At 71.7% G+C, this 57,671-nt stretch carries 45 protein-coding genes and 2 tRNA genes; 36 read left to right on the top strand and 11 right to left on the bottom strand.

The window, feature by feature from the left end; translation table 11 throughout:
- Positions 1-310: 310 nt before the first annotated feature.
- Entirely contained in the window at positions 311-2,881 is a 2,571-nt protein-coding gene (pepN, locus tag ACH4ZX_RS34100) for an aminopeptidase N (protein WP_398281460.1), read from the bottom strand.
- Between the two features lie 135 nt (positions 2,882-3,016).
- Here pepN and ACH4ZX_RS34095 point away from each other — a divergent pair, with 135 nt between their 5' ends.
- Complete coding sequence (locus ACH4ZX_RS34095; RefSeq protein WP_398281457.1) at positions 3,017-3,655, top strand: DsbA family protein; 639 nt, start codon at positions 3,017-3,019, stop codon at positions 3,653-3,655.
- Between the two features lie 102 nt (positions 3,656-3,757).
- Here ACH4ZX_RS34095 and ACH4ZX_RS34090 read toward each other — a convergent pair whose 3' ends face one another.
- Positions 3,758-3,991: a hypothetical protein gene (locus tag ACH4ZX_RS34090; RefSeq protein WP_398281455.1), complete on the bottom strand. Its 234-nt coding sequence runs from the start codon at positions 3,989-3,991 to the stop codon at positions 3,758-3,760.
- A gap of 299 nt (positions 3,992-4,290) precedes the next feature.
- On the opposite strand from ACH4ZX_RS34090, the gene ACH4ZX_RS34085 reads away from it, so the two are divergent.
- A complete protein-coding gene (locus tag ACH4ZX_RS34085) occupies positions 4,291-4,869 on the top strand; it encodes a biotin transporter BioY (protein ID WP_398281452.1) in 579 nt (192 codons plus the stop codon).
- Between the two features lie 161 nt (positions 4,870-5,030).
- On the opposite strand, the gene ACH4ZX_RS34080 is transcribed toward ACH4ZX_RS34085, so the two are convergent.
- The gene (locus tag ACH4ZX_RS34080; RefSeq protein ID WP_398281449.1) at positions 5,031-6,491 is read right to left on the bottom strand and encodes an amino acid permease; all 1,461 of its coding nucleotides are present in this window, start codon (positions 6,489-6,491) and stop codon (positions 5,031-5,033) included.
- A 119-nt stretch (positions 6,492-6,610) separates the two neighbouring features.
- Here ACH4ZX_RS34080 and ACH4ZX_RS34075 point away from each other — a divergent pair, with 119 nt between their 5' ends.
- Positions 6,611-7,099 carry a ribose-5-phosphate isomerase gene (locus tag ACH4ZX_RS34075; RefSeq protein ID WP_398281446.1) on the top strand — a complete coding sequence of 163 codons (489 nt, stop codon included), beginning with the start codon at positions 6,611-6,613 and terminating at the stop codon, positions 7,097-7,099.
- A 29-nt stretch (positions 7,100-7,128) separates the two neighbouring features.
- Positions 7,129-7,938: an Fpg/Nei family DNA glycosylase gene (locus tag ACH4ZX_RS34070; RefSeq protein WP_398281443.1), complete on the top strand. Its 810-nt coding sequence runs from the start codon at positions 7,129-7,131 to the stop codon at positions 7,936-7,938.
- Between the two features lie 22 nt (positions 7,939-7,960).
- On the opposite strand, the gene ACH4ZX_RS34065 is transcribed toward ACH4ZX_RS34070, so the two are convergent.
- Entirely contained in the window at positions 7,961-9,211 is a 1,251-nt protein-coding gene (locus tag ACH4ZX_RS34065; RefSeq protein WP_398281523.1) for a GNAT family N-acetyltransferase, read from the bottom strand.
- 173 nt (positions 9,212-9,384) lie between these two features.
- Here ACH4ZX_RS34065 and ACH4ZX_RS34060 point away from each other — a divergent pair, with 173 nt between their 5' ends.
- Positions 9,385-10,563 carry a PP2C family protein-serine/threonine phosphatase gene (locus tag ACH4ZX_RS34060; RefSeq protein ID WP_398281440.1) on the top strand — a complete coding sequence of 393 codons (1,179 nt, stop codon included), beginning with the start codon at positions 9,385-9,387 and terminating at the stop codon, positions 10,561-10,563.
- 133 nt (positions 10,564-10,696) lie between these two features.
- The gene (locus tag ACH4ZX_RS34055; protein WP_398281520.1) at positions 10,697-11,140 is read left to right on the top strand and encodes an HD domain-containing protein; all 444 of its coding nucleotides are present in this window, start codon (positions 10,697-10,699) and stop codon (positions 11,138-11,140) included.
- 18 nt (positions 11,141-11,158) lie between these two features.
- On the opposite strand, the gene ACH4ZX_RS34050 is transcribed toward ACH4ZX_RS34055, so the two are convergent.
- Positions 11,159-12,265, bottom strand: coding sequence for a type III polyketide synthase (locus ACH4ZX_RS34050; RefSeq protein ID WP_398281437.1), 1,107 nt, complete (start codon positions 12,263-12,265; stop codon positions 11,159-11,161).
- Between the two features lie 291 nt (positions 12,266-12,556).
- On the opposite strand from ACH4ZX_RS34050, the gene ACH4ZX_RS34045 reads away from it, so the two are divergent.
- The 7 genes from ACH4ZX_RS34045 to ACH4ZX_RS34015 all read left to right on the top strand — a co-directional run bounded on the left by ACH4ZX_RS34045 (position 12,557) and on the right by ACH4ZX_RS34015 (position 19,463).
- Positions 12,557-13,141: an acyl carrier protein gene (locus ACH4ZX_RS34045; RefSeq protein WP_398281434.1), complete on the top strand. Its 585-nt coding sequence runs from the start codon at positions 12,557-12,559 to the stop codon at positions 13,139-13,141.
- Positions 13,138-14,472: a beta-ketoacyl-[acyl-carrier-protein] synthase family protein gene (locus ACH4ZX_RS34040; RefSeq protein WP_398281517.1), complete on the top strand. Its 1,335-nt coding sequence runs from the start codon at positions 13,138-13,140 to the stop codon at positions 14,470-14,472. Before ACH4ZX_RS34045 ends, ACH4ZX_RS34040 begins: the two co-directional genes overlap by 4 nt.
- A 158-nt stretch (positions 14,473-14,630) precedes the next feature.
- Positions 14,631-15,629: a beta-ketoacyl synthase N-terminal-like domain-containing protein gene (locus ACH4ZX_RS34035; RefSeq protein WP_398281431.1), complete on the top strand. Its 999-nt coding sequence runs from the start codon at positions 14,631-14,633 to the stop codon at positions 15,627-15,629.
- Positions 15,626-16,897 (top strand): beta-ketoacyl-[acyl-carrier-protein] synthase family protein, encoded by a 1,272-nt coding sequence (locus tag ACH4ZX_RS34030; protein WP_398281428.1) that lies wholly within the window; start codon positions 15,626-15,628, stop codon positions 16,895-16,897. Before ACH4ZX_RS34035 ends, ACH4ZX_RS34030 begins: the two co-directional genes overlap by 4 nt.
- Positions 16,884-18,233: a beta-ketoacyl synthase N-terminal-like domain-containing protein gene (locus ACH4ZX_RS34025; protein WP_398281425.1), complete on the top strand. Its 1,350-nt coding sequence runs from the start codon at positions 16,884-16,886 to the stop codon at positions 18,231-18,233. Before ACH4ZX_RS34030 ends, ACH4ZX_RS34025 begins: the two co-directional genes overlap by 14 nt.
- Entirely contained in the window at positions 18,230-19,018 is a 789-nt protein-coding gene (locus ACH4ZX_RS34020) for an SDR family NAD(P)-dependent oxidoreductase (RefSeq protein ID WP_398281422.1), read from the top strand. Before ACH4ZX_RS34025 ends, ACH4ZX_RS34020 begins: the two co-directional genes overlap by 4 nt.
- Before the next feature lie 19 nt (positions 19,019-19,037).
- The gene (locus ACH4ZX_RS34015; protein WP_398281419.1) at positions 19,038-19,463 is read left to right on the top strand and encodes a transposase; all 426 of its coding nucleotides are present in this window, start codon (positions 19,038-19,040) and stop codon (positions 19,461-19,463) included.
- On the opposite strand, the gene ACH4ZX_RS34010 is transcribed toward ACH4ZX_RS34015, so the two are convergent.
- Positions 19,460-20,680 (bottom strand): acyltransferase family protein, encoded by a 1,221-nt coding sequence (locus tag ACH4ZX_RS34010; protein ID WP_398281416.1) that lies wholly within the window; start codon positions 20,678-20,680, stop codon positions 19,460-19,462. The two genes, ACH4ZX_RS34015 and ACH4ZX_RS34010, sit on opposite strands and share 4 nt — an antisense overlap.
- A gap of 545 nt (positions 20,681-21,225) precedes the next feature.
- Between ACH4ZX_RS34010 and ACH4ZX_RS34005 the strand changes: the two genes are divergently transcribed.
- Both ACH4ZX_RS34005 and ACH4ZX_RS34000 read left to right on the top strand, forming a co-directional pair.
- Complete coding sequence (locus ACH4ZX_RS34005; RefSeq protein WP_360759987.1) at positions 21,226-21,420, top strand: hypothetical protein; 195 nt, start codon at positions 21,226-21,228, stop codon at positions 21,418-21,420.
- A gap of 175 nt (positions 21,421-21,595) precedes the next feature.
- On the top strand, positions 21,596-21,943 hold the full coding sequence (locus ACH4ZX_RS34000) for a DUF1330 domain-containing protein (RefSeq protein ID WP_398281413.1): 348 nt from the start codon (positions 21,596-21,598) through the stop codon (positions 21,941-21,943).
- A gap of 94 nt (positions 21,944-22,037) precedes the next feature.
- On the opposite strand, the gene ACH4ZX_RS33995 is transcribed toward ACH4ZX_RS34000, so the two are convergent.
- Positions 22,038-22,108: transfer RNA gene (locus tag ACH4ZX_RS33995), tRNA-Gly, on the bottom strand.
- Between the two features lie 165 nt (positions 22,109-22,273).
- On the opposite strand from ACH4ZX_RS33995, the gene ACH4ZX_RS33990 reads away from it, so the two are divergent.
- From ACH4ZX_RS33990 to ACH4ZX_RS33965, 6 genes are all read left to right on the top strand, one after another.
- Positions 22,274-22,350 (top strand) — tRNA-Pro (locus ACH4ZX_RS33990).
- A 232-nt stretch (positions 22,351-22,582) separates the two neighbouring features.
- Positions 22,583-24,004, top strand: a complete 1,422-nt coding sequence (gene tig, locus ACH4ZX_RS33985) for a trigger factor (protein WP_398281410.1) — start codon at positions 22,583-22,585, stop codon at positions 24,002-24,004.
- Positions 24,005-24,262: 258 nt separating this feature from the next.
- Positions 24,263-24,868 (top strand): ATP-dependent Clp protease proteolytic subunit, encoded by a 606-nt coding sequence (locus tag ACH4ZX_RS33980; RefSeq protein WP_398281514.1) that lies wholly within the window; start codon positions 24,263-24,265, stop codon positions 24,866-24,868.
- A 70-nt stretch (positions 24,869-24,938) separates the two neighbouring features.
- On the top strand, positions 24,939-25,619 hold the full coding sequence (locus ACH4ZX_RS33975) for an ATP-dependent Clp protease proteolytic subunit (protein ID WP_351886790.1): 681 nt from the start codon (positions 24,939-24,941) through the stop codon (positions 25,617-25,619).
- Positions 25,620-25,787: 168 nt separating this feature from the next.
- On the top strand, positions 25,788-27,074 hold the full coding sequence (gene clpX / locus ACH4ZX_RS33970; protein WP_324785601.1) for an ATP-dependent Clp protease ATP-binding subunit ClpX: 1,287 nt from the start codon (positions 25,788-25,790) through the stop codon (positions 27,072-27,074).
- Between the two features lie 199 nt (positions 27,075-27,273).
- Positions 27,274-27,540, top strand: a complete 267-nt coding sequence (locus ACH4ZX_RS33965; protein WP_398281407.1) for a hypothetical protein — start codon at positions 27,274-27,276, stop codon at positions 27,538-27,540.
- Positions 27,541-27,605: 65 nt separating this feature from the next.
- Here the strand turns inward: ACH4ZX_RS33965 and ACH4ZX_RS33960 are convergent, their stop codons facing one another.
- Positions 27,606-28,574 carry a hypothetical protein gene (locus ACH4ZX_RS33960; RefSeq protein ID WP_398281404.1) on the bottom strand — a complete coding sequence of 323 codons (969 nt, stop codon included), beginning with the start codon at positions 28,572-28,574 and terminating at the stop codon, positions 27,606-27,608.
- Between the two features lie 136 nt (positions 28,575-28,710).
- Between ACH4ZX_RS33960 and ACH4ZX_RS33955 the strand changes: the two genes are divergently transcribed.
- From ACH4ZX_RS33955 to ACH4ZX_RS33905, 11 genes are all read left to right on the top strand, one after another.
- Complete coding sequence (locus tag ACH4ZX_RS33955) at positions 28,711-31,362, top strand: valine--tRNA ligase (protein ID WP_398281401.1); 2,652 nt, start codon at positions 28,711-28,713, stop codon at positions 31,360-31,362.
- A 1,032-nt stretch (positions 31,363-32,394) separates the two neighbouring features.
- Positions 32,395-33,879 carry a bifunctional folylpolyglutamate synthase/dihydrofolate synthase gene (locus ACH4ZX_RS33950; protein ID WP_398281398.1) on the top strand — a complete coding sequence of 495 codons (1,485 nt, stop codon included), beginning with the start codon at positions 32,395-32,397 and terminating at the stop codon, positions 33,877-33,879.
- A 4-nt stretch (positions 33,880-33,883) separates the two neighbouring features.
- Positions 33,884-34,240 (top strand): DUF4233 domain-containing protein, encoded by a 357-nt coding sequence (locus ACH4ZX_RS33945; protein WP_360745777.1) that lies wholly within the window; start codon positions 33,884-33,886, stop codon positions 34,238-34,240.
- A 67-nt stretch (positions 34,241-34,307) separates the two neighbouring features.
- A complete protein-coding gene (ndk, locus tag ACH4ZX_RS33940; RefSeq protein ID WP_004001296.1) occupies positions 34,308-34,721 on the top strand; it encodes a nucleoside-diphosphate kinase in 414 nt (137 codons plus the stop codon).
- Positions 34,722-35,068: 347 nt separating this feature from the next.
- Positions 35,069-36,088, top strand: a complete 1,020-nt coding sequence (locus ACH4ZX_RS33935) for a rod shape-determining protein (RefSeq protein ID WP_006133575.1) — start codon at positions 35,069-35,071, stop codon at positions 36,086-36,088.
- 169 nt (positions 36,089-36,257) lie between these two features.
- Positions 36,258-37,199, top strand: a complete 942-nt coding sequence (gene mreC / locus ACH4ZX_RS33930; protein ID WP_398281394.1) for a rod shape-determining protein MreC — start codon at positions 36,258-36,260, stop codon at positions 37,197-37,199.
- 13 nt (positions 37,200-37,212) lie between these two features.
- Entirely contained in the window at positions 37,213-37,893 is a 681-nt protein-coding gene (gene mreD / locus ACH4ZX_RS33925) for a rod shape-determining protein MreD (RefSeq protein WP_398281391.1), read from the top strand.
- A gap of 139 nt (positions 37,894-38,032) precedes the next feature.
- On the top strand, positions 38,033-40,282 hold the full coding sequence (gene mrdA, locus ACH4ZX_RS33920; RefSeq protein ID WP_398281388.1) for a penicillin-binding protein 2: 2,250 nt from the start codon (positions 38,033-38,035) through the stop codon (positions 40,280-40,282).
- Complete coding sequence (rodA, locus tag ACH4ZX_RS33915) at positions 40,279-41,478, top strand: rod shape-determining protein RodA (protein WP_398281385.1); 1,200 nt, start codon at positions 40,279-40,281, stop codon at positions 41,476-41,478. The genes mrdA and rodA overlap by 4 nt, the downstream gene beginning before the upstream one ends.
- A gap of 182 nt (positions 41,479-41,660) precedes the next feature.
- Positions 41,661-43,175 carry a CHAD domain-containing protein gene (locus tag ACH4ZX_RS33910; RefSeq protein WP_398281382.1) on the top strand — a complete coding sequence of 505 codons (1,515 nt, stop codon included), beginning with the start codon at positions 41,661-41,663 and terminating at the stop codon, positions 43,173-43,175.
- A gap of 94 nt (positions 43,176-43,269) precedes the next feature.
- Complete coding sequence (locus ACH4ZX_RS33905; protein WP_398281379.1) at positions 43,270-45,243, top strand: TIGR03960 family B12-binding radical SAM protein; 1,974 nt, start codon at positions 43,270-43,272, stop codon at positions 45,241-45,243.
- Between the two features lie 96 nt (positions 45,244-45,339).
- Here the strand turns inward: ACH4ZX_RS33905 and ACH4ZX_RS33900 are convergent, their stop codons facing one another.
- A complete protein-coding gene (locus ACH4ZX_RS33900) occupies positions 45,340-46,335 on the bottom strand; it encodes a hypothetical protein (RefSeq protein WP_398281376.1) in 996 nt (331 codons plus the stop codon).
- A gap of 216 nt (positions 46,336-46,551) precedes the next feature.
- Positions 46,552-48,231: a SpoIIE family protein phosphatase gene (locus tag ACH4ZX_RS33895; protein ID WP_398281373.1), complete on the bottom strand. Its 1,680-nt coding sequence runs from the start codon at positions 48,229-48,231 to the stop codon at positions 46,552-46,554.
- A gap of 437 nt (positions 48,232-48,668) precedes the next feature.
- On the opposite strand from ACH4ZX_RS33895, the gene ACH4ZX_RS33890 reads away from it, so the two are divergent.
- Positions 48,669-50,486, top strand: a complete 1,818-nt coding sequence (locus tag ACH4ZX_RS33890; RefSeq protein WP_398281370.1) for a restriction endonuclease — start codon at positions 48,669-48,671, stop codon at positions 50,484-50,486.
- Between the two features lie 50 nt (positions 50,487-50,536).
- Here ACH4ZX_RS33890 and ACH4ZX_RS33885 read toward each other — a convergent pair whose 3' ends face one another.
- On the bottom strand, positions 50,537-50,905 hold the full coding sequence (locus ACH4ZX_RS33885; protein WP_398281367.1) for a hypothetical protein: 369 nt from the start codon (positions 50,903-50,905) through the stop codon (positions 50,537-50,539).
- 134 nt (positions 50,906-51,039) lie between these two features.
- Between ACH4ZX_RS33885 and ACH4ZX_RS33880 the strand changes: the two genes are divergently transcribed.
- From ACH4ZX_RS33880 to ACH4ZX_RS33870, 3 genes are all read left to right on the top strand, one after another.
- Entirely contained in the window at positions 51,040-52,239 is a 1,200-nt protein-coding gene (locus ACH4ZX_RS33880; RefSeq protein ID WP_398281364.1) for a hypothetical protein, read from the top strand.
- Positions 52,240-52,287: 48 nt separating this feature from the next.
- Entirely contained in the window at positions 52,288-53,052 is a 765-nt protein-coding gene (locus ACH4ZX_RS33875) for a TIGR03936 family radical SAM-associated protein (RefSeq protein ID WP_398281361.1), read from the top strand.
- 272 nt (positions 53,053-53,324) lie between these two features.
- Complete coding sequence (locus tag ACH4ZX_RS33870) at positions 53,325-57,524, top strand: ribonuclease E/G (protein ID WP_398281358.1); 4,200 nt, start codon at positions 53,325-53,327, stop codon at positions 57,522-57,524.
- Positions 57,525-57,671: the final 147 nt, after the last annotated feature.

The following is a 57,671-nucleotide window of genomic DNA, read 5'->3' as shown; positions in this document are numbered from 1 at the left end:
CCGCGGACCTGTGACGGTCGGCCTGCGAGGCGCGCCGCGGACCTGTGACGGTCGGCCTGCGAGGCGCGCCGCGGACCTGTGACGGTTGGCCCGCGACCGCGTCGCGAACCCGTGACGGTCGGCCGCGACCGTGCCGCAGACCTACGACGGTCGGCCGCGGCCGCCTCGCGGACCTACGACGGTCGGCTGCGGCCGCCTCGCGGACCTACGACGGTCGGCTGTGGCCGCATCGCGGACCTACGACGGTCGGCTGTGGCCGCCTCGCGGACCTACGACGGTCGGCTGTGGCCGCATCGCGGACCCACGACGGTCAGCCGGCGGCCGCGTCGCACGCCTGTCCGCGCAGCCCCCGGGCCAGGTCGTCCCGCGCCTCCAGCACCAGCCGCCGCAGGGCCGGAGCGGCCTGCTCGTGGGCGGCGAGCCACGCGTCCGTCGCCTCCAGCGTCGCCGGCGAGTCCAGCAGGGCCGGGAACAGGCCCTGGACGACGCTCATGCCGATCTGGATCGACCGCTCGCTCCACACCCGCTCGATCGCCTCGAAGTACTTCGCCGCGTACGGCGCGAGCAGCTCCCGCTGCGACGGCTGGGCGAACCCCGCGATCGTCGCCTCCACCAGGGCGTTGGACAGCGCGTCGGACTCCACCAGCTGCGCCCACGCCTGCCCCTTCACCGCCGCCGACGGGCGGGCGGCCAGGCAGCGCACCTGGTGCCGCTTGCCGGACGCCGTGTCGTCGCGGGCCAGCTCGGCCGCCAGCACCGACTCGTCCGCCACCCCGTGCGCGGCGAGCGGCTCCAGGAACGCCCACCGCAGCTCCTGGTCGACATCCAGGCCCTCGATCTTCTCCGCGCCGTCCAGCAGGTCCCGCAGCAGCCGCAGATCGGCCGGCGCCGACGCCGTCGTCGCGAAGAACCGCGCCCACGCCAGCTGGTGCTCGCTGCCCGGCTCGGCGGCCCGCAGCTCCCTGAGCGCCCCCTCGGCGAGCAGCCGCTCACCCGTCGGCCGCCACCCGGGCGCGACGTAGTGGACCAGCGACGACGTCGACCACGCGTGCAGCATCTGCAGCACGCCGATGTCGGACTCGCGGCCCGCGAACCGCAGCACCAGGCCGATGAAGTCCCGGGCCGGCAGCAGCGCGTCCCGGGTCATGTTCCACAGCGCCGACCAGCACAGCGCCCGTGCCAGCGGGTCGGTCATCGCGCCCAGGTGCTTCCGCAGCGTCTCCAGCGACGTCCCGTCGAAGCGGATCTTGCAGTACGTCAGGTCGTCGTCGTTGACCAGCACCAGGTCCGGCGCCTGGGCGCCGGCCAGCTCCGTGACGACCGTCCGCGCGCCGTCGACGTCCGCCTCGGCGCGCGCGTACCGCACCAGACGGTCGTCCTCGCGCCGGTACAGGCCCACCGCCACCCGGTGCGGCCGCAGCTCCGGATGCGACTCCGCGGCCTCCTGCAGCACCGCCAGCTCCTCCACCCGGCCGTCGGTGCTCAGCAGCACCTGCGGGGTCAGGGAGTTGACGCCGGCCGTCTGCAGCCACGCCCGCGCCCACGCGCCCATGTCCCGGCCGCTGGTCTCCTCCAGCACCGACAGCAGGTCGCCCAGGCGCGTGTTGCCGTACGCGTGCCGCTTGAAGTAGCGCCGGGCGCCCTCCAGGAACGCGTCCTGGCCGACGTACGCCACCAGCTGCTTCAGGACGCTGGCGCCCTTGGCGTACGTGATGCCGTCGAAGTTGAGCTTGGCGTCCTGCAGGTCGTGGATGTCGGCCGTGATCGGGTGCGTGGACGGCAGCTGGTCGGCGCGGTAGGCCCACGCCTTGCGGCGGTTGGCGAAGGTGATCCAGCCGTCGGTGAAGCGGGTGGCGCCGACCAGCGAGAACGCGCCCATGAAGTCGGCGAAGGACTCCTTCAGCCACAGGTCGTCCCACCACTCCATGGTGACCAGGTCGCCGAACCACATGTGCGCCATCTCGTGCAGCACGACGTTCGCCCGGCCCTCGTAGGACGCCCGCGTCACCTTCCCGCGGAAGATGAACTCCTCCCGGAAGGTCACCAGTCCCGGGTTCTCCATCGCGCCGAGGTTGTACTCGGGCACGAACGCCTGGTCGTACTTCCCGAACGGGTATGGGTAGTCGAAGCGCTCGTGGAAGAAGTCCAGGCCCTGCTTGGTGACGAGGAAGACGTCGTCGGCGTCGAAGTGGGGCGCCAGGCCCTTGCGGCACAGGGCGCCCAGCGGGATCCGCAGCGTGCTGCCGTCGGGGAGGGTGCGCTCGTAGGCGTCGGTCACGTAGTGGTACGGGCCGGCCACCACGCAGGTGATGTACGTCGAGATCGGCTTGGTCTCGGCGAACCTCCAGACGCCGTCGGTGAGTTCGCCGACGCCGTTGCTCCACACCGTCCAGCCCTCGGGCGCGCGCACCTCGAAGCGGAAGGGCGCCTTGAGGTCCGGCTGCTCGAAGTTGGCGAACACCCTTCGGGAGTCGGCCGGTTCGTACTGCGTGTACAGGTAGACCTCGTCGTCCTCGGGGTCGACGAAGCGGTGCATCCCCTCGCCGGTACGGGAGTAGGCGCACTGCGCGTCGACGACCAGCTCGTTGTCGGCGGCCAGGTCCTCCAGCAGGATCCGCGAGCCGTCGAAGACGGCGCCCGGGTCGAGGTCGCGGCCGTTGAGCGAGACGGCGGTCACGCTCGGCGCGATCAGGTCGGCGAAGGTGGACGCGCCCGGCTCGTTGCACCGGAAGCGGACGGTGGTGACGGAGCGGAAGGTGCGCGGCCCGTCGTCCGCGGCGCCGACGGCCGAACGCAGGTCGAGGGACACGTCGTACCCGTCGACGGCCAGCAGGGCGGCCCGCTCCCGGGCTTCGTCGCGGGACAGATTCTCACCGGGCACGGGCGGCACTCCCTCAAGATCCTTGGCAGGCTGTACAGGACCGATCCTGCCACGCACTGCTGACCGCGGGCATCCGGGAATGACGGGGACGATCAGTGGCGTTGTCCGGGAAAAGGCTTCCCGCTGAGGAGAGACATGTCGGACAAGACTCCCGTCGACTTCTGGTTCGATCCGCTGTGCCCCTGGGCCTGGATGACCTCGCGCTGGATGACGGAGGTGGAGAAGGTCCGGGACGTCCAGGTCCGCTGGCATGTGATGAGCCTCGCCGTCCTCAACGAGGACAAGCTCGACGACCTCCCCGAGGAGTACCGCGAGCTGCTCGAGACGAAGGCGTGGGGTCCGGTCCGCGTGGTCATCGCGGCGCAGCAGGAGCACGGCGCCGAGGTGCTCGGCGACCTCTACACCGCGCTGGGCACCCGCATCCACAACCAGGGCGAGGGCGCGGAGAAGTCGGCCGTCGCCGCCGCGCTGAAGGACGTCGGGCTGCCCGAGTCCCTGATGGACCACTGGGACTCCACCCCCTACGAGCCGGAGCTGCGCGCCTCCCACAAGGAGGGCATCGACAAGGTCGGCCAGGAGGTGGGCACCCCGGTCATCGCCGTGCCCGGCGCCGACGGCGAGCAGATCGCCTTCTTCGGCCCGGTCGTCACCCCCACCCCCAAGGGCGAGGAGGCCGCCCGGCTCTGGGACGGCACGCTCGCGGTCGCCTCGATCCCGGGCTTCTACGAGATCAAGCGCACGCGGACCGCGGGACCGGACTTCAGCAACCTCTGAGACGGCCTCCGGGGCGATCTCCAGGCGGCCTCCGCGGCAGCCTCCGAGACGACTCCCGAGACGACCTCACCAGACCACCTCTGAGACGACCTCCGGCGCCCGTCACCCGGCGGCGTCGGTCTCCTCCGTACGGAACCTCTCGGGCAGGAGACCGCCGCCGCCCCGGTGCAGGTGGGGCTGGTACCACAGGCAGCGCGGGGCGGTGCAGCGCCACAGGTCGCCCACGAAGTGGCGGGGCCCCTTCACCTCGCGCACCGCCGCCTTCTCCGCCGCGTCGAGCCTCCGGAACTTCTGCCTGCTGCCGCAGGTCGGGCACTCCCGCTCGATCTCGGTCACGTACGCCTCCTCATGCCGGCCCCCGCTTTCGTGGTACAGCGCGCACCCGCCGCCCGCACCCCGAACGGCCGCGGCTTCCCCCTTTGGTGGGAACCGACAGTCGGCCCGCACCCGCCGCACGTGAGCGAAACGTCCCTGCCTCAGTGACCGTTATCACTCCGCCCAGGGTGTCGCCGGGAGACTTTGTCTGGAACCCACCAAACCGCCGATCACCCCTTTGTCGAGCGCTGACGGTGATCGGCGCCGAAGGCCTGGGTTAGCGTCACGGTGTCCCCATCTGCCCGACCCGCGGAGTCCCCATGAGCACCGCCACCGCCACGACCGCCCGCACCGGGCAGGTTCTCGCCGACCTCCTGCCCGCCTCCCGCGTCCGGGACGCCGCCCTCGTGCTCGGCGGCGCGGCGCTCACCGGCCTCGCCGCCCAGATCGCCGTCCCCGTCCCGGGCTCCCCGGTGCCGGTGACCGGCCAGACCTTCGCCGCGCTGCTCGTCGGGACGACGCTGGGCGCCGGCCGCGGCTTCCTCTCGCTCGCGCTGTACGCGCTGGCCGGCCTCGCGGGCGTGCCGTGGTTCGCCGAGGGCTCCTCGGGCGTGGCCGTGTCCTTCGGCTACATCCTCGGCATGATGCTCGCGTCCACCGTCGTCGGCGCCCTGGCCCGCCGCGGCGCCGACCGCTCGGCGCTGCGCATGGCCGGCACGATGCTGCTGGGCGAGGCGGTCATCTACGCGGTCGGCGTCCCGTACCTGGCCGCGGCCGCCCACCTCTCGGCGGGCGCCGCGATCGCGGCCGGCCTCACCCCGTTCCTGATCGGCGACGCCCTGAAGGCGGCGCTGGCGATGGGCCTCCTGCCCACCGCCTGGAAGCTGGTCGAGCGCTGACGCCGCGGTCCCCGCGGAAAGCGAAGAGGCCCGCCGGGCAGAAGCACGACTTCTGCCCGGCGGGCCTCCCGCACGTCCGTAGGCCGTAGGCCGTAAGCCGCACGCCGCACGCCGCACGCCGCACGCCGCAAGCCGCAAGCCGCACGGCCCGCCGGCCCGGGTCAGCCCGTCCTGATCCCGTCCCGCGCCTCCACGGCCCCGGCCCCGGCCCCGGCGGACGCCCGCCCGCCGGCGGCCCGCTCCCGCACCACGGCGACGACCAGGACGACCGCGGCGACCAGCAGCGACAGCAGCACCGTCACCCGGCCGTCGTGCTCGGTGTCGGTGAGCATGTACCCGAGCACCAGCACGATCAGCGCGGCCGTCGCCCACGTCAGGTACGGGTACAGCCACATCTTCACGACCAGCTTCTCGGGCGCCTCCGCGCGGATGATCCGCCGCATCCGCAGCTGCGAGAAGCAGATGACCAGCCACACGAACAGGGCCACCGCACCACTGGAGTTGACCAGGAACAGGAAGACGGAGTCCGGGAACTCGTAGTTGAAGAACACGGCGAGGAAGCCGAACACGACCGACGCGACGATCGCCGCCATCGGCACGCCGCGGGAGGTGGTCCGCGCGAACGCCTTCGGCGCGTCCCCGCGCTCGCCGAGCGAGAAGGCCATCCGGGAGGCCGTGTACAGGCCGGAGTTGAGGCAGGACAGCACCGAGGTCAGCACGATGAAGTCCATGATCTGACCGGCGTGCGCGATGCCGAGGGAGTCCAGGGCGGCGACGTACGAGCCCTTCTCGGTGACCGACTCGTCGTCCCACGGCACCAGGGTGACGACCACGAAGACCGAGCCGAGGTAGAAGACGGCGATGCGCCAGATGATGCTGTTGGTCGACTTGGTGACCGCCCGCCGCGGGTCCTCCGACTCGCCCGCGGCCAGCGTGGCGATCTCGCTGCCCATGAAGGAGAACACCACGAGCAGGACGCCGGTGAGGATCGCGCCGGGCCCGTTCGGCAGGAAGCCGCCGTGGCCGGTGAGGTTGGACAGGCCCGCCCTGTCGTCGTCCACGCCGGGCAGCACGCCCAGGACCGCGAGAGCGCCGACGACGATGAACACCCCGATCGCGACGACCTTGATCCCCGCGAACCAGAACTCGAACTCGCCGTAGGAGCCGACCGACACCAGGTTGGTCGCGGTGAGCACCACCATCACCAGGAGCGCCCAGCCCCACTGCGGGACGGCCGGGACCCAGCCCGCGAGGATCTTGGCGCCGGCGGTGGCCTCCACGGCGAGCACCACGACCCAGAAGAACCAGTACAGCCAGCCGATGGTGAAACCGGCCCAGCGGCCGAGCGCCCGGTCGGCGTGCGCCGAGAAGGAGCCCGAGGCCGGGTTCGCGGCGGACATCTCGCCGAGCATGCGCATCACGAGGACGACGAGCGTGCCGACGAGGGCGTACGACAGGAGGATGCCGGGGCCCGCGGTGGCGATGCCGGAACTCGATCCGACGAACAGGCCGGCGCCGATGACGCCGCCGATGGCGATCATCGACAGGTGACGGTTCTTGAGTCCGGCCTGGAGGCCGGAGCCGGGTTCGCCGGCCTTGGCCGGGGTCGGCTGCGCGGTCATACGGGGAATTCCTTTGCGCCGGGTGAGCGGTCGGTCTTCCGGGCCGGCCCGGTACGAGCCGGCCCAGGGGAGTGACACCCGACGCTGCTTCCCCGAAATGCTCGTGTCACACTCGGAGCATGCGCGTGTATCTCGGCTCCGACCATGCCGGCTTCGAACTGAAGAACCACCTCGTCGAGTGGTTGAAGGCGGCCGGCCACGACCCCGTCGACTGCGGCCCGCACATCTACGACGCCCAGGACGACTACCCGCCCTTCTGCCTGCGTGCCGCGGAGCGGACGGCCGCGGACCCCGACTCCCTGGGCATCGTGATCGGCGGCTCCGGCAACGGCGAGCAGATCGCCGCCAACAAGGTCAAGGGCGTGCGCGCGGCTCTCGCCTGGAGCGAGGAGACCGCGTCGCTGGGCCGCCAGCACAACAACGCGAACGTCGTCGCCGTGGGCGCGCGCATGCACACGACGGACGAGGCGACCAAGTTCGTCGAGACCTTCCTGAGCACCCCGTTCTCCGGCGACGAGCGGCACATCCGGCGCATCGACATGCTGGCGGACTACGAGACGACGGGCGAGCTGCCCCCGATCCCGGCGCACCACCCGCAGCAGGGCTGACCGCCCCGGGGCAGGAAGGGAACCGGCACGTGCCAGAGGGGCACACGATCCACCGGCTGGCGCTCGACTACGCCGACCGCTTCTCCGGCACGGCACCCCGGGTGACCAGCCCCCAGGGCAAGTTCTCCGACGCCGCCGCCCTCCTGGACGGTGCGGAACTCACCCGCACCGAGGCCCACGGCAAGCACCTCTTCCTCGGCTTCCGCGACACCGACTGGGTCCACATCCACCTGGGCCTGTTCGGCAAGGTGACCTTCGGCGGCCGGCCCGCCCCGCCGCCGACGGACACCGTCCGCCTCCGCCTCGCGAACGAGAGCGCCTACGTGGACCTGCGCGGCCCCACCACCTGCGCCCTGATCACGGACGCCGAGAAGCGGGCGGTACACGCGCGCCTCGGCCCCGACCCGCTCCGCGCGGACGCCGACCCGCAGGCCGCCTTCCGGCGCGTCCGCGGCAGCCGTACCACGATCGCCGCGCTGCTCATGGACCAGAAGGTCATCGCCGGTGTCGGCAACGTCTACCGCGCCGAGGTCCTCTTCCGGCACGGCATCGACCCCTACCGCGCCGGCCGGGACATCACCCCGGCCGAGTGGGACGCCGTCTGGCACGACCTGGTCGCGCTGATGCGGGAGGGCGTCCGCAACAACCGCATCGACACCGTCCGCCCGGAGCACACCCCCGAGGCGATGGGCCGCCCGCCCCGCGTCGACGACCACGGCGGCGAGGTGTACGTGTACCGCAGGGCCGGCCTGCCGTGCCACGTCTGCGGCGGCGAGATCCGCACCGCCGGCCTCGCCGCCCGCAACCTCTTCTGGTGCCCCGCCTGCCAGTCGGCCTGACAACAGGTCCCGGGAAGCGCCGCTAGAACCCGTGCGGCAGCCAGGGCGCCACCGTCGAGGCGAACGCCACGGACGCCTCCGCCAGCGCCCCCTGCCGCAGCTCCCGCACCCGCCCGGCCGCGGCGAGCGCGTCCAACGTCACCCCGCCGAGATAGGCCGCGCCCAACTCCCTTACGGACAGAGCCAGATCGGCGGCTTCGTCGGTCCGCTCGCAGGACGCGCCCTTCGTGTCCCCGATCAGCCGCCAACGCCCGCCGTTCCACGGGCAGAACGCGTCCTCGACGTCCAGCACCACGTCCACCGGCGCCTGGTAGGCGCGCGCCTCCAGCGCCGCCCCGACGTCCACCAGCCGCACGTACAGCGCGTCGTGCAGCCGCGGGTGGCAGCGGCGCGGGTCGGACACCAGGTACTGCCACGGCTCGTCCACCGGGCGGCCCCGCGCGGTCAGCGTGCACGTCAGGTCGATGTCGAACAGGAACCGCCACAGCGCGGCGTGCGCCGCCGCATCCAGCGCCTCGGTGTCCTCGACGATCACCGTGCCCCGCGGACCGCCCGCGTCCGACTCCGGCCGCACCCGGAAGCGGGCGTACCCGGCCACCTCGCCGTCCCGCTCGGCGAGAACGCACTGCAGCGGCGACGCCCCCGCCCGCGACGCCTCCGGGTCGAGCAACGGCAGCCGTTCCCAGCCGGGCAGCCGCACCAGCATCCCGGGCCGGCCGGGCACCTTGCGGGCGTACACCGCCTCGCAGACGTCCAGCACGTCGGCCGGTGCCGCGTAGCGCAGCCGCACCTCGTCGGTGCCCGGCGGCACGGACAGCCGTACCCGCGCGGTGTCGACCTCGACGTCGACGCGGTGCGTGGCGACGGCGTACCCGAAACGGCCGTAGATGTCGGGTTCGGAGGCCGTCAGCACCGCCAGCGGCCAGCCCCAGGACCGCACGTCGTCCAGTTGCCGGCGCATCAGCGACGTCAGCAGGCCGCGGCGCCGGTGGGTGGCCGCCACGCTGACCATCGTGACGCCCGCGGCGGGCACCGCGGCGCCGCCCGGCACGGTCAGCCGGAAGCTGAACGCCCCCGCCGTCCCCACGCACTCCTCGCCGTCCCACGCGCCGAGCGAACGGTCGATCTCCGTGAGCGCGTTGAACAGCTCCCGTTCCTCGGCCGGCTCCGGGACCCCGCCGAAGGCGCGGAGCAGGGTGTCGTACCACGCGTCCCACTGGACCCGTGCCAGCCCGCGGACGACGATTCCGTCGCTCCGCCCGTCCCTCGCCATGCCAGTCGCCATGCATCATGCCTATCAAGGAGGTGCGGGACGGGCGAGGGAATTTCCCCGGGGGCGCCGGAGCGGGAACGCCGCGTCCGGGGTTGTGAAGTTGGGCTCCTACGGGGGGATAAGTCGGACCTCGCGTGCCAAGCGGCGCGTGCGATGGATAGGGTCCCGAACTAATGGCAGCAGGACGACAGCGGCGCTCGGAAGCCGAGACGGTCACGGCCCGGTTGAAGATGCAGTGGCACCGGGCCCGGGTCGGCGTGCGCAGAAGCGCCGTCGACTACTTCCGCGGCGACGGCGCGGACTGGGTCGCGCTCGCCGGACTGCTGCTGCTGGTGCCGGTCATCACGGCGGCGACGCTCGCCAACGCGGTGTGGTTCTCGCCGGCCGCGCTGGTGCTGCCGATCGTGGTGGGGGGCCTGGTGCTGCGTCCGGCGAGCCTGCTCGGGCTGTACGCGGCGGCCGCCACGGCGCTGATCGTGGAGTCGGTGTGGCTGGGCCCGTACACCGAGGGGCCGTCGCGGGTGACGCCCGGCGTGGTGCTCGTGGTCGCCGCGTGCGGGTTCTTCGGGCTGCTGGTCGCGCAGTTCCGCAGCCGGGTCGGCGTGCCCTGGCGGCGGGGCGGCACGATGCTGTTCGACCTGCGCGAACGCATCCGGGTGCAGAGCAAGCTGCCGAAGCTGCCGGTCGGCTGGCACCGGGAGATGGCCCTGCGGCCCGCGGGCGGCCAGTCCTTCTCGGGCGACTTCGTGGTCGCCGCCCGCACCAACGGCGGCCGCACCCTGGAGGTCGTCCTCACCGACGTCTCCGGCAAGGGCATGGACGCCGGTTCGCGGGCGCTGCTGCTGTCCGGCGCGTTCGGCGGCCTGCTGGGCTCGCTCCCGCCGCACGCCTTCCTCCCGGCCGCCAACGGCTACCTGCTCCGCCAGGACTGGCAGGAGGGCTTCGCGACCTCCATCCACCTGGTCCTGGACCTCGACTCCGGCGACTACGAGCTGTACTCCGCCGGGCATCCGCCGGGGCTCCAGCTCAGCGCGGGCAGCGGGCGGTGGGAGGAGAAGGCCGCCGAGGGGCCGCTCCTTGGCGTGTACGACGGCGCCCAGTTCGACCCCGTGAAGGGCTCGCTGAGGCCCGGCGACGTGCTGATGCTGTTCACCGACGGCCTGGTGGAGACCTCCGACCGTGACATCGTCGAGGGCATCGACCGGCTGACCGGCGAGGCCGACCGGTACGTGGCCGGCGGCTTCCACGGAGCGGCCTGGCACCTCATCGAGGCGGTCGCCAAGGACGTCAACGACGACCGGGCCCTGCTGCTGATCTGCCGCGAAGGGCCGACCGCGGCGGGCGTGCGCTGAGCGCCGCGCGTTCAGCGGTGTGTGCCCCGGTGCGCCCCGGCGTGCGCTCAGCCGGCGTGCGCTCAGCGGTGTGCGCTGAGCGGTGTGCGCCGGTGTGGGGGACACTGGCGGCGTGACCGAGACGCACCGGACCATGAGCCTGGCCGAGGTGGAGGCGCTCGCCCGCGCCGCCCACGAGGGGCAGACCGACAAGGCGGGACGCCCCTACGCCGAGCACCTCAGCGCCGTCGCCGAGGGCGTCCGGGCGCGGGGCGGCGACGACGACCAGATCGCCGCGGCCTGGCTGCACGACGCGGTGGAGGACGACGCGCTGTCCGCGCGGTGGCTCGACCAGGCCGCGCTGAGCCGGCGCACGAAGGACATCGTCCGCGCGGTCACCAAGCGGGCGGGGGAGACGCCCGAGGCGTACGCCGGGCGCGTCCTGGCCACGCCGGGCGCGCTGCTGGTGAAGGAGGCGGACCTGGCGCACAACGCGGATCCGGCCCGGCTCGCCCGCCTCGACGACGCGGCCACCCGGAAACGACTGACCGAGAAGTACGCGCGGATGCGCGCGCTTCTCGGTTTGACGGGCGACTGACCAGGGCCCCTCGTCTAGCTAGGACAACAGCGCGAAGTCGAAGCTGAAGCCCGGTCCCATGGCCATGAGCACCGCCGGCATCGTCGGCCGGGACGCGGCCAGGGTACGCCGCAGGATGTCGAGGACGGAGACGCCCGACAGGTTGCCCACCTCGGACAGCGACTCCCAGGAGTGGCGCAGCGCCTCTTCGGGGACTCCCAGCCCGCGCTGCATGGCCTGGAGCACCTTCGGTCCACCCGGGTGGCAGACCCAGGTCGCTACGTCGTCGGTCTTCAGCCCGCACTCGGCCAGGAAGTCGCCCACGGCCTCTGGGATGTACTGCTCCACCACCAAGGGCACGTCCGAGCGCAGGACTGGGGAGAGCCCGTCACTGCCGATGTCCGACCCGGTGATGTCGGCCACCTCCGGGTACAGGCGGCTGCCCCCCGCACTGATGCGGGCCTTTTCCGCACCGCCGGCCAGCCGGTGCCCGGCTCCGGCCGCTACGACGGCGGCGGCCCCGTCGCCGAACAGGCCGCCGCCGACGATGCTGGCCATCGAGAAGTTGTGAGCCTGGGCGGTCAGCGAGAGCGGTTCCACCGCGAGCAGCACGGCCACCTGATCGGGCCAGGCGTGCAGGTAGTCGTGGAGGCGGCCGATCCCCGCGGCGCCGCCCGAGCAGGCCAGGCCGAACAGCGGGAACCGTTTGACGTTGCGGCGGAACCCGAGTCGCGCCGCGAGCATCGTGTCGACCGACGGAACGGCCAGGACACTACCGCTGGTGAAGACCAGTGCGTCCACCTCGTCGGCCATGACGCCCGCCGCGTCGAGCGCGGACCGCAGGGCCTGCTCGCCGAGTTCGAGCGCGACATCAATGGCGATCGCGTTCGCTTCGGTGAAGCCGGAGATGGCCTCGTACTTCTCCAGGGGCAGGCCCAAGTACCGTCGGGAGATGCCGGAGTTGCCATGGATCGACGCGGCAGCACGGGCCTTGGATCCCGTCAGACCGAGCGCACGACAGAACTCCGCCGTTATCTCCTCCTGGGTGTAGCAGTGGGCCGGGAGCGCGGTCTCGACGCTCAGGATGGCCGGTCCCCGGCGGGCCGGATCCTGTGTGGGACCGTGCTGTGCGGTGAAAACGTTCATATGGGCATCCGATCTCCATCGGTCGTCGGTGCCGGCCAAGAAATCTCCCGGTGGCGGTGAGAGGCGGACGGCGGGGCACGAGCAGCCAGTACGCCCAGTACATCCGATTCCGATCATCGAGGCAATAGGTAACAATTGCTCACCCTTGGTGCAAAGTTCAAAGGGAAGAATGGCAACTGGTGCGTCACGCAGCTGGCGTCGGCCGGGGCCTGGCCAGCGACACCACCGCGTCGTACGGCGCTCGTGCGCGAGCCTGGACGCCCTCTTCGGCACACGAGACAGGAAACCGCTGTGAACAACCCCTTTGAATACGAAGTCGTTCAGGACATCGTGCGGACCGCCGCGGCACGAGTCCTGGGCTGTCCGGCAGACTCCCTCTCCCCGGCCACGGCCCTCGTGCGGGACCTCGGCGCAGACTCTCTCGACCTGGTCGAGCTGCGCTGTGAACTGGAGGACAGACTGCTCGTGGTGATGCCCAATCAGAGTGTCCTCGACCACCTCGTCGAGCTGACGGGGACCAGCGACGCGGTGTACGGGCCGGACGGCGGGGTCACCGCCTTGGCCGCGCGGGTGCTGCGCGACAGCGCGTTCCGCTACGACGAGGAGCAGGCCCGGGCGGGCACGCCGCCGTACGAGATCGCCCGCAGTACCACCGTCGCGAACTGGGCCCACTTCGTGAGCACCCTCTTCGACCACCTGCCCGGCTCCTGCCCGGAGTGCGCGGGGACGAAGGCGGCGGTCTCGCCCGCGCAACGCGCCGAGTGCGCCGACTGCGGGACCGCGCTAACCCCCCAGGCGGGCGACACCGTGCTCGCCGCCACCGTCCGCACTGCGGCCGGATCCGAGACGGCCTGGGCGGAAGCCACGTGCGTATGAACCCCGTCGGTGCGGCGCCGCCCGCCGGCAGTGCCGAAGACGAACCGCACGCGCAGCAGGACGTGGTCGTCACGGGCCTGGGCATCGTGGCCGGTGACTACCTCGACCCCGACGTCCTCTTCGACCATCTGGCCGCGGGCGGATCGCTGGTTGCCCCCGATCCCCGTATGGCCGGCTGGGGTCTGCCCGGGGGCGTGTCGGCGCGTGTCCCCGAGGAGGCACGCCGCCACCTGGAAGGCCTCGTCCCGGCCGGTACCGGCCCGCTGGGTCCGGCCGGAACACTGGGCTGGTACGCGGCGGACAGTGCCTGGGCCGACAGCGGACTGGGCGCTACGGTCGCTCCGGAACGCGTCGGGGTGTTCGTGGGCTGCAACCGCACCATGAGTACGGCCGCCGATTTCGCCGAACTCACCGACCACTGCGATCCCACGTCGGGCACCTTCGACCTGGACACCTATCTCGATGACGTCGGGCCGCGCGCCGACCACGATGTGCTGCTCCGTCCCACCACCCTCACCACCGCCCTGGCCCGACAATTCGACGCCGGTGTCGCGGAGACCCACGCCGCGGCCTGCGCGGCGGGCGCGACGGCGATCGGCAGCGCCTGCCGGGACATCCGCAGTGGCAGGCTGGACGTCGCACTCGCGGGCGGCACCGAGTCCTTGACCACGTTCGCCGCCGTCGTCGGATTTCTGGCCCTGGGCGCCCTCGCCCTCGGCACCACCGGCGACCCCACCGCTGTCAGCCGCCCCTTCGACAAGGACCGGACCGGCTTCGTCATCGGTGACGCCGCGGCCTTCCTTGTTCTGGAGTCCCGCGCGCACGCCCGCCGCCGCGGGGCGCGGACACGCGCCCGGATCGCGGGATTCGCCGGCGTGTCCGAGGCCGTCCGGATAACAGCCAGCTCCCTTGACGGGCAGAGCTACGCCGACTGCATGCGGCTGGCCCTCGACGACGCAGGCCTGGAACCCACCGACATCGGTCACGTGAACGCGCACGGCACCGCGACAGCAACCAACGACCGCTGCGAGGCGGCGGCACTCGCACTGTTGTTCGGTGAACGCGTCGGATCGGTCCCGGTGACCGCGAACAAGTCCGCCGTGGGCCACACGCTCGCCGGGAGCGGCGCGGTGGAGGCCGTGCTGTCGGTACTGACGCTGCAACGGCAGACGCTGCTGCCCACTCTCAACCACCGCGCGGGCGACGAAGTCACCTCCGTTCTCGATGTGGTGACCGAGGCACGGACCTGGCCCGTCTCGGCTGTCTTGTCGAACTCCTTCGGCTTCGGCGGGCAGAACAGCTCGCTCGTGTTCACGGCCGAGAGCGAGTGAAGATGACCGTGCTCGACACAGTCCGTCTGGGCGCCCCCGGCCTCGTCACCGCAGCGGGAACGGGTGTGACCGCTTTGTGGCGGTCGTTGATCGGAGCATCGGGCACCGCCCCCGCCGCCGTACCGTTGCCCTGGCCGCAAGGCGCCCGTGCTCTGCGGGTGGAGGACCCCGATGCCGCTCTCCTGGGAGTGGACCGGCGGGTCCTGCGCACCACGGAGAAGCAGGCCCGACTGGCCCTGCTCGGAGCTCGGCTGACGAAGGTCGCGGCGCCCGGAGTCCGGGGGGAGCGCTGCGGCCTTTTCCTCGGCCTGCCGACCGTCGACCAGGAGCTGCTCGCCCTCAAGCACGCCGATGCCCTGCGTGCCGTCGCCGGCAGCCCCGACGAGGTGGCCCGGTTGTACAGCAGGGCGACGCCGCCCTTCGGTGCGCTGGAACACCTCAACAGCACCGCGGCCGCGCACGTGTCGGCCGCCCACGGACTGACCGGCGCCACCGCCGTCTACGCGCCCTTCTCGGACGCGGGGCTGAACGCCCTTGTCGACGGCGTCCTGTCCGTCGCCGAAGGAGAGAGCGACGCCGCTCTGGTGGGCGCGGTCGCACCCCGCATCCACCCGCTCCTGCCCCTGCGCTACCGGGCACTGGGCTGGCTGGGCGGCCCGCTCGGGGAAGCCACCGCCTTCCTGATGGCGGAACGGAGCACCGCCGACGCCCCCGGCGTGCGACTGGCCGGCTATGCCCGAGGATTCGCCCCTGATCCGGCCGCCCGAAGCACCGCCTTGGCCGCCGTCGCCCGGCGCGCCATCCGCATGGCAGGCACCCACGCCGACGGCATCGGCTGGGTGCTCACGGACGGAGCGCTTACCGAGGAGGCGGCACGGGCCCAGGAGAGCGCACTGCACTACGTCTTCATCGGCGTCGACCGGCCGCCGCCCGCGGTCGGCACCGAGGACCGCCTGGGCAACACGGGGCCGGCCCAGCCCCTCATCCACGCCCTGCTGGGCATGCGGGCCCTGGAGACGGGGCGCTGCCTGTCACCGGGCACATCCGGGCTGGTCGAGGCACCGATGCCGCGGCCACGCGTCCTGCTGCTGGCGGCGGGCCCGCTCGGACAAGTCGGTGCCGTCGTACTCAGCACGAAGAGCGGAGCGCCATCGTGAACGAGCGTGTGGTCGTCACCGGCCTAGGCGCCGTGACCGGCTTGGGCGCCACCTGGCAGGACCTGTGGGAGGGCCTGCTCGGCGGACGCTGCGCCGTGCGCGCGTGGTCCCCTCCCGGGGTCACGGATTTCCCGGTGGGATTCGGGGCGCCGGTGGACGACGCCGTGCTCCCAGCGCCGAGCGACGGCTGGGACGCGGACGGCCCCGCCGACCGCAGGACCCGCCTCGGCCTCGCCGCGGCCCGGCAGGCACTGGCGGGGCTCGACCCCCACGCCCCGCTGCCGCGCTCGACGGCCACCGCGATCGGCTCCGGGACCCCGGAACGTGATCCGATGGAACTGCTGCCCGCCACCGGTGAAGCTGGCCCGAGCTGGACCAATCTGTACGCCCGGCGTGGTGAACTGCGTCGCGGCACCGGGCTGTTCCAGCCCAACGACGCCCTGGCGGCTCGCATCGCGCGTCGGCACCTGCTCGGCGGGCCGGTGGTCAACCTGACCACGGCGTGCGCCGGGGCCGCGCACGCCGTGGGCCACGGCTTCCGCATGATCCGCCGGGGAGAGGCAGCCGCCGTGCTGGCGGGCGGAGCGGACGCCGCACTGAACCTGCATTCTGTCCTGGGGCTGACGCAGCTCGGCGCCACCTCCGTGACCCGGCGGTTCGGTCCCCGCCTGTGCCGCCCGTTCGATCGGGAGCGCAGCGGCATCGTCATCGGCGAGGGAGCGGGCATGCTCCTCCTGGAGAGCGAACGCAGCGCACGCCGCCGGGGCGCCCCCGTCCATGCGGAGATCATCGGTTTCGGCACTTCCCTGGATGCCCACCGGGTCACCGCACCCCATCCGGAAGGGGCCGGGGCCGTCCTGGCGATGCGCCGGGCCCTCGCCGACGCCCGAGTGTCCCCGGGCGAGGTCGACTGCGTCAACGCGCACGGCACGTCCACGGCGCTCAACGACCGCATCGAGACCGCTGCGATCAAGAAGGTGTTCGCTGACGGCGGCCACCACCGCAGGCTGGCGGTCACGGCGAACAAGGCCGCGCTCGGCCACTTGGTCGCCGCCGCCGGTGGCCCCGAGCTCGTGGCCACCGTGCTGACGGTGCGTGACGGCGTCATACCGCCGACTCTGCACCTCGACTCACCGGATCCCGAATGCGATCTCGACTACGTACCGCACCACGCGCGCTCCGGTGCCTTCAGGACGGCAATCAGCAACTCCTTCGGCTTCGGCGGCATCAATGCGACCCTGGTGGTGAGAAGGTATGGACCGCTCTGACACGCGTACCGCCGTCGTGATCACCGGAACGGGTATGGTCACCCCGGCGGGCCGGGGGTGCCAACCGCTCTGGACCCACTGGCGGGACGGGAGCACCGCGTTGGGGGAGTACCGCGACCCGCTCGTGCGGACGTCCAGGATCCGCTGGTTCGGACACGTGCCGGCCGAGGTCGCCGAGAGCGCCCAGGAGACGGTCCCCCACAGGCTGCGCAAATTCGGCACCAAGACCACGTTCAACGCGGTACTGGCGGCCCAGGACGCGATCGAGCAGGCGGGCCCGGGCTGGACGGACATCCCCGAGGAACGCCGCGGCCTCTACGTCGCCCAGGACGACGCCGTCGAACCCTCCGCGGACATCTTCGCCGCCGCCTTCGAACGACGGGTGCGCACCGACGGGCTGCTCTTCGCGCAGACCGTCGAACGCCTTGTGCGGGGGAGGGGATTGAGTCCCTTCGGCATCATCAGGGCCCTCAACAACAACGCGCTGGCCCTGATCAGCATCACCCACCGCTTCCGGGGGGACTGCGCGGCGCTCATCCAGGACACCGGAGGCACCATCGCGGCCCTCGCCCTCGCCGTCCGGGCGCTGCGGGACGGTACGTGTGACACGGCGCTGGTCGTCGGTACCGGCAGTTACAACCATCCGGCGAAGCTCGCCGCTGCCTACCACGCCCGACGCCTGGCCCCGGGCACGGACGGCCTCGCGCCGTTGCTGAGCTTCGACGACCGGCGCACCGGGACGGTGCTCGGCGAAGCGGCCGCCGCCGTCGTACTGGAACGGGCTGCGGACGCCAGCAGGCGCGGAGCGCGGGCCCGCTGCGAGGTGCTCGCCACCACACTGCGGCCCACGACCGGTGCGGCGGCCGCACCCCGCGCCGACGCCGCACGCGTGGCGCGGTCCCTGGCGGCAGCCGGACGCACCGTAGCGGACCTCGACGCCGTGCTTGCCGACGGCCGGGGCTGCGTTTCGGCCGACGCCCGGGAGGCCGCGATGCTCGGCGAACTGCTGGCCGGCACGTCTGTACCGGTCAGCACGGTCCGCCCCGTCGTGGGGACGCTCGGCGCCGCGGCACCGCTCGTGGACCTGGTGCTGGGCGCGGAGGTCATGGAGCGGCAATTGCTACCGCCGGTGCCCTTCCTCGATGCACCGCTGCCCGCCGTGCGTGGCTTTCTCTCCCGTGCACCGGTACGCGCACCGCTGCGGACCCTGTTGTCCCTGCACGGCGCCTTCGACGGATTCGGGGGTGCCGTGCTCACGCGACAGCCACCACACACCGCCAACGCGCCCGACGTCGTGCCGCGCCCGGCTGCACACCACCGAAAGGAACAGATATGACCAGCCCCCTCGTGGCAGGCCTCACCGGCAAGACAGCCCTGGTCACCGGTGCGGCCCGGGGAATCGGCCTGGAAACTGCGCTGATGCTGGCCGAGAACGGCGCGAAACACGTGATCCTCCTGGACCTCGACCCGGCCGGCGTGCAGCGGGCCGCCGGAGCCGTCCGGGACCGCGGAGCCGCCGCGACTGCGGTCGCGGTCGACCTCGCCGACCGGACGGAGCTGCGCGTCGCGCTGTCTGCGAGCCTGCGCGACGCGGGCAGCCTGGACATCGTCGTGAACAACGCTGGCATCTGCGACGAGAACGCCCCCGACGACCTCGACACCTGGCTGCACGTGATGGACGTGAATCTCACAGGCGCTTTCGCGGTGACCGCGTGCTGCCTGGGCCGCATCGGCGACGGCGGCCGGATCGTCAACGTCTCGTCCGTGCTCGGCAAGCTCGGCAACCTCCGCAACACCGCTTACAGCGCTTCCAAGCACGGTCTGCTCGGCTACACCAAGTCGCTGGCGCTCGATCTCGCGCCCCGGCGCATCACTGTCAATGCGGTGCTGCCGGGCCGGGTCGACACCCCGATGATGAGCCGGGAACTGGGTGTTCTGGCCTCGCGGATCGGCAGTGACGTCGAGCGGGTGGTACGCAACGCGCGCAGGGAGGTGCCGCTGCGTCGGCTCATCGAGCCGGCTGAGGTTGCGGGCTTGATCGCGTTTCTCGCCTCCGACAACGCCGCGGCGATCACCGGGCAGAGCTTCACCATCGACGCGGGATTCACCCGCGGCGCGTGATGGACCCGCCCCGTCGGCCGTGGGGCGCCTCGATGGCCCATCCCTTGCACACCGGCCCACGGCCAACCGACAGGAACAGGAGTGGAGGCCGCAGAGATCTTCGGGAAGTCGGTATCCCCAGAGGGCCGGCAGGACACCTGTCTGTCAGGTGGACGTCTCGCTGCACCTCGCGTGCGATCACGTCTCGGCGGTGGTCGACTGGCGGTCGTTCCTGCCGCAGACCTGGGGTCCCGCCTCGCCGAAGGCGGACCCGGACAAGGTCGCCCGCCGCGGGAGCTGCGGCATCCCCGACGACGTCGGTCATGTGGAGAAGTGGCAGCCGGCCCTGGACATGGCTGACGAGGTCCCCTCGTGGGGGAGCGAGGGGCCGCTGGCCCTCGCGGACGCCGGATACGGCGACGCCGCCGCGTTCAGGCTCGGCCTGAACTCCCGCGGCCCGCACTAGGCTGGCATCTTCTCGCGCCGCTCGCTCTTCTCCCGGGCCCGGGCGAGTTCCGCCGCGTCCCGCTTGAAGGCCCACTTCATGTCGGGCTCCATCACGAACCGGAACACGCGCTGCACCGGCCGGGTGCACAGCAGGGTGACGGCGGCGGCCGCGACGAGCGTCACGGCGATCTCACCGAGCGGCCGGTGCAGCCACCGGGGCTCGAACCAGCCGTAGAAGTCGCCGGCCTTCACCAGGAACCCGTGCAGCAGGTAGCCGTAGAGCGTGCCCGCGCCGAGCGCCGTGAACCACATGCGGCGGCGCGGCACCCAGGCGAAGAAGCAGGCGGTCAGCAGCAGCGAGCAGCCGAACAGCGCGAGCACCATGACGGGGCCGGTCCACCAGGGGGAGCCCAGCTCCTGGGCGGCGTCGCGGTGGTAGAACCAGGCGGTGTTCATGCGCGGCACGGCCCACCAGCCGATGGCCAGGGCGACCGCGAGCACCGGCACCGACGCGATGCGCATCGCGCGCGTGCGTACCCGCTGGAAGTGCTCGGGCTTCATGCACAGGCCCAGCACGAAGTACGGCAGGAACTGCAGGACGCGCTGCAGGTCCAGGTCGTTGCCGATCTCGGGGGAGACGGAGCCGAACATCGCGATGCCGAGCGCGAGCGGCAGCGGCCAGCGGGCGATCTTCCACAGCGGGGTGGTCAGCCGCCAGATGAACAGGGCGAGCAGGAACCAGGTGAGGTACCAGGGGTCGAGCAGACTGACCGTCATGCCCGGGTCGTGGTCGCCGTAGCGCTTGAAGAGGGTGTACGCGGTCTCGAAGACGACGTACGGCACGAGCATGCCGGTGACCAGCCGCCTGAGACGGTCCGGGCGCATGTCGAAACTGCGCGAGAAGTAGCCGGAGATGATGATGAACGCCGGCATGTGGAAGGTGTACACGACGGTGTACACGCCTTCCAGGATGCGGCTGTCGCCCTTCAGGGGCTCCCAGGAGTGGGCCATGGCCACCAGCACGATCGCCAGGTACTTGGCGTTGTCGAAGAACGAGTCGCGCTGCTTGCCTGGTGTCGCCGGCCGGTCCCGGCCCTGCCGGTTCCGGTCGTCGCGGTTCTGGTCCTGCCGGTCGTGCTGTTTCTGCTGTGAGCGCGGAGTCGGCACTCCCGACGCCGGCTGGGCCGGGGGGAGCGGCGCTCGGTGGTGGCCTTGCGGTCGCAGCGAGTCCGTCACAGACCTTCCCCCCGGTGACAGGAGGAGACGGTCGGGTACGCCGCTGCGCATGCGGGGGACGAGGCAGCGTAGAACATCTGAGTCACCCTAGCGTTGTCTGTGGGTATCCGTAAAACCCTCGAGGTCTTTCCCGGTTTATGAACTCCGGGTACCCCCGCTTTCGCGGCAGTTGACATCCCCCCCCCGGCGTGACGGACGGCACACTTTGCGCGCCCCGCTTGTCATGATTCATACCGATTTGGTGGTGCATTTGACGGGCCTGTTGCAACAATTCGGAATACCCGCACGCACGTTGTGTGGGCATGGAAACGATGCCGGTCAATTCCCCGTGCGGGTGCGTTGTCGAATTGCCGTGCGGATCAGCCCCGTTGGGTCCGCGGGAGCCCCCGTCGGCGGCCCGTCCCGGCGCGCCGCCGGGGCGGGCGGGGCCGCCGATGCCTCAGGTACCGCATAAGGGTGGCCAGTTGGTGGCACGATGGTTCTGGCGGGGTGCGCGGGTGCGTCCCCAGGCCGGGAGAGCGGACCGACCGAGGGTGTGATCTGTTGTGGCCATTTCGCTGTCAGTGGTGCTGCTTTTGGCGATCATCCTGGTGGTGCTGATCCGGGGAGGGTCGATCAAGGCCGGTCCCGCCATCGTCGCGATTCTCTTCGGCTTCTTCCTCGCCTCGACCGGCATGGCCCCGTCGCTCAACCGGTTCCTCAACTCGATAGCCGAGACGATCAACTCGATCAGCTTCTGACAACCCGGTCAGCTTCCGCCCGGCCCGCCCGGCCCCCCTCGGTCCCGCCCGGCCCGCCGCAGTGAGGTGGGTCCCCGCCTCGGACGGGGTCCGCTTACCCGTCGGGTCATCGACCCCGGCGCGTCGGCATGCCACGCTCATCGGCGTAAGGAGCCCGACCGACCGGAAGGACGCCATGCCCGCCTACGCCATCGCTCACCTGCGAGAAGCCGCTCCACATCCGGAGATCGCCGAATACATCGAGCGCGTCCCCGCCACCTTCGAGCCGTACGGCGGCCGCTTCCTCGTGCACGCCGCGCAGCACGAGGTGAAGGAGGGCGCCTGGCCCGGGCACGTCGTGGTGATCGGCTTCCCCGGGATCGCCGAGGCGCGGGCCTGGTGGGACTCGCCTGCGTACCGGGAGATCGCACCGCTGCGCTCGCGGCACGTCGAGGGCGACATCATCCTGGTCGAAGGCGTCCCCGAGGACTACGACCCGGCTGCCACCGCAAAGGCGATGCGGGAGGCCCTGCCGGCCGAGTAGCCCGCCGGCCCGGCGGCGGAAACCGAACACCGCCCCGGGAAGCGATCAGGGCCAGGCGGAGAATCATCCTCCGGCCTGGCCCTGAGCCGTACAGAGCGGGCGACGGGAATCGAACCCGCGTAGCTAGTTTGGAAGACTAGTGCTCTACCATTGAGCTACGCCCGCACGCGACGCGCCGCAGGTCAGGTGACCGCGGCACTGGAGGCATCGTAGCGGGTCGCCGCCCCTCGCCGCACACCCGTTTCCCGCCCGCGCCGGACGCCCCCACGGCGTCGGCGAAATGCGGCGGCCCCGCTGTCGTCGGCCATGTACCCTACGTGTCGCACCAGACGGGGTGTGGCGCAGCTTGGTAGCGCGTCCGCTTTGGGAGCGGAAGGCCGTGGGTTCAAATCCCGCCACCCCGACCACCGACCGGTCAACACCGGTCACCCGAGCGATCACTCCGGTTGATCGCCTTTGGGGCGTTCAGCCGTGGCGGTTACTATGCAAGCTGCGCGCCCGTGTGTCTCATCCGCAGGAACCCACTGGACATCCACTGGACATCCATCTGGATCCTCCGGACGTCCTCCGGGCGGCGAATCCGCCGGACCAGTCTGGCTCCGGCAGAAACCAAGAAGTCAGCCACAAGGAGACCGAACCGTGAAGAGCGCCGTGGAGACCCTGAACCCGACCCGGGTTCGGCTCACTGTCGAGGTGCCCTTCGAGGAGCTCAAGGACAGCCTCGACGCGGCGTACAAGAAGATCAACCAGCAGGTCACGGTGAAGGGCTTCCGCAAGGGCAAGATCCCGGCCCGCGTCATCGACCAGCGGTTCGGCCGCGGTGCGGTCCTGGAGGAGGCGGTCAACGACGCGCTTCCGAAGTTCTACACCGAGGCGGTCAACGAGGCCGAGCTCTCCGTCCTGGGCCAGCCCGAGGTCGACATCACCGAGCTGAAGGACGGCGAGACGCTGAACTTCACCGCCGAGGTCGACGTCCGCCCGGCCCTCGAGATCCCGGACTACTCCGGCATCGAGGTCGAGGTCGACGCCGTCGAGGTGACCGACGAGGACGTCGAGAAGTCGGTCGAGCAGCTCCGCGAGCGCTTCGCCTCGACCTCCCCGGTCGAGCGCGCCGCCGAGGACGGCGACGTCGTCACCATCGACCTCGAGGCCAAGGTCGACGGCGAGGTCCTCGAGGACGGCGTGGCCACCGGCGTCTCCTACACCATCGGCTCCGGCGAGCTGCTCGACGGCATCGACGACGCCGTCAAGGGCCTGTCCGCCGGCGAGGAGGCCACCTTCACCTCCGAGCTCAAGGGCGGCTCCGCGGCCGGCAAGGAGGCCGAGGTCACCGTCAAGGTCACCCAGGTCGCCGCGCGTGAACTGCCCGAGCTGGACGACGAGTTCGCGCAGCTCGCCTCCGAGTTCGACACCCTCGAGGAGCTGAAGGCCGACAGCCGCAAGCGCCTGGAGAACATGAAGCAGTACGACCAGGCCACGCAGGCCCAGGAGCGCGTCCTGGAGAAGCTGCTGGAGCTCGTCGAGGTGCCCGTCCCCGAGAAGCTGCTCGAGGACGAGATCAACACCCGCAAGCACAACCTCGAGCACCACCAGCTCGGCCAGATGGGCCTCGACCTCGAGAAGTACCTCGAGATCCAGGGCAAGACCGCCGAGGAGTTCGAGGACGAGACCCGCGAAGCCGCGATCAAGGGCATCAAGACCCAGTTCGTGCTCGACGAGCTGGTCAAGCAGGAGAAGCTGAACGTCAACCAGGAGGAGCTCACCGAGCACCTCATGCGCCGCGCTGCCTCCTCCGGCATGTCCCCCGACCAGTTCGCGCAGGCCGTCGTCGAGGGCGGCCAGGTGCCGCTCCTGGTCGGCGAGGTCGCCCGCGGCAAGGCCCTGGCCGTCGTGGTCGAGAAGGCCACGGTGAAGGACACCAACGGCGAGATCATCGACCTGGACGACGAGGACGAGGCCGACGAGGCCGCCGAGGCCGCGGAAGGCACCGAGGCCGAGGCCGCCGCGGAGACGGCCGACGCCGCCGCCGAGGACGAGGCCGCGGAGAAGACCGAGGGCTGACGCCCACGGCGCCGCACACGCCGCAGGACGGGCCCCGGGTCATCGGATGACCCGGGGCCCGTCCGTCTCCCGGCGAGGCGCTACGCCCCCGGCGAACACCCCCCTGTGCGGGATTCTCCGAAGGGACCCGCGCGTTAGGGTCCATGAGTACGGGGGCAGGGGTGTCGGCGAACCGAACCGCCGGACGGCCCCCGGCAGGGAAACGTGAGACGGCCCGGCGCCGTCGTAAGACGAGCAGGTGGATACGTGACGAATCTGATGCCCTCCGCCGCCGGCGAGCCTTCCATCGGTGGTGGCCTCGGCGACCAGGTCTACAACCGGCTGCTCAACGAGCGGATCATCTTCCTCGGCCAGCCGGTCGACGACGACATCGCCAACAAGATCACCGCGCAGCTGCTGCTCCTTGCCGCCGACCCGGACAAGGACATCTACCTCTACATCAACAGCCCCGGCGGCTCGATCACGGCCGGCATGGCGATCTACGACACCATGCAGTACATCAAGAACGACGTGGTGACGATCGCCATGGGCCTCGCCGCCTCGATGGGCCAGTTCCTGCTCAGCGCGGGCACGCCGGGCAAGCGCTTCGCGCTCCCGAACGCCGAGATCCTGATCCACCAGCCCTCCGCCGGCCTGGCCGGCTCGGCCTCCGACATCAAGATCCACGCCGAGCGGCTGCTGCACACCAAGAAGCGCATGGCCGAGCTGACGGCCTTCCACACGGGTCAGTCGGTGGAGCAGATCACCCGCGACTCCGACCGCGACCGCTGGTTCGACGCCGACGAGGCCAAGGCATACGGCCTCATCGACGAGGTCATCACCACGGCCGCCAACATGCCGGGCGGCGGCGGCACCGGGGCCTGAGCCCCGCACGGGGACCGGAACGCCCCCACGCAGCCCCCAGCCGACCGCCTCAGCCCCTAGGAGACAGACAGTGAACGACTTCCCCGGCAGCGGCCTGTACGACCGCGCACGAGCCGAGCTCACGGTGCCCGTCGCCGAGTCCCGGTACGTCATCCCGCGCTTCGTCGAGCGCACCTCGCAGGGCATCCGCGAGTACGACCCGTACGCGAAGCTGTTCGAGGAGCGCGTGATCTTCCTCGGCGTGCAGATCGACGACGCCTCCGCCAACGACGTCATGGCGCAGCTGCTGTGCCTGGAGTCGATGGACCCCGACCGGGACATCTCGGTCTACATCAACAGCCCCGGCGGCTCCTTCACCGCGCTCACGGCCATCTACGACACGATGCAGTTCGTGAAGCCGGACATCCAGACGGTCTGCATGGGCCAGGCTGCCTCCGCCGCGGCCGTCCTGCTGGCCGCCGGCACGCCCGGCAAGCGCATGGCGCTGCCGAACGCCCGCGTGCTGATCCACCAGCCCTACAGCGAGACCGGCCGCGGCCAGGTCTCCGACCTGGAGATCGCGGCCAACGAGATCCTGCGGATGCGCTCGCAGCTGGAGGAGATGCTGGCCAAGCACTCCACCACGCCGATCGAGAAGATCCGCGAGGACATCGAGCGCGACAAGATCCTCACGGCCGAGGACGCCCTGTCGTACGGCCTGATCGACCAGATCATCTCGACCCGGAAGATGAACAACGCGGCCGTCCGCTGACGCGGAGGCTGTATTGTCTGCCGCTCCTTGGCACGGTCACGTCCAAGTGAACCGTGCCAAGGGGGGCCCGGACGGGGGGCTCGGCAAGGTACCGTCGACATAAGGCAGCACCAGGAGCCGCTGGACTTTTAACATCCAGGCGTCTCCCAGGCGAAGGGGAAGCACACCGTGGCACGCATCGGTGACGGCGGCGATCTGCTCAAGTGCTCGTTCTGCGGCAAGAGCCAGAAGCAGGTCAAGAAGCTCATCGCAGGGCCTGGTGTGTACATCTGCGACGAGTGCATCGATCTCTGCAACGAGATCATCGAGGAGGAGCTCGCCGAGACCAGCGAGGTGCGCTGGGAGGAGCTCCCCAAGCCGCGCGAGATCTACGAGTTCCTCGAGGGCTACGTCGTCGGCCAGGAGGCCGCGAAGAAGGCCCTGTCCGTGGCGGTCTACAACCACTACAAGCGCGTCCAGGCCGGCGAGAACGGCGGCGGCAGCGGCCGTGACGACGCGATCGAGCTGGCGAAGTCCAACATCCTGCTGCTGGGCCCCACGGGCTCCGGCAAGACCCTCCTCGCCCAGACGCTGGCGCGCATGCTGAACGTCCCGTTCGCGATCGCCGACGCCACCGCGCTGACGGAGGCCGGGTACGTCGGCGAGGACGTCGAGAACATCCTGCTGAAGCTGATCCAGGCGGCCGACTACGACGTCAAGAAGGCCGAGACGGGCATCATCTACATCGACGAGATCGACAAGGTCGCCCGCAAGAGCGAGAACCCGTCGATCACCCGCGACGTCTCCGGCGAGGGCGTCCAGCAGGCCCTGCTGAAGATCCTGGAGGGCACCACGGCCTCGGTCCCGCCGCAGGGCGGCCGCAAGCACCCGCACCAGGAGTTCATCCAGATCGACACGACGAACGTCCTGTTCATCGTGGGCGGCGCGTTCGCGGGCCTGGAGAAGATCATCGAGTCCCGGGCGGGCGCCAAGGGCATCGGCTTCGGCGCGACGATCCGCTCCAAGCGCGAGCTGGAGGCCAAGGACCAGTTCGAGGACGTCATGCCCGAGGACCTGGTCAAGTTCGGCATGATCCCCGAGTTCATCGGCCGCCTGCCCGTCATCACCTCGGTCCACAACCTGGACCGCGAGGCCCTCCTGCAGATCCTGGTCGAGCCGCGCAACGCCCTCGTCAAGCAGTACCAGCGCCTGTTCGAACTCGACGGCGTGGAGCTGGACTTCGAGCGCGAGGCGCTGGAGGCCATCGCCGACCAGGCGATCCTCCGCCAGACCGGCGCGCGCGGCCTGCGCGCCATCATGGAGGAAGTCCTCATGTCCGTGATGTACGAGGTCCCGTCCCGCAAGGACGTGGCCCGCGTCGTCATCACGGCGGACGTCGTCCACTCCAACGTGAACCCGACCCTGATCCCGAGGGACGCCCGCGGCCGGGGACCGGGAGAGCAGAAGACGGCGTAGCCGTTCCCGCAAGTCTGCAGGCAGTGCCCGGTGCTCGTGAAGCACCGGGCACTTCGTCTTCTCCAGCCACCCGACGGAGTAATCACGTCATGTTCCCGCAGGCTCTCGGGATGACCTCTCACTCATGATCTAGTAACCCCGACCGCATCGATCAGTGCGAGTGATCGATGGAATGGAAACGGGAGGAATCTTGAGGCAGATGAGTAGCAAGAGACTTCTGGCCGCAATCGCGGTCAGCGCCGCGACGCTGGTCGTGCCCGTGGCGATCGCCACGCCGGCGAGTGCCGACCAGAGCCGGTGCGTGAACTACATAGGTGATCAGGGCTACATCGTCGGTCCGAAGGTGAAGGCCGCCTGCAGCCACAGCCCGCTCATCCCCGGGTCGCCCAACCCGAACTGCTACGTCGGCCTGGTGAACCTCGGCGTCAGGAACGCTCACGCAATGACTGCCTGCCTGCGCGCCTGAGCAGCCTGCCTGCGCGAGAAGAGGGGGCGCCTGCCGTGAGGCCGGCGCCCCCTCGGTGCAGTCGGCTATGCCTTGACGCGCACGTCCTTGCGGACCTTGGCCGTGAGGTCGGCGGCCTCTTCCATCGAAGTGCTCTTGCCCGAGGCCAGGGCAGCCACGTCGTAGGACAGCACGTAAGTGAGCGTGCTGTGGTCCCCCCAGATGCAGAACGGCATCGTCATGGTCTGGCCGGCTTCCTTGGTCTCGACCTCCTGGCACTTCATGACGCCGTTTTCGAAGCCTGCGGGCTTGAACTCCTTCGGGCTGCCCACGAGCTTGCCGTCCGAGGACGAGGAGTCCTTCTCGGACTCCGTCTTCATCTGGGCGAACATGGCGTCGACGACCTTTGCGGGATCGTCGATGGTGCCGTAGACGCCCGCGAACATCAGGCTCTTCTGAGTGAGGTCCGATCCCGAGGAGTAAGCCGCGCTGACATCCTTGGGATTGTGCACGCCCCACGACTCGGCGTCCTTGATGTCGTCGTCGGTCATCCCGCCGGCCGCGGAGTCGTTGCCCTTCTTGTACTGCCCGTCGAGGATGGTCGCCGGCGTCGTCAGCTTGTGCGGGCCGTCGTCGGCGACGTCCGAGCCGCTGCCCCCGCTGCCGCCGCTGCTCGAGCCGAGCAGGACGGCCGCGCCCACCGCGATCGCCGCCACGACCGCCACCGCGCCGATGATCAGGCCGGTCTTCTTCTTGCCGCCGCCGGGCATCGGCGGCTGGGGCATGCCGTAGGGGGGCTGGCCGTACGGGGGCTGCTGACCGTACTGCGGCTGCTGGCCGTACGGGTTCGGCTGCGGGGGCATGCCCTGCGAGGGGATGGGCTGCGTGGGAGGCTGCTGGGGGAACCCGTAGCCGGGCTGCCCCTGCGGCGGCTGCTGGGGGTAGCCGTAGCCGGGCTGGGGGGCCTGCGGCTGCTGGCCGTAGGGGCCCGGCTGGCCGTACGGCCCGGGCTGCTGAGGCTGCCCGCCGTACGGGCCCGGCTGGTTCTGACTCATTACTGGGTTCCCCTCCAGATGCTTATGTGGTCCTGACATCCTGGCGCAGAGCCGGGGCGTACACCGCATCGGGGGGCGCACCGTTACAGAACAAAGGCGTTTCGAGACAGCCCTGCGACACCTCTAAACTGAGCCCGTGACCGAGAACGCTCAGCAGCAGCCATCAGCGCCCGACACCGAACTGCCGACCCAGTACGCGCCGGCCGACGTAGAGGGGCCGCTGTACGAGCGCTGGGTAGAGCGGGGCTACTTCGAGGCGGACGCCAAGAGCGACAAGCCGCCGTACACCATCGTCATCCCGCCGCCGAACGTCACCGGCAGCCTGCACCTCGGGCACGCCTTCGAGCACACGCTCATCGACGCGCTGACCCGCCGCAAGCGCATGCAGGGCTACGAGACGCTGTGGCAGCCCGGCATGGACCACGCCGGCATCGCCACGCAGAACGTCGTCGAGCGCGAGCTGGGCAAGGAGGGCAAGTCCCGCCACGACCTCGGGCGGGAAGCCTTCGTCGAGCGCGTCTGGCAGTGGAAGGCCGAGTCCGGCGGCCAGATCAGCGGCCAGATGCGCCGCCTCGGCGACGGCGTCGCCTGGTCCCGTGAGCGCTTCACCATGGACGAGGGGCTCTCCCAGGCCGTCCAGACCATCTTCAAGCGCCTCTACGACGACGAGCTGATCTACCGCGCCGAGCGCATCATCAACTGGTGCCCGCGCTGTCTGACGGCCATCTCCGACATCGAGGTCGACTACCAGGAGGACGACGGCGAGCTGGTCAGCATGAAGTACGGGGACGGGGACGACTCCATCGTCGTCGCCACCACCCGTGCCGAGACGATGCTGGGCGACACCGCCGTCGCCGTCCACCCGGACGACGAGCGCTACCGCCACCTGGTCGGCAAGCTGATCAGGCTGCCGCTGACCGACCGCTCCATCCCGGTCGTCGCCGACACCCACGTCGACCCGGAGTTCGGCACGGGCGCCGTCAAGGTCACCCCGGCCCACGACCCGAACGACTTCGAGATCGGGCAGCGCCACGGCCTGCCGTCCCTGACGATCATGGACGAGCACGCCGTCATCACCGCCCACGGCCCCTTCCAGGGCCTGGACCGGCTGGAGGCCCGCTCCGCCATCGTCGCCGCGCTGCGCGCCGAGGGCCGGATCGTCGCCGAGAAGCGGCCCTACGTCCACTCCGTCGGGCACTGCTCGCGCTGCAAGACCACCATCGAGCCGCGCCTGTCCATGCAGTGGTGGGTCAAGGTCGGCCCGCTGGCGAAGGCGGCCGGTGACGCCGTCCGCGAGGGCAAGGTCAAGATCCACCCGCAGGAGATGGAGAAGCGGTACTTCGACTGGGTCGACAACCTCCACGACTGGTGCATCTCGCGCCAGCTGTGGTGGGGTCACCGCATCCCGGTCTGGTACGGCCCGGACGGCGAGGTCGTCTGCGTCGGCCCCGACGAGGAGCCGCCGTCCGGCGAGGGCTGGCGTCAGGACACCGACGTCCTCGACACCTGGTTCTCCTCCGGGCTCTGGCCCTTCTCCACCCTCGGCTGGCCCGAACAGACCGAGTCGCTCGCGAAGTTCTACCCGAACTCCGTCCTGGTCACCGGCTACGACATCCTCTTCTTCTGGGTCGCCCGGATGATGATGTTCGGCCTGTACGCGATGGACGGCACCCCGCCGTTCCACACCATCGCCCTGCACGGCATGGTCCGCGACCAGTTCGGCAAGAAGATGTCCAAGTCCTTCGGCAACGCGGTCAATCCGCTGGACTGGATGGACAAGTACGGCTCCGACGCACTGCGGTTCACCCTCGCGCGCGGCGCCAACCCCGGCGTCGACGTCCCGATCGGCGAGGACTGGGTCCAGGGCTCCCGCAACTTCGCCAACAAGATCTGGAACGCCACCCGGTTCGCCCTGATGAACGGCGCGACGGTGGACGGCCCGCTGCCGGCGCCGGAGAAGATGTCGGCCACCGACCGCTGGATCCTCTCCCGCCTGAACTCCGTCGTCGCCGAAGTCGACGCGTACTACGACGACTACCAGTTCGCCAAGCTCTCCGACGCCCTCTTCCACTTCGCCTGGGACGAGGTCTTCGACTGGTACGTCGAGCTGTCCAAGACGACGTTCCAGGCGGGCGGCGAGGCGGCCGAGGTCAGCAAGCGGGTCCTCGGCGAGGTCCTGGACGTCACCCTCAGGCTGCTGCACCCGGTGGTCCCGTTCGTCACCGAGACCCTGTGGACGACGCTGACCGGCGGCGAGTCCGTCGTCATCGCCGAGTGGCCGACCGCTGTGCTGGTTCCCGGTGCTGACGCACCGGGCGGCTTCCGGGACGCCGACGCCGAGCGGGAGATCGAGAGCCTGCAGTCGGTCATCACCGAGGTCCGCCGCTTCCGCGCCGACCAGGGCCTCCAGCCCGGCCAGCGGGTGCCGGCCCGGCTGACCCTGGACGGCACGCCGTTCGCGGCGCACGAGGCCGCCGTCCGCCAGCTGCTGCGCCTGCAGCCCGAGGGCGACAACTTCACGGCCACGGCCACCCTGCCGGTCGCCGGCGCCGAGGTCGCCCTCGACCTCTCCGGCACGATCGACGTGGCCGCCGAGCGCAAGCGGCTGGCGAAGGACCTGGCGGCGGCGCAGAAGGAGCGCCAGCAGGCCGAGGCCAAGCTGGGCAACGAGGCGTTCCTCGCCAAGGCCCCGGAGCCCGTCGTGGACAAGATCCGCACGCGGCTGGCCAAGGCCGAGGAGGACATCGCCCGCATCGAGGCCCAGCTGGAACGCCTGCCGCAGGCCTGAGCACCGAGTGCCGCACAGGAGCCCCCCGCCGAGGCGGGGGGCTCCGCCCACCTGTGGGCGCGGGGCAACGGCGACAGCGCCCCCGACGACCACGATCACCGGCAGCCGCCTGGACGTCCTGACCCCGGCCCCGGGCGCCCCGGCCCCGGCCGCGGCCGCGGCCGCCCCGGCGGCAGTCGCCTGGCTGCCCTGGCCCTGGCCCCCTGGCGCAGTTGCCCGGCCGCCCCGGCCGCCCTGGCTCCAACCGCCCCGGGCCCGATCGCACCGGTCCTGGCCGCCCGGCTCCGGCCGCAGTCGCCCCGCCGCCTTGGCCGCAGTTGCCCGGCCGCCCCGGCCGCAGTCGCCTGACCACCCCGCCCCCAGCCCTGGCCGCAGTCGCCCCTGCCGCCCCGGCGCCAACCGCCCCGGCTCCAACCGCCCCGGGCCCGATCGCACCGGTCCTGGCCCCGATCGCACCGGCCCCGGCCGTCCCGGCCCTGATCCTTCGGCGCCCGGTTCTTCGGTCACCTTGCACATCGGTCACCCCGGCCCTTCGGCCACCGAGTCTCTCGGTCTCTCGGTATCCCGGCCTCTCGGCACCCCGCACCCCGCACCCCGCACCCGGGCCCTCTCGGCCCTCTGCCTCTCTGGCGTCCGGAGTCTCGGGCTACCCGGTTTCTGGGGCGTCCCGCGCCTCGGGCCACCGGGTGCGGCGAGCCTCGGTCGCCCTGCGTCTCGCGCGTCCGGTGCCTCCGACGCCCGGCCTCTGGGGGCATCGGGTGCCCTGCCCGCCCGGCCTCTTCGGCGTCCCGCGCCTCGCTTGCCCGGCCTCTTCGGCGTCCCGCGCCTCGCTTGCCCGGCCTCTCCGGCGTCCCGCGCCTCGCCCGCCCGGCCTCTCCGGCGTCCCCTGCCTCGGACACCCTGCCTCCCGGGCATCCCGCGCGCGCCTCGCGCACCCGGCCCCTCCGGCATCCCGCGCCTCGGGGCCCGCCCCCGTCGCCCGGCCACCGAGGCAGCGCCGACTTCGCCTTCGCGGCTCCGTAGACTGGCCGCGTGAGTGAGAGCGATCCCTTCGACGAGATCATCGACGCCGAGACCGACCGCGACCCCGATCTCGCCGTGATCGAGGCCGGCAGCCGCACCCTGCGCACCCAGGGCGGCCCGCCGCAGGCCGACGTGCCCGCGCGCCCGGAGGACCCCGAGGTGGACAAGGCGCTCCGGGAGGTCGAGGCGGAGCTCGCCACCCGCTGGGGCGAGACCAAGCTGGAGCCCTCGGTCAGCCGTATCTCCGCGCTGATGGACGTGCTGGGCGAGCCGCAGCGGTCGTACCCCTCGATCCACATCACCGGCACCAACGGCAAGACCTCCACCGCCCGCATGATCGAGGCCCTCCTCGGCGCCTTCGAGCTGCGCACCGGCCGCTACACCTCGCCGCACGTCCAGTCGATCACCGAGCGGATCAGCCTGGACGGCGCCCCGATCTCCGCCGAGCGGTTCATCGAGACCTACCGGGACGTCAAGCCCTACGTCGAGATGGTCGACTCCCAGCAGGAGTACCGCCTGTCGTTCTTCGAGGTGCTCACCGGCATGGCCTACGCCGCGTTCGCCGACGCGCCCGTGGACGTGGCCGTCGTCGAGGTCGGCATGGGCGGCAGCTGGGACGCCACCAACGTGATCGACGGGGACGTCGCCGTGGTCACGCCGATCGACCTCGACCACACCGACCGGCTCGGCGGGACGCCCGGCGAGATCGCCGGCGAGAAGGCCGGCATCATCAAGCAGGACGCGACCGTGATCATGGCCCAGCAGCCGGTGGACGCGGCGCAGGTGCTGCTGAAGAAGGCCGTCGGGGTGGACGCCACCGTGGCCCGCGAGGGCCTGGAGTTCGGCGTCGTCGCCCGGCAGGTCGCCGTCGGCGGGCAGCTGGTCACCCTGCGCGGCCTGGGCGGCGAGTACCCCGAGGTGTACCTGCCGCTGCACGGCGCGCACCAGGCGCACAACGCGGCCGTGGCGCTCGCCGCCGTCGAGGCGTTCTTCGGCGTCGGCGCCGCCCGCGCCGAACCGCTGGACATCGACACCGTCCGCAAGGCGTTCGCGGCCGTCTCCTCGCCGGGCCGCATGGAGGTCGTGCGGCGCTCGCCCACCGTCGTCCTGGACGCCGCCCACAACCCGGCGGGCGCCCGCGTCACCGCCGAGGCGGTGCAGGAGGCGTTCGACTTCAGCCGCCTCGTCGGCGTGGTCGGCGCGAGCGGCGACAAGAACGTCCGCGGGCTGCTTGAGGCGTTCGAGCCGATCTTCGCCGAGGTCGTCGTCACCCAGAACTCCAGCCACCGCGCCATGGGCGCGGACGAGCTGGCCGCGATCGCCGTCGAGGTGTTCGGCGAGGAGCGCGTCCAGGTCGAGCCGCGGCTGCCGGACGCCCTGGAGGCCGCCATCACGCTTGCCGAGGAGGAGGGCGAGTTCGCCGGCGGCGGCGTCCTCGTCACCGGCTCCGTCATCACCGTCGGCGAGGCCCGACTGCTCCTGGGAAGGGGCTGACCCCGTGCGCGTGCTGTGTTCCTCGACCCTGATCGGCGAGTTCTTCGTCATCGGCTTCGCCGGGCTGGTCGCGATGAAGGATCCCGCGCTGTCCATGACGACCGTGTGGACCGTCAGCGGCGTCGCGATGCTGCTGTGCCTGCTGCTGTGCGGCTTCGTCACCCGTCCGGGCGGCGTCGTGCTGGGCTGGGTCCTGCAGGCCGCCCTGATCGCCTCCGGCTTCGCCGTCCCGACGATGTTCTTCCTGGGCGCCGTCTTCGCCGCCCTGTGGTGGGCGTCGGTGCACTACGGACGGAAGATCGACGAGGCGAAGGCGAGATTCGCGGCACAGTCGGACTCCTCGACCCCTGACGCTGTGTAACAGGTGCCCGGACACGCCCTGTAGCCTCGTCCCACCGCACACCTGGCAGGAAATAAGGAGCCTTCCCGTGACCCAGCGCACCCTCGTCCTCCTCAAGCCCGACGCCGTCCGTCGCGGCCTGACCGGCGAGATCATCAGCCGCATCGAGCGCAAGGCCGGCTGGCAGATCACCGCGCTGGAACTGCGCACCCTGGACCAGGAGACGCTGGAGCAGCACTACGGCGAGCACAAGGGCAAGCCGTTCTACGAGCCGCTGGTCGAGTTCATGGCCTCCGGCCCGGTCGTCGCGCTGATCGTGGAGGGCGAGCGGGTCATCGAGGGGCTGCGGCAGCTGGCCGGCCCGACCGACCCGATCGCCGCCGCGCCCGGCTCCATCCGCGGCGACTACGGCGTCATCGTCCGCGAGAACCTGATCCACGCCTCCGACTCCGAGGAGTCCGCCGAGCGCGAGGTGAAGATCTTCTTCCCGGGCCGCGCGTAACCCCGATACCGTAATCCCCATTCCGTAACCCCACCCCGCACGCGTCCCGCGTGCAACGCCGCGCGCATTCCGCGCGCGGCGCCTGCGTCAGCACAAGCGGAGGGTGCGGTGCCGCGGCACCGCACCCTCGTGCATACCCGGCGGCGTTCGAGGGAACGAGTGCCCCCGAACGCCCGTCTCCACAAGCGGAGCCGCGCATCATCTGCTGACAATGGCGAAGACCCTCCCGCAGTGTTCGCGAAGGCGCGTCTACGATGTAAGCCTTCACGTCACCGCACCCGCTTCGCCGACCTGAAAAGCCCTCAAAAGCTCCCAGGAAGGCCAGACGAATCCTGATGGGGAACTCAATGTCGTTCATCGGCCGTGACATGGCTGTCGACCTCGGGACCGCCAACACGCTGGTGTACGTCAGGGGTCGCGGGATCGTACTCAACGAGCCGTCCGTCGTCGCGATCAACACGAACACCGGTGGCATTCTCGCGGTCGGCGCCGAAGCGAAGAAGATGATCGGGCGCACGCCCGGCAACATCGTCGCGGTGCGTCCGCTGAAGGACGGCGTGATCGCCGACTTCGAGATCACCGAGCGGATGCTCCGCTACTTCATCCTGAAGATCCACAAGCGGAGGTATCTGGCTCGTCCGCGGGTCGTCGTCTGCGTGCCCTCCGGCATCACCGGCGTCGAGCGCCGCGCCGTCATCGAGGCGTCGTCCCAGGCCGGCGCCCGGCAGGTGCACATCATCGAGGAGCCCATGGCCGCGGCCATCGGCTCCGGCCTGCCGGTCCACGAGGCCACGGGCAACATGGTCGTGGACATCGGCGGCGGTACCACGGAGGTCGCGGTGATCTCCCTCGGCGGCATCGTCACCGCCCAGTCCATCCGCGTCGCCGGCGACGAACTGGACAACGCGATCATCCAGCACATCAAGAAGGAGTACTCGCTGCTGCTGGGTGAGCGGACGGCCGAACAGATCAAGATCACGATCGGTTCGGCGTACGACCTCGACACCGACGAGCACACCGAGATCCGCGGCCGGGACCTCGTCTCCGGGCTGCCCAAGACCGTCGTCATCTCCGCCGCCGAAGTGCGCAAGGCGATCGAGGAGCCCGTCAACGCGATCGTCGACGCCGTCAAGACGACCCTCGACAAGTGCCCGCCGGAGCTGTCCGGCGACATCATGGACCGCGGCATCGTGCTGACCGGCGGCGGCGCCCTGCTGCGCGGACTCGACGAGCGGCTGCGCCGCGAGACGGGCATGCCGATCCACATCGCCGAGGACCCGCTGGACAGCGTGGCGCTCGGCTCGGGCAAGTGCGTCGAGGAGTTCGAGGCGCTCCAGCAGGTGCTGGACGCCCAGCCGCGCAGATGACCCACCTCTTCGATTCCGCCGTACGAGACGATCTCCTCTCGTACGGCGGATCGTTGATATAGAGGCAGTTGACATGGAGGCAGTTGCCGCAGAGGCATATGCTCGCCCCGATTCACCATCACATTTCCCAACAACCGCATTCCTATGAGGAAGGGCACGGCCGCCGCACGTGAGGGACACACGAGAGAGCCGGCTGCTCCTGGTGCTGCTGATCGCCATCGCGTTCGCGCTGATCACGGTGGACATCCGCGGCGGAGAGGACTCGCCGGTCGACGGTGCCCGCCAGGCGGCGGCCACCGTCTTCGGCCCGATCGAGAACGGCGTGTCCGCCGCGGTCGACCCGGTCGGCAACGCCGTCTCCGCGATCCGGGACTCCGGTGAGCGGCACGACCGGCTCGCCCGGCTGGAGAAGGAGAACGCGGCCCTCAAGGCGAAGCTCGGCAGCGACGACCGCAGCCGCAGCCGCCTGAAGCAGCTCGACAAGATGCTGAAGCTCGCGGGCCAGGGCCAGTACGGCATCAAGGGCGCCGAGGTCATCGCCATCGGGGCGGCCCAGGGCTTCTCCTGGACCATCACCATCGACGTCGGCGCGGGCGACGGCATCAGACGCGACATGACCGTGCTCAACGGCGACGGTCTGGTCGGCCGCGTCACCACCGTCGGCCCCGACACCTCCACCGTCCTGCTCGCCAACGACCCCGACTTCACCGTCGGCGCCCGCATGGAGAACAGCGACGAACTCGGCTTCGCCGCCGGGCAGGGCGACCGCCCGATGCGCGTCGAACTCCTCAACGGCAAGGCCGAGGTGAAGAAGGGCGACCGCCTGGCCACCTTCGGCTCCCAGGCCGACAAGCCCTTCGTGCCCGGCGTCCCGGTCGGCGTCGTCTCCCGCGTCGACCCCTCCGGCGGCGGCCTCACCCGCACCCTCTACGTCACGCCGTACGTCAGCTTCACCAAGCTCGACGTCGTCGGCGTCGTCGTGGAGGCCCCGAAGAAGGACCCGCGCGACACGGTGCTGCCGAAGAAGCCCAAGCCCACCCCGAGGCCGACGGTCACCGTCACGGTCACCCCGTCAGCCGGCGCGCCCGCCGACGGCCAGTCCCAGCAGTAGGAGCTGATTCCCCGTGCGCGTCAACCGGATCCTGCTCGCCTCGGTGCTCGTCGCCGTCGCCCTGGTGATCCAGGTGAGCGTCCTCGCCCGCCTCCACCTGCCCGGCGCCGTCCCCGACCTGCTGCTGCTCACCGTCCTCGGCCTCGCCATGGTCTACGGCCACGTCGGCGGCGCCCTCATCGGCTTCGGCGCCGGCCTGCTCGCCGACCTCGCCCCGCCCGCCGACCACGCCGCCGGCCGCTACGCCCTGGTGCTGTGCGTCATCGGCTACTGCGCGGGCCTGATGAAACCGGAGAACGGGCGGCTGAAGTCCGCCGCCGGCCCCATGCTCACCGTGGTCGTCGCGGCGATCGGCTCGACCCTGCTGTACGCGGGCGTCGGCGCCCTCGTCGGCGACACCGCCGCCCGCCACGTCGGCCTGCCCGGCCTGATGTTCACCGCGGCCCTGTACGACCTGTTGCTCGCCCCGTTCGTGGTCCCCGGGATCATGGCCCTGGCCCGGCGCGCTGAGAACGACCCGCTCGCCGACAGCACCTCCGCCGCCAAGAAGAGCGCCGACATCTCCTCCGGCTGGATCTCCACCGGCACCGGCCTGAAGATCGGCGGGCAGCGCGGCGGCCTCGGCGGCCTGAAGACCAAGGCCCGTACCCGCAGCACGCGCGTGGGCCGCATCAAGGGGGTCAAGCGGCTGTGACGACACGGCAGTTGCCCGCCGCGGGGCCTCACAGGTCCGTCGTATCTCACTCGTACACGCACGGAGAGGGGGAGACAGCCACCATGACGAATGCCCACCCGTCTCCCACCACCACCCTTCTGACGAATGGGCTTCGCCCATGACCAACATCCCGGAGACCGGACGGACCCCACGCGTCCAGATCCGTCTCGTCGTCATCCAGATCCTCGTCCTCTCCCTGCTCGGCACCCTCGGCGGCCGCCTGTGGTACCTGCAGATCCGCGAGGGCGCCGAGTACGCCAAGAAGGCCTCCGGCAACCACGTCCAGCAGGTCGTCCAGCCCGCGGTGCGCGGCTCGATCCTGGACGCGCGCGGCGTGCCGCTCGCCGACAACGAGACCCGCCTGGTGGTCTCCGCCTCCCGCACCGACCTGCTGAAGATGAAGGACGACGGCAAGGCCGTCCTCACCAAGCTGGCCGGCGTCCTCGGCATGGACCCCAAGGAGGTCATGCTGAAGGTGCGGCTGTGTGACGCCAAGACGCCGCAGCCGTGCTGGAACGGCTCGCCGTACCAGCCGATCCCCATCACCGACGAGGCCACGGCCCGGCAGGCCCTGCAGATCCGCGAACGCGCCGAGGACTTCCCCGGCATCACCGCCGAACCCGAGGCCGTCCGCCGCTACGCGAGCCCCGGCAAGTCCAACACCGCGCAGGTCCTCGGCTACCTCTCGCCGGTCACCGACGAGGAGATCCAGCAGGCCCAGGACACCGACTCGCCCTACCTGCGCTCCGACCAGGTCGGCCGCTCCGGCCTGGAGCGCCAGTACGACAAGGTGCTGCGCGGCAAGGCCGGCGTCACCCGCTACGAGGTCGACAACCTCGGCCGCGTCATCGGCAAGGCCGAGGCGGACGCCGCCCAGCCCGGCTCCAACCTGGTCACCAGCATCGACGCCCGCGTCCAGCGCGTCGCCGAGTACGAGCTGGACCGCGCCATGAAGGTCGCCCGCCAGCAGTTCGACAAGATCACCGGCACCAACTACAAGGCCGACTCCGGCGCCGTCGTCGTGATGGAGGCCAAGACCGGCCGCGTCGTCGCCATGGCGTCCGCGCCGACGTACGACCCCAACGTGTGGGTCGGCGGCATCTCCGCCAAGGACTACAAGAAGCTCACCGGCAAGAACTCCGACTACCCGCTGATCAACAGGGCCATACAGGGTCAGTCCGCGCCCGGTTCGACGTTCAAGGTGGTCTCCACGGCCGCCGCGGTCGAGGCCGGCTACGAGTGGGACGGCGGCTACCCCTGCACCAGCTCCTACTCCGTCGGCGGCCAGGTCTTCAAGAACTTCGAGGGCGAGAACTTCGGCCCCATCTCGCTCGGCCGCGCCCTCGAGGTCTCCTGCGACACGGTCTTCTACGGCCTCGCCCACAACGAGTGGAAGAAGGACGGCGGCATCAACCCCAAGAAGGGCCAGGCCAAGGACTACTTCTTCAAGGCCGCCCACCAGTTCGGCCTCGGCAAGGAGACCGGCGTCGACCTGCCCAACGAGGTCACCGGCCGCGTCCCGGACCGCAAGTGGAAGCAGGCCTTCTGGGAGGCCAACAAGGGCTACTGGTGCAAGACCGGCAAGAAGGACGGTTCCTACGTCGAGCGGATCGCCTACGAGAACTGCCTCGAAGGCAACAAGATGCGCGCCGGTGACGAGATCAACTACTCCATCGGACAGGGCGACACCCTCGTCACGCCGATCCAGGAGGCCGTGATCTACGGCGCCCTCGCCAACGGCGGCACCATGTACCAGCCGACCATCGGCAAGGCGGTCATCAGCGCGGACGGCAGGACCGTACAGGAGATCAAGCCCAAGGCCCAGGGCAAGCTGCCGATCAGCAAGGCCACGATCAAGGGCATGGACGCCGCCCTCGCGGGCGTCATCACCCGCGGTACCGCCGCCTGGAAGTTCGGCGGCTGGCCGCAGAACCAGATCGAACTGCACGCCAAGACCGGCACCGCCGAGGTCTACGGCAAGCAGACCACCTCCTGGCTCGCCACGTACTCCAAGGACTACACGGTCGTCATGACCATCGCCCAGGCCGGTACGGGTTCCGGCGCCTCCGGTGAGGCCGTGCGCAACATCTACAGCGCGCTGTACGGCGTCCAGTCCGACGGCTCGATCGACAAGAAGAAGGCGCTGCTGCCCACCCCGCAGAAGGCCCTGCCGAAGATCAAGACCGACGGCGCGATCGCCTCCCCGAAGATCTCCAAGGACCCGGTCGAGGACCTCCAGGCGACCGACGAGGGCGCGACCCCGCCGGACGAGAACCAGCCCGGCGCGACCACGGCGTCGCCCACGACGACCAACCGCGACACCCGCAGGCGGCCACGCAGGAAGGGAAGCCGGAGGATGCCGACATGACCGGAGCCAACACCTTCTCCGTCTCCGGATACGGTCCCGAACGCGCGGGCCTGGCCCGCGTCTTCGCCCGCGACTCCGTCACCCGCCGCCTGGACTGGCCGATACTGCTGGCGGCCCTCGCGCTGTCCGCGATCGGCTCCGTCCTCGTCTACTCGGCGACCCGCAACCGCAACGAGATCAACCAGGGCGACCCGTACTACTTCCTGCTCCGGCACCTGATGAACACCGGCATCGGACTCGCCCTGATGATCGGCACCGTCTGGCTCGGCCACCGCGTCCTGCGCACGGTCGTGCCCGTCCTCTACGGCGCCTCGGTCCTCCTCATCCTGCTGGTGCTCACCCCGCTCGGCTCCACCGTCAACGGCGCCCACTCCTGGATCGTCCTCGGCGGCGGATTCTCGCTCCAGCCCTCGGAGTTCGTGAAGATCACGATCATCCTGGGCATGGCGATGCTGCTGGCGGCCCAGGTCGACGCGGGCGACCGGCAGTACCCCGACCACCGCACCGTCCTGCAGTCCCTGGGCCTGGCGTCCGTACCGATACTGATCGTGCTGCTCATGCCCGACCTCGGCTCGGTCATGGTCATGGTGATCATCATCCTCGGCGTGCTGCTCGCCTCCGGCGCCTCCAACCGCTGGGTGTTCGGCCTGATCACGGCAGGCGCCGTCGGCGCGATCGCCGTCTGGCAGCTGCACATCCTGGACGACTACCAGATCAACCGCTTCGCCGCCTTCGCCAACCCCGACCTCGACCCGGCGGGCGTCGGCTACAACACCAACCAGGCCCGCATCGCGATCGGCTCCGGCGGACTGACCGGCGCCGGCCTCTTCCACGGCTCGCAGACCACCGGCCAGTTCGTGCCCGAGCAGCAGACGGACTTCGTCTTCACCGTCGCGGGGGAGGAACTCGGCTTCGTCGGCGCGGGCCTGATAATCGTTCTGCTGGGCGTGGTGCTGTGGCGCGCCTGCCGCATCGCCCGCGACTCGACCGAGCTGTACGGCACGGTGGTCGCCGCCGGCGTCGTCGCCTGGTTCGCCTTCCAGTCCTTCGAGAACATCGGCATGACCCTCGGCATCATGCCGGTGACCGGCCTGCCGCTGCCGTTCGTGTCCTACGGCGGCTCGTCGATGTTCGCGGTGTGGGTGGCGGTCGGACTGCTCCAGTCGATCAAGGTGCAGCGACCCATGTCGGCGTGAGCGCTGCGCTGGGGGTGCCTGAGCGGTGCGCTGGACGTGCCGCGCCAGGCCGATCGTCTGCCGCGCCGTCGTGGCCGGTCGCGCGGTTCCCCGCGCCCCTTCGGGGCGCTGCCCCCGGGCCGGTGGACGATCGTGCCCCAAGGACCCTGCCGCCCGGCGTGATGTCCCAGTAGATTCGGGGCATGGCGGACACAAAGCGCGAGATCGAGCGGAAGTACGAATCCGACGACAGCGGCCTGCCCGACCTCACCGGCGTCGCCGGGGTCGCGGCCGTCATCGACAAGGGTGTCGCGCATCTGGACGCCACCTACTACGACACCGCCGACGAGCGCCTCGCCGCGGCCTCCATCACCCTGCGCCGCCGCACCGGCGGCTCCGACGCGGGCTGGCACCTGAAACTCCCGGTCGCCCCCGGCGTCCGGGACGAGATCAGGGCCCCGCTCAGCGACACCGTCCCGCCCGGCCACCTCGGGCTCGTCCGCTCCCGCACCCGCGACGCCGAACTGATCCCGGTGGTCCGGCTGCGCTCCGACCGCGACGTGCGCGACCTCGTCGACGCCGAGGGACGCGTGCTCGCCGAGGCGAGCGTCGACGCCGTGCACGCCGAACGCCTCACCGGCGACGGCGGCGCCGCCCAGTGGACCGAGATCGAGGTGGAACTCGCCGACGGCGGCGACCCCGCCTTCCTCGACCAGATCGAGAAGCGGCTGCGCGGCGCCGGCGTACGACCGTCGGAGTCCCCGTCGAAGCTGGCCCGCGCGCTGGCGGAGACCGCCCCGCGCGGCGGCAGGAAGCGGCGCGCCAAGCAGCGTCCCGTCAAGGCCCCGCGGACCGCCGGCGACCACGTCCTGGCCTACCTCCGGGCCCAGCGGGAGGCCGTCCTCGCCCTCGACCCGGCCGTACGGCTCGACACGTACGACTCCGTGCACCGCATGCGCGTCGCCACCCGCCGGATGCGCAGCGTCTTCCGCTCCTACGACAAGGTCCTCGACCGCGCCGTCACCGACCCCGTCGGCGAGGAACTGAAGTGGCTCGCCGGCGAACTCGGCGTCGACCGCGACCACGAAGTGCTCACCGACCGCCTCACCGCCGCCCTGGACGAACTGCCCGCCACCCTCGTGTCGGGCCCCGTCCGCGCCCGCGTACGCCGCTGGGCGAAGGCCCGGCGCGGCGGGTCGCGCCGGCGCCTGATCGCCGTACTGGACGGACCGCGCTACCTCGCCCTCCTCGGCTCCCTCGACGCGCTGCTCGACCACCCGCCGCTCCTCCCGGCGGCCTCCGGCAAGCCGTCCAAGGTGATCGCCAAGGCGGTGCGCAAGGACTTCGGCAGGGTCGCGGCGCTCGTCGAGCAGGCGATCGAGCTCCCGCCCGGCCAGGACCGCGACCTCGCCCTGCACGAGGCCCGCAAGAAGGCCAAGCGCACCCGGTACGCGGCGGAGGCCGCCGTGGCCGCCCTGGGCGACCCGGCGTCCGCCCTGGCCAGGTCCATGAAGACCCTGCAGGGCCTGCTCGGCGACCACCAGGACAGCGTCATGGCCCGCCAGGCCCTGCGCGAGCTGGCCGCGGTGGCGCACGCGGCCGGGGAGAACACGTTCACCTACGGCGTCCTCTACGGCCGCGAGGAGCACCGAGCGGCGACGGCCGAGACGCGACTGCCCGGACTGTGGACGCCGATGCGGCAGGCGACGGACATCTGAACGTACGGCGGGCCTCCGGACGTACGGGGAAGGGCGGCGGCCGCGTTAGGCTAGATGGTCACCCCTGCCAGTCCATCCCACGAAGGTTCGCGAGATGTCTGCCGAAGTCGCTGCGGCCGCCGAGTCCGTGTTCCCGCAGCTCGAAGCTCTGCTCCCGCATGTGCAGAAGCCGATCCAGTACGTCGGCGGAGAGCTCAACTCCACGGTCAAGCCGTGGGAGTCCTGTGACGTCCGCTGGGCGCTGATGTACCCGGACGCCTACGAGGTCGGGCTGCCCAACCAGGGCGTCATGATCCTCTACGAGGTCCTGAACGAACAGGACGGCGTCCTCGCCGAGCGCACCTACAGCGTGTGGCCGGACCTGGAAGCGCTGATGCGGGAGCACGGCGTCCCGCAGTTCACGGTGGACAGCCACCGCCCGGTGAAGGCGTTCGACGTGTTCGGCCTGTCCTTCTCCACCGAGCTCGGCTACACGAACATGCTGACCGCACTGGACCTGGCGGGCATCCCGCTGGAGTCCAAGGACCGCACCCTCGACGACCCGATCGTGCTTGCCGGCGGCCACGCCGCGTTCAACCCCGAGCCGATCGCGGACTTCATCGACGCGGCGGTCATCGGGGACGGCGAGCAGGCCGTGCTCGACATGACGCGGATCATCAGGCAGTGGAAGGCGGAGGGCCGCCCCGGCGGCCGCGAGGAGGTCCTGCTCCGCCTGGCGAAGACCGGAGGGGTGTACATCCCGGCCTTCTACGACGTCGAGTACCTTCCCGACGGCCGGATCGCCCGGGTGGTCCCCAACCGGTCGGGCGTTCCGTGGCGCGTGTCCAAGCACACGGTCATGGACCTCGACGAATGGCCGTACCCCAAGCAGCCCCTGGTCCCGCTCGCCGAGACCGTCCACGAGCGCATGTCGGTGGAGATCTTCCGCGGCTGCACGCGCGGCTGCCGCTTCTGCCAGGCGGGCATGATCACCCGCCCGGTGCGCGAGCGCTCGATCACCGGCATCGGCGAGATGGTCGACAAGGGCCTGAAGGCGACGGGCTTCGAGGAGGTCGGACTCCTCTCCCTCTCCTCCGCGGACCACTCGGAGATCGGCGACATCGCCAAGGGCCTGGCGGACCGCTACGAGGAAGACAAGATCGGCCTCTCCCTCCCCTCCACCCGCGTGGACGCCTTCAACATCGACCTGGCGAACGAACTCACCCGCAACGGCCGCCGCTCCGGCCTCACCTTCGCCCCCGAGGGCGGCTCGGAACGCATCCGCAGGGTCATCAACAAGATGGTCTCGGAGGACGACCTGATCCGCACCGTCGCCACCGCCTACGGCAACGGCTGGCGCCAGGTGAAGCTGTACTTCATGTGCGGCCTGCCGACGGAGACCGACGACGACGTCCTGCAGATCGCCGACATGGCGACCCGGGTCATCGCCAAGGGTCGCGAGGTCTCCGGCTCCAACGACATCCGTTGCACGGTCTCGATCGGCGGCTTCGTCCCCAAGCCCCACACCCCCTTCCAGTGGGCGCCCCAGCTCTCCGCCGAGGAGACCGACGCCCGCCTGGCCAAGCTCCGGGACAAGATCCGCGGCGACAAGAAGTACGGCCGCTCGATCGGCTTCCGCTACCACGACGGCAAGCCCGGCATCGTCGAGGGCCTGCTCTCCCGCGGCGACCGCCGCATCGGCGCCGTCATCCGCGCGGTCTACGACGACGGCGGCCGCTTCGACGGCTGGCGCGAGCACTTCTCCTACGACCGCTGGATGAGCTGCGCCGACAAGGCGCTGGCCCCCTTCGGCGTGGACGTCGACTGGTACACCACCCGCGAGCGCACCTACGAGGAGGTCCTCCCCTGGGACCACCTGGACTCCGGCCTGGACAAGGACTGGCTCTGGGAGGACTGGCAGGACGCCCTCGACGAGACAGAGGTCGAGGACTGCCGCTGGACCCCCTGCTTCGACTGCGGCGTGTGCCCGCAGCTCGACACCCACATCCAGATCGGCCCGACCGGCAAGAAGCTGCTCCCGCTGACGGTCAAGAACGCGGCGCCGGCGCCGGGTGGTCACGCGCACTGACCCCGCCGGGGCTTCGCTGAAGCACATGGAGAACCGCTGAGCCCCCTCCTTGCCCTGGGAGGGGGCTCAGCGCTGTCCGCACACCGGCCGAGGGGACTACTGGGTGAACAGGTCCGCCAGGTAGGTCGGTTCGGTCTCTATCTCCGCGTAGCGGCCGGTCTCCTTGGACCAGGCGACGTTCCCGGCGGTGAGCGCGTGGAAGTCCCTGACGCAGCGCAGTGCGTCGCCGACGACGTCGTCGGCGAGGCCGGCCTGCGTCAGCCGCTCCGGCAGGACCTGTTCGAGGTCGAGGATGCGCTGGACGTATCCGGCCTGCATCACGGCCACTCGGTCCACCGCCTCCTGGAGGCTGCACCCGTGGTGATGACGGATCACCGTGACGGCGTTGAACGCGTAGTCGTGCGCGAGTTCTTTGCGCAGCGAGTAGAGGTCGTTGATGCAGGCGTTCGCGTAGATGACCGCCTCCCGCATGTCCGCGAAGGCCGGGTTCGCGTGCAGTCGGTCGGGCAGGTCCACGCCGGTGCCGATCTCGATCAGATCCAGGACGGCGTCGAACGCGAACGAGGCGCGGCGATGGGCGAGATACTGCTGCAGACCGGGTACGCGCCCTTCCTCACGGTGGATCATGTCGGCCCGGTAGCTGTCGAAGTACCACAACAGGTGCGGGACGAACCTCCGCTGCCACGCGGAGGAACGGACGGCCGTCGTACGGTCCCACAGGTCGGCGAGCGAACGCGTCAGCCGCCCGGCCGCGACGGTCCCGTCGAAGACGGCGAACAACGGCCCGAACGCCTCCCGCCACCGCTCGGGCTGGTAACCGCGCACCGGGTCGTCGTCGAACTGGTCGTCCAGCTGGAACAGCCATGCGTTCCACTGGGTGATGAGGGTCAGCGCCTCCGGTGCGGCGGTCGGGCACAGCCATGCGGTCAGCCGGTCCACACGAGTGCGCTGCACGTGCCGGCTCGCCTCCTCGGTGGGCACCAGGCCGAACTCGTCAAGCCACGCATCGGTGGCCGCCGTTGCCGTCGCGAGTTCCGGATTGAGCGCCGCCGGTACGGGTGTGCAGAGGTCTGGAATCCGGAAGTTGTCCATACGTCAGCTCGCTTCCCGGTGCTTCTCTGCCATTCGCGACATCCAGCGGCCTTGCCGATGCGGCAATGCCCAAGGTCTGCAAGGAGCATGACCAGGAAGTCCCGGCCACCGAGGTAAATTACCTTGCCGGTCGGCGGTGTTCGACGGCGGCCTCGCATTTCCGGCGCCCGTCGCTCTCGGCGGAGCGGCTCCGCGGGCCGGGCGGTCGGGGCCGGTTCAGCGGCGGCGGTCGGGCCGGTCCAGCCGGGCCAGGAGCACGGCGACGTCGTCGCCCAGGCCGTGGGCCTTGCGGGTGCCGGCGAGGAGGTCGTCGACCACGGTCTCCAGGTCCGCCGTGCACGCGCTCCGGAGCCCCTTGAGGAACGTCTCGGTGCCCTGGTCGATGTCCTTGTTCACGGCCTCGAGCAGGCCGTCGGTGGTCAGCGCGAGCACGCTGCCCGGAGCGATGCGCAGGCGGGTGGTCGGGTACTGCTGCTCCCGGTCGATTCCCAGCGGGAGGCCGCCGGGCACCTTCAGGAGGCGCGGCCGCTTGCGGGGTGTGACCAGCGCCGGTGCCGGGTGACCGGCCCGGCACACCTGGAGCGTTCCCTTGGAGGGGTCGAGCGCCAGGTAGCAGCAGGTGGCGAACAGGGCCCGGTCCGGGTCGGTGTTCAGTTCGGCCAGCAGGCGGTTGGTGCGTTCCAGGACGGCCGCGGGCGGGTGTCCTTCGTTCGCGTAGGCGTGCACGGCGGTACGCAGCCGCCCCATGAGGGACGCGGCGTGCACGCTGTGTCCCTGCACGTCTCCTATGACCAGGGCCACGCCGCCGTCGGGCAGGCTGATGGCGTCGTACCAGTCGCCGCCGATCCACATGCCGGAGGTGGCGGCCTGGTAGCGGGCGGCGATGGTCACCCCCGGCACCGCGAGCGGGCCGCGCGGCAGCATGCCACGCTGGAGCTCGGTGGCGAGCGCGTGTTCCGACTCGTACATGCCGGCTCGCTCCAGCGACTGGGAGAGCAGTCCGATGGCGGCGACCAGCAGGGCCCGCTCCTCGGGCAGGAACTCCTGCGGCTCGGGGAAACTGACGAGGCAGGAGCTGACGCGGCCGCGTGAGTCCGTGAGCGGAAGCGCCGCCCAGGCCTGCGGGGTCGGCGGCGCGAGCGGCGCCAGGTGCGGATAGTCGGTGGTCAGTGCGTCCGCGGAGCCGACGAGGACGGGCGCCCGGCGGTTGAGCGACTCCTCCACGAGGGCGCGGGCCGTGGCGTCGAGGACCGGCGGGGAGTCCTCGCCCTGCTCGTCGTCGGTGCACGAGGCGACGACGGCCAGCCGGTTTCCCTCCGGGGCGACCACCGTCAGCGCGTCCGCTCCGAAGGTGCGCAGTCCCGCCTGTGCGGCGGCCATGATGTCCTTGACCGTCACCGCGACGGCCAGCGCCGCGGTCAGCTCCCGCATCCAGCGGTCGCGGGTGGCCCGCTCGTGGAACCGCCGCCGCTCCGCCTCGTGGCGTTCGTGCACGGCCGTGGTGTCCATGACCACGCCGACCATGCGGGCCGGCAGCCCGTCGCTCCCCGGCAGGACGCGGCCCCGGGCTTCGAGGGACCGCTGCCGGCCGTCGCCGGAGGTGACGCGGTACTCGATCTGGTAGTTGCCGCAGGACTTCGCTATCAGTGTCAGAGCGTCGCGCACTTCGACCAGATCGGACTCGTGCACAGCGGCCAGGAAGTCCGAGATGTCCGACCGGCCGTCCGTGCGCATGCCGTGCAGTGCGAGGGTGAGCGGGTCGCAACTGATCTCGCCGGTGGCGATCTCCCAGCAGAAGAAGCCCGCCTCCACCATGCTCGCGCTGGCCTGGAAGGCGCCGGGACGGGACGCGCCTCCCCGGGACGCGGCAGTACGCGCCGACTCGACGTCTTTCACTGGATCTCCCTGGCGCGGCGTGAACTACTTCCCTCTGAGGGGTCGACGGTGCTCAACCGGATGGGCCATGCCTTGCAGCGAGTGGTCTACGGGAACCAGCCGGTGAGGCGACCTGAGAGCCTACGGGACTACGACACCGTTCCCTCCTGGAGGCGAACAGGGCTCTCGCACCGCAGAGTGCGTCCGCTCTGCCGGGGAAGTCTGCCTGCCCGGCCGACTGGGCCGGATTGTGGGCATGTTAGTGACTTTCCGGATCTTGCGCCAGACATCCCGCCCGGCCGATCGGGCCGGCCGGCGAACGGAGGGCGGCGACGAGATCGGGGGCATCGGCTCCGGGGCGGCGATCGCTGGATACAGTCGCATGGTTACTGCTGGTCGCCGGGGGGCGGCCGGAGTTCGGTCGGCGGTGCCGACGTCCTGGGGAGGGCCTGTAGCGGATGAGTCGTCGCTCTGCTGGTTTCGTCGGTGCCTGGGCTGAGATTCAGCGACAGCGGCAGCGCCGGGCGGAAGCCGAGGCGAGGCAGGCACGGGCCCGTCAGCGGCTGGCCGCCCAGAACCACCGGGAACAGCGGCAGGCGGAGGCCGGACGGCGTACGGAGGAACTGGAGGCCCGGACGGCCGCGTTGCAGGCGGTGCTGAGTGCGGGCTGCGGGGCGCCGGCCTTCAGGGCGTCGTCCTTGATGCGCGCGCAGGCCCTGGGGGCCGAGGCGCGTCGGCACAACGCCGGGATCCGCGAGGCGGTCGAGGGGGTCAGGCGGGGCGAACCCGACGCCGTGGTCGAGTACTTCACCGCCGCGCTCTACTCGTCGACGGCCTGGCCCGCGGAGTTCCCGCGGCAGGTCGCCGCGGCCTACGACCCGCAGGGGCGGCAACTGGTCCTGGACTGGGAGCTTCCGGGGTACGACGTCGTCCCGGAGGCGAAGTCGGTGAGGTATGTGTCCGCCACCGACCAGTACAAGGAGACGGCACGTCCGGTGAGCCAACGACGTGCGCTGTACCGGGAGGTGCTGGCGCAGAGCATGCTGCTGGTGCTGCATCAGCTGTTCGCCGCGGACGAGCACCGCGTCCTCGACTCCGTCGCGTTGAACGGCTACGTGGACGCCCGCGATCCGGCGACGGGCAGGCAGGCGCACATCTTCCTGGCGACCGTCATGGCGCCGCGGGCGGTGTTCACCGAGCTGCACTTGGAGCGGGTGGAGGCGGTGAGCTGCCTGAGCGAGGCCCTGCGGGGACAGCTCGCGACCCGGCCCGACCAGCTCACTTCCGCCGTGCGGCCGGGACGGCAGCCCCAGGACGTCGGACGGCATGCGGCCGCGGGCGGTGGTGACGAGGAACCGGACCTGTACGAGATGGATCCGCTCGCCTTCGAGTCCCTCGTGGCCGATCTCTTCCGGGCCATGGGGATGCAGGCGGTGACGACGCAGCGCTCGAACGACGGCGGTGTGGACGTCGACGCGGTGGACCCGGCGCCCATCCGCGGCGGCAAGATCGTCGTGCAGGTCAAGCGCTACCGCAACACGGTGCCTCCCACGGCGGTGCGCGACCTGTACGGCACGGTCCAGGACGTCGGCGCGAACAAGGGCGTCCTGGTGACCACGTCCGGGTTCGGGCCGGGCTCGCACACCTTCGTCCGGGGCAAGCCCCTGGAGCTCGTCTCGGGCCGGGAACTCGTCGACCTGCTGCACCGGCACGGCCTGCGGGGACGTCTGGGGGAGGGCGGCCGGCCGGCACCGGCGCGACCGGCGCCGCCCGCTCCCGCGGCCGCCGCCGACGACCACAACGTGCTGGGGCTGGCCTGGTCCGGGGACGTCGCGCTGGACGTGTGCGCGCTGGTCTGTCACGGCAACCGGGTGGTCGGCGAGGACCACTTCGTCTTCTTCAACAACCCGCAGACCCCGGACGGCTCGGTACGCGCGGTGCGGGCGGTGGCGCCGGACAAGGCGGCGATGCGGGTCTCGTTCGACGCGCTGCCGGCGGCCGCCGACCGGTTCGTGCTGGTGGCGGCCGTCGACCCGGAGGTGAACCCGCACGCCGACCTTTCCGGCTTCACCGACGCCCGCATCCGGCTGCTGGACCCGGCGATGACCGAACTGGGCCGGCTCGAGGTCTCCGACGGACGTGCCCGCGAGACCGCCCTGGTCCTCGGTTCCTTCCGGCGCAGGGCAGGCGGTGACTGGGACTTCGTGCTCGGCGGGAAGGGTTATACCGGAGGTCTGGAGGAACTCGTCCGGGACTTCGGCATCGACGTGGAGTGACGCCGGGGCCGGCGGAGCCGATGCCGCCGACGCCGTACGGGAGCCTGGCATCAGGCCCGGTGCCGGAGGCGTCTCGGTCCCGCCAGGACCGCTCCGGGGTGCGGGGTGCGGGCCGAGTTGACGGTCAGTGTGTCGTGGGCGACGTCCGTGCCGTCCCGGACGGTCACCTGGACGGCGAGGCTTTCACCGGGGGCCGGGACGCGGCCGGTGACGGTCACCTTGTGGCCGGTCACCCGGACGCGCAGGCCGGATTCGTCGGGGGCGGACGCGGTCACGGTGTGCCGGGGTCCGGCCGGCCACACGGTCGCGGTCGCCGTGAAGTCCTCTCCGGCCGTGACGTCCAACTGTGACGGGGTGAGGATCATGAAGCCCTCGGGGCGCCGTGATCCGATGCCAGGGGATGCGTGGTTGCCGGTCATGGTGTGAGCGTGCCCGGCCGGCCGGGTCGTGGGGCAGGTGCTGACGGGCCCTCGCGCGGGGCCGGTCGACCTGTCGCGGCGGGCCGGGCGGGCCGGGCTGCATCCGCGGGGCGGTTCGCCGCGTCTACGCAGGTATGGATCTGGAGAAGCCGCCGCAGCGCCGGGAGCCCGAGGGGTGCCTCGCCGTCGCGATCCGCGTTCCCGTGCGGATCGTCGTGCTCGTGCTGGTCGTGCCGGTGCGGATGGTGTGGGACGCGCTCGTGCTGGCGGGCCGGGTGCTGCGGGACACCGTGCTGCGGCCGCTCGGGCGGGCGTCGGCCTGGCTCGCCCGGGCCGTCTTCGTCTGGCCGTTCGTGGGGCTGTGGCGGTACGTCCTGGTGCCGGCCGGCAAGGCGCTGGCGTGGCTGGGGAAGGTGCTCGTCGTCGTCCCCCTCGCCTGGGCGTACGCGCGCGTGCTGACCCCCTTGTGGCACGGTCTGGTCTGGCTGGCGCGGGGGATCGGTGCCGGTCTGGTGTGGGTGTACGCGCGCCTGCTCACGCCGGTGGGACACGGTGTGGTCCGGGTGCTGCGGGGGATCGGCGCGGGTCTGGCGTGGGTGTACGCGCGCGTGCTGACGCCCGTCGGGCATGCCGTGCTGTGGGTGCTCCGGAGGGGCGGGGCCGTTCTCGCCCTGGTCGCGGCCGGGGTGTTCGCCGCCGTGGCGTGGCTCGTGCGGTACCTCCTCGTCGTACCGGCCCGGTGGGTGTACGCGTGGGTGCTCGCGCCGGCCGGGCGGGCCGTCGCCTGGTGTGCGCGGGGGCTCGTGCGGTTCGCGGGCCTGGTGGTGACCGGTGTCGGCGTCGGGCTGTACTGGCTCGCCCGGGTCCTGGTCGTCCTGCCCGCGCTCGCGCTGTGGCGCTGGGTGCTCGCGCCCGCCGGGCGGCTCCTCGTCGTCGTCGGGCGGGAGGTCCGCGACGCGCTCGGGCACGCCTGGCGGGTCGCCGGGCGGATCTCGCTCGCCGTCGGGCGGTTCCTCGGGACCCTCCTGCGGTGGATGGTCGTGGAGCCGGTGCGGTGGGTGTACCGGACGGTGCTCACCCCCGTCGGGCACGTCCTGCGGGACGTGGTGCTGCGGCCCGCCGCCGAGGCCGTGCGCGCGGTGGGGCGGGCCGCGCGGGAGGCGCTGGCCTCCGCCCGCGCGTCCGTGCGGCAGGCGCGGGCCGACTTCCGGCGGATGCTCCTCGGGGCACCGGAGAAGGAACCGGAGAAGACCGTGTCCGGGGACCGACGGGAACCTTCGGGTCGCGCGCCGCGTACTCTTGGTAGCAGTACGACCGCTCTCACGAAGGACTGAACGACACTGGGCAAGCGACAGCCCGAAGGCCCGCCGCCCGCACCCGCGGTGCAGCGCATCCGACTGCGCTACACCAAGCGCGGCCGCCTCCGGTTCACCAGCCACCGTGACTTCCAGCGCGCCTTCGAGCGTGCGCTGCGCCGCGCCGAGGTGCCCATGGCGTACTCGGCGGGGTTCACGCCGCATCCGAAGGTGTCGTACGCCAATGCCGCACCCACCGGCACGGGCAGTGAGGCGGAGTACCTGGAGATCGCCCTCACCGAGGCGCGGGATCCGGAGCTGCTCAGGGCGCTCCTCGACGAGTCGCTGCCCGCCGGGCTCGACGTCGTCGAGGCGGTGGAGGCGAGAACCTCCGGGCTGGCCGACCGGCTGACCGCTTCCGAGTGGGAGCTGCGGCTGGACGGCGTGGAGCCGGCCGAGGCGGAGCGGGCGGTCGCCGCCTTCAAGGCCGCCGAGGCCGTCGAGGTCCAGCGCATGACAAAGAACGACGTACGGACGTTCGACGCCCGCCCGGCAGTCGTGCAACTTGAAACACAAGGTGAACCGGCTGATAGGCCGACCGACCAGCCCTGTGCGATACTGCGGCTGGTGGTTCGGCACGTGACGCCTGCCGTACGACCCGACGACGTCCTGTCCGGTCTCCGCGCCGTGGCCGACCTGGCGCCGCCGGTCCCCGTAGCGGTGACCAGGCTGGCGCAGGGGCTGCTCGATGAAGAGACCGGCACGGTGACCGACCCGCTCGCGCCCGACCGCGAGGCGGCGACGGCCCTCATCTCGGCCGGTTCAGCCGCCGCCGCGAAGGCGCCGGCGTAAGGAAGGTCCCGCGAAGGACGGACGTCGTAAGCGCCGCCCTCGGACTCGGGAGCCACCTGGGTCGGGCAGCGCATCGACCACAAGACTTTCGCCAGGCCGTCCGCAAATCGGCGGACGGAACCGGCGAGACAGGACACAGAGAGCTCCCGTGTGGCGCCCGCGCCCCGGACGGCGGCACCGCGCACAGCGCGAGCCGCGGACGTCAACGGCGGTCGAGTCATCGACGCCGGACCAGGCGCGGCGCCCGGGAGCCTGACGGGAGAAACGCCCGCATGCTCGAACCGACCGAACCCACCCAGGGTTCCGAAGAACTGAACACCCCCAGCGACACCCTGCCGCCGCGTCGTCGGCGCCGTGCCGCTTCCCGGCCGGCGGGACCGCCCGCCGGGGCCGCCGAGACCGTGGCCGAGATCACCGCGCCGACCGTGACGGCCGATGACGGCGACCCGGCCGAAGAGGCCGAGACGGCCGACGAGGCTGCCGTGGCCGAGCAGACCGCAGCGGCTGAGGCGACGGCCGAAGCCGCCGAGCCGGCGCCGCCCGCCGCTCGGTCGCGTCGCCGTGCGACCCGCCGGGCCTCCGCGCCCGCCGGGTCTCCCGCCGCCGCGGAGAGCGCGGAGACCGTGCTGCCGTCGGCTCCCGCCGCGGAGAGCGCCGGGACCGCGGCTGAAACCGTCGCCGAGACCCCTGTCGTCGAGGCGCCTGCCGCTGAGGAGGCCGCGCCGGCTGCCGGTCGTACGCGTCGGCGTGCCACCCGGCGGGTGTCGGCGCCCGCCGGTGCGCCGGAGTCCGCGGAGGGCGCCGGGGCCGAGGTGGTCGTCGAGGCGCCTGCCGTCGAGGCCGTCGCCGAGACCCCTGCCGCCGAGGCCGTCGCCGAAGCGCCTGCTGCCGAGGCGCCTGCCGCTGAGGAGGCCGCGCCTGCTGCCGGTCGTACGCGTCGGCGTGCCACCCGGCGGGTGTCGGCGCCCGCCGGCGCGCCGGAGTCCGCCGAGAGCACCGTCGCCGCGGCGGAGGCCGTCGCCGAGACGCCGGCCTCCGAGGTCCAGGAGGAGGCGCCGGCCGAGGAGGCCGCTCCGCGCCGTACGCGTCGCCGCGCCACGCGCCAGGTGACCGCGCCCGCCGCCCCGGCCCCCGAGGAGGCACAGGCGCCCGCCGCCGAGGCCGTCACCGAGCCCCCTGCTGCCGAAGCACCCGCCGCCGAGGCCCCCGAGGCCGCCGAGGACGCCGCTCCCCGGCGCCGTCGCCGGGCCGTGCGCAAGGCCGCCGTCGGGTTCTCCGCGCCCGCCCCGGTGACCGCCGAGCCCGAGGAGAAGCGGCGCCCCGCGCGGCCCGCCGTCGCCGTCTTCCAGGCGCCCGTGTTCACGGAGCCGAAGTTCCAGACGCCGGAGCGCGCCGCCGCCGAAGCCGCCGCCGAGGCGGCGGAGGCCGAGGACGTCGTGGACGTCGTCACGGCCGTGGAGGCCGAGGAGCCGTCGGAGGAACAGTCCGCCGGCACGCGCCGCCGCCGTCGCCGCCGGGGTTCCGCGGCCGACGAGGAGACCGGGGCCAGGGCCGCGGAGACCGTCGCCGAGGACGAGGCGGAGGAGGCCGAGGAGTCGGCCGAGGACGTCGTCGAGGGCGAGGACGGCGAGGAGGGCGGTTCGCGCCGCCGCCGTCGCCGGGGCGGCCGTCGCCGCCGTCGTGGCGAGTTGGCCGAGGCCGGCGGGGACGAGGACGCGGACGAGTCCGAGGACCTCGCCGCCGAGCAGGCCGCCCAGGACGCCGAGGACACCGCCGAGCAGGAGGAAGAGGACGCCGAGGCGGGCCGCTCCGAGGAGGGCGGGTCCACCGTCGGCAGCCGCCGTCGCCGTCGTCGGCGTCGCCGCGCCGGTGACACGTCCGTCGACACCGAGCCCGCTGAGAACGACCCCGAGCGCACCGTCGTCAAGGTCCGCGAGCCCCGCAAGCCCGCCGAGCCGTCCGACGAGGTGCAGTCCATCAAGGGCTCGACCCGCCTGGAGGCGAAGAAGCAGCGCCGCCGGGAAGGCCGCGAGCAGGGGCGCCGCCGGGTGCCGATCATCACCGAGGCCGAGTTCCTGGCCCGCCGGGAGGCCGTCGAGCGTGTGATGGTCGTCCGCCAGCACGGCGACCGCACCCAGATCGGCGTCCTGGAGGACGGCGTGCTCGTCGAGCACTACGTCAACAAGGAGCAGTCGACCTCGTACGTCGGCAACGTCTACCTGGGCAAGGTCCAGAACGTGCTGCCGTCGATGGAGGCCGCCTTCGTCGACATCGGCAAGGGCCGCAACGCCGTCCTGTACGCCGGTGAGGTCAACTTCGAGGCGCTGGGCATGGCCAACGGGCCGCGGCGCATCGAGTCCGCCCTGAAGTCCGGGCAGTCCGTGCTCGTGCAGGTCACCAAGGACCCGATCGGGCACAAGGGCGCCCGCCTCACCAGCCAGGTCTCCCTCCCGGGCCGCTACCTCGTGTACGTGCCCGAGGGCTCGATGACCGGCATCAGCCGCAAGCTGCCCGACACCGAGCGGGCCCGGCTGAAGACCATCCTCAAGAAGATCGTCCCCGAGGACGCGGGCGTCATCGTGCGCACCGCCGCCGAGGGCGCGAGCGAGGACGAGCTGCGCCGGGACGTCGAGCGGCTGCAGGCGCAGTGGGAGGACATCCAGAAGAAGGCGAAGAACGGCAACGCCCCGACGCTGCTGTACGGCGAGCCGGACATGACCGTCCGCGTCGTCCGCGACATCTTCAACGAGGACTTCACCAAGGTCATCGTCAGCGGCGACGACGCGTGGCAGACCATCCACGGGTACGTCTCGCACGTCGCCCCGGACCTCGCCGAGCGGCTGCAGAGGTGGACGTCGGAGGTCGACGTCTTCGCCACCTACCGGATCGACGAGCAGCTCGCCAAGGCGCTCGACCGCAAGGTCTGGCTGCCCAGCGGCGGTTCGCTGGTCATCGACCGGACCGAGGCGATGGTCGTCGTCGACGTCAACACCGGTAAGTTCACCGGCCAGGGCGGCAACCTCGAGGAGACGGTCACCAGGAACAACCTGGAGGCGGCCGAGGAGATCGTGCGCCAGCTCCGGCTGCGCGACCTCGGCGGCATCATCGTCATCGACTTCATCGACATGGTGCTGGAGTCCAACCGGGACCTGGTGCTGCGCCGCCTGCTGGAGTGCCTGGGCCGGGACCGCACCAAGCACCAGGTCGCGGAGGTGACCTCGCTGGGGCTGGTGCAGATGACGCGCAAGCGCGTCGGCCAGGGCCTGCTGGAGTCCTTCTCCGAGACCTGCGTGCACTGCAACGGCCGCGGCGTCATCGTGCACATCGAGCAGCCGACCTCCGTCGGGGGCGGCGGCAAGCGCAAGAAGCGCGGACGCGGCGCCGACGGGGCCGTGCACGAGCACGAGGCCGCCGCCGTGGCCCTGGAGACCGTCGAAGCGGTCGAAGCCGTCGAGCCGGAGGCGGAGAGCGCGGCCGAGGTGGCCGCCGAGGCCGCCCAGCCGGTCGCGCTGCCCGCGCCCGAGTTCACGCCGGACGAGGAGCTGTACAGCAGCGTCGCCGAGGCGGAGGCCGCGGTCGCCCGCGGCGGCCGTACCCGGCGCCGGTCGAGCCGGCGGGCGTCCGCCCCGGCGGGTGCGCCCCGCCGCGAGGAGGCCAGGGCCGAGGAGCCGAGGGCGGAGCGGGCCCCGGCTGCCGCGGCCGCCGCGCCCACGGCGCAGGACGTCACCGCCGCCGAGGAGGCCGGGCGTCCGGTGCAGCCGGAGGCGGCCGCCCAGGCGCTGGCCGAACCGGCCGCCGTCGAGGACGTGGTCGTCGAGACCCCGGCAGAAGCCCAGGCAGAGGCCCCGGCGGAGGCCGCCGAGGTCCCGGCGCAGGCCGTCGAGGCCCCGGCAGAGGTCCCGGCGCAGGCCGTCGAGGCCCCGGCGGAGGCCCCGGCGGAGGCCGTCGAGGAGGCCGCTCCCAAGGGCCGTACGCGCCGTCGTGCCACCCGCAGGGTGTCCGCGCCGGCCGGGTCGCCCGCGGGGGCCGAGGCCGCCGTGGTGACGGTCGCCGAGACCGCGCCGGCCCCTGAGCCGCAGCCGGCCGAGGAGGCCCCGGCGCCGCAGGCCGAGGCGCCCGCCGAGGCCGCCGCCCCGGCCCGTCCGCGCCGCCGCGCGGTGCGCAAGGAGACCGCGCCCACCGCGCCCGTGGAGGCGGCCGTCGTGGTCGTCCCGGCGGCCACGGAGGGCCCGGCCGGCGAGGAGGAGCCCGCCGCGGAGGCGGCTCCGGCCAAGAAGACGGCCCGCGCGACGGCCAAGAAGGCGACGGCCAAGAAGGCCGCCACCAAGAAGACCGTCGCCAAGAAGACGGCGGCGAAGAAGACGGCCGCCAAGAAGACGACGGCCAAGAAGGCGGCGAAGACCGCCAAGACGGCCGCCGCGAAGTCGACGGCGAAGAAGACCGCGGTCCCGGCCGCCGCCGACGAGGAGTGACCCGCGAGGTGTGGGGGCGGGGCGGGGGGGCGGCCCCCCCCCCCCGGGGGCCCCCCCCCGCCCCCCCCCCGCGGCCGCGGCCCCGAAACGTGGGCGGCGGGGGGGGGGCGGGGCCAGGGGGGGGCCCAAACCCCCAAAAACCATCAG

It is taken from the genome of Streptomyces sp. NPDC020490 (genome assembly GCF_044335305.1).
Taxonomy (GTDB): Bacteria; Actinomycetota; Actinomycetes; order Streptomycetales; family Streptomycetaceae; genus Streptomyces.
The sequence above is the reverse complement of the archived record's forward strand: the minus strand, read 5'-3'. Positions and strand labels throughout refer to the sequence as shown.

Coding starts and splice junctions, on each gene's coding strand:
- ACH4ZX_RS34095 (WP_398281457.1), top strand. CDS start 3,017: ATGTCGGACAAGACTCCCGTCGACTTCTGGTTCGATCCGCTGTGCCCC.
- ACH4ZX_RS34085 (WP_398281452.1), top strand. CDS start 4,291: ATGAGCACCGCCACCGCCACGACCGCCCGCACCGGGCAGGTTCTCGCC.
- ACH4ZX_RS34080 (WP_398281449.1), bottom strand. CDS start 6,491: ATGACCGCGCAGCCGACCCCGGCCAAGGCCGGCGAACCCGGCTCCGGC.
- ACH4ZX_RS34075 (WP_398281446.1), top strand. CDS start 6,611: ATGCGCGTGTATCTCGGCTCCGACCATGCCGGCTTCGAACTGAAGAAC.
- ACH4ZX_RS34065 (WP_398281523.1), bottom strand. CDS start 9,211: ATGGCGAGGGACGGGCGGAGCGACGGAATCGTCGTCCGCGGGCTGGCA.
- ACH4ZX_RS34060 (WP_398281440.1), top strand. CDS start 9,385: ATGGCAGCAGGACGACAGCGGCGCTCGGAAGCCGAGACGGTCACGGCC.
- ACH4ZX_RS34055 (WP_398281520.1), top strand. CDS start 10,697: ATGAGCCTGGCCGAGGTGGAGGCGCTCGCCCGCGCCGCCCACGAGGGG.
- ACH4ZX_RS34050 (WP_398281437.1), bottom strand. CDS start 12,265: ATGAACGTTTTCACCGCACAGCACGGTCCCACACAGGATCCGGCCCGC.
- ACH4ZX_RS34040 (WP_398281517.1), top strand. CDS start 13,138: ATGAACCCCGTCGGTGCGGCGCCGCCCGCCGGCAGTGCCGAAGACGAA.
- ACH4ZX_RS34025 (WP_398281425.1), top strand. CDS start 16,884: ATGGACCGCTCTGACACGCGTACCGCCGTCGTGATCACCGGAACGGGT.
- ACH4ZX_RS34020 (WP_398281422.1), top strand. CDS start 18,230: ATGACCAGCCCCCTCGTGGCAGGCCTCACCGGCAAGACAGCCCTGGTC.
- ACH4ZX_RS34000 (WP_398281413.1), top strand. CDS start 21,596: ATGCCCGCCTACGCCATCGCTCACCTGCGAGAAGCCGCTCCACATCCG.
- ACH4ZX_RS33980 (WP_398281514.1), top strand. CDS start 24,263: ATGCCCTCCGCCGCCGGCGAGCCTTCCATCGGTGGTGGCCTCGGCGAC.
- ACH4ZX_RS33965 (WP_398281407.1), top strand. CDS start 27,274: ATGAGTAGCAAGAGACTTCTGGCCGCAATCGCGGTCAGCGCCGCGACG.
- ACH4ZX_RS33960 (WP_398281404.1), bottom strand. CDS start 28,574: ATGAGTCAGAACCAGCCGGGCCCGTACGGCGGGCAGCCTCAGCAGCCC.
- ACH4ZX_RS33935 (WP_006133575.1), top strand. CDS start 35,069: ATGTCGTTCATCGGCCGTGACATGGCTGTCGACCTCGGGACCGCCAAC.
- mrdA (WP_398281388.1), top strand. CDS start 38,033: ATGACCAACATCCCGGAGACCGGACGGACCCCACGCGTCCAGATCCGT.
- rodA (WP_398281385.1), top strand. CDS start 40,279: ATGACCGGAGCCAACACCTTCTCCGTCTCCGGATACGGTCCCGAACGC.
- ACH4ZX_RS33910 (WP_398281382.1), top strand. CDS start 41,661: ATGGCGGACACAAAGCGCGAGATCGAGCGGAAGTACGAATCCGACGAC.
- ACH4ZX_RS33905 (WP_398281379.1), top strand. CDS start 43,270: ATGTCTGCCGAAGTCGCTGCGGCCGCCGAGTCCGTGTTCCCGCAGCTC.
- ACH4ZX_RS33900 (WP_398281376.1), bottom strand. CDS start 46,335: ATGGACAACTTCCGGATTCCAGACCTCTGCACACCCGTACCGGCGGCG.
- ACH4ZX_RS33890 (WP_398281370.1), top strand. CDS start 48,669: ATGAGTCGTCGCTCTGCTGGTTTCGTCGGTGCCTGGGCTGAGATTCAG.
- ACH4ZX_RS33885 (WP_398281367.1), bottom strand. CDS start 50,905: ATGACCGGCAACCACGCATCCCCTGGCATCGGATCACGGCGCCCCGAG.
- ACH4ZX_RS33880 (WP_398281364.1), top strand. CDS start 51,040: ATGGATCTGGAGAAGCCGCCGCAGCGCCGGGAGCCCGAGGGGTGCCTC.
- ACH4ZX_RS33870 (WP_398281358.1), top strand. CDS start 53,325: ATGCTCGAACCGACCGAACCCACCCAGGGTTCCGAAGAACTGAACACC.